Source organism: Haematobacter genomosp. 1 (assembly GCF_002196855.1).
Taxonomy (GTDB): domain Bacteria; phylum Pseudomonadota; class Alphaproteobacteria; order Rhodobacterales; family Rhodobacteraceae; genus Haematobacter.
Window position 1 is genome coordinate 1 of record NZ_NIPW01000016.1, and the last position, 54477, is coordinate 54477.

A 54477-nucleotide genomic window follows, 5' to 3' on the forward strand; every position below is an offset into this window, starting at 1 on the left:
GGTCAAAAATCGAGGTGCCCTTAACGAGGTTTTCAGTACGTCTACCCAATTTCGGGAGTTCTCCATCATGCAGAAGCAGCTGGTTGCCGAAGGGCTTGGAACCTTCTGGCTGGTTTTTGGCGGTTGTGGCAGTGCCATCTTTGCCGCGGCGTTTCCCGGACTCGGGATCGGGTTCGCAGGCGTGGCTCTCGCTTTCGGGCTGACCGTGCTGTCCATGGTCTATGCTGTCGGCTGGATCTCGGGCGGGCATTTCAACCCCGCGGTTTCTGTCGGGCTGGCGGTCGCGGGGCGATTTCCCTCCGCCCATGTCGTGCCCTATGTCTTGGCGCAGCTTGCAGGGGCCATTCTCGCCGCCGCCGCACTCTATCTGATTGCAACGGGCAAGCCGGGCTTCGAGATCGGCGGCTTTGCCGCAAACGGCTATGGCGACCATTCGCCCGGGGGCTACTCGATGATGTCGGCTTTCCTGATCGAAACGATCCTGACCGCCTTCTTTGTCATCATCATCCTTGGCGCGACCCATCCGCGTGCCCCCGCGGGCTTCGCCGGGATCGCGATCGGGCTGGCCCTGACGCTGATCCACCTGATCGCCATTCCGGTGACCAACACATCGGTCAACCCGGCGCGCTCAACCAGCCAGGCGCTCTTTGCCGGGGGGTGGGCGCTTGGTCAGCTGTGGCTCTTCTGGCTGGCGCCTCTGCTCGGCGCGGTGATCGGGGGCATGATCTGGCGGATGCTTGCCCATGACGGCCATGTGGCGACCGGTCAGCCCGCCGCCTGACGGGCGACACGGGAAACGGATCTCCGGGAGTCTCCGGAGGAAACAGCCCTGCCTCCGGGCCAGGGCTGTTTCTGTTTCACGCGGTCCGACGGTCTCCCTGCCGATTCACATCGCCCCGGCCGCCGACCAGGAAACAGAGTTATTCTTTTATTTTTAAAAAATAAAATGTATTGCATTGCCTTTTGTGGCAATCAATCGACATTGTAACAGAGCCTCTTCCCGGAGCCTGAAATGAATCTCTTGCCCTTTCCCACCTCCTCGGAGCGCGTCACCCCCCTGGCCAAAGCGCCTGCAGAAGTTTCCAGCAGCCATCTCCTGCCTGCCTTCGATACGCTGGCCCGTGTCATCCAGGAGAAATCGGCGGGGCGGCAGGTCATTTTCCTGCCCAATCCCGGCAACTTCGGGGATGGGCTGATCCGTCACGGGGCGAAGCGGTTCTTGTATGACTACCGGATTCCCCATACCGAAATTCATCTCGGCAAGGGATCGGCCCGCTATTTCCTGGCGCCCTATCTCGCCCGCAGGAACCGGTATCTCTTCATCTACTCGGGCGGGTCCGCCTGGGGGCACAACTATCGTCACGCTGGCGATATCTGTGCCTTTATTTCCTATTTCACAGACAATCTCATCGTTTTACCCTCCACTTTATACCATCAGGCACCAAAAGTGCGGGGAACCCTGTTTCGCCGAGATGAATATGAGAGCAAGGAAGCCTGTCCGCGGTCGCTTTTCTGTCATGATATGGCGCTCTACCTGATGGCCAAGGGACTGAAGTACGATTTCGGCCCCCCGGAAACCCCTGTAGGCTACGCCTACCGGCGCGATCGGGAATCCTCTCATCGGTTCGAGAAGGCCGCGGGCAACATTGACATCAGCGCGCTTGGCAATCACATGTCCAACGGCGACGACTTCCTGCGCGAGATCGCCCGGTATGAAACAATCGTGACCGACCGGTTACATATCGGCATCGGTGCGGCGATCGTTGGACGCAAAGTGAAACTGTACAGCGGCAACGATTACAAGATACGCGCGATCTATCGGACCAGCCTCACCCATGTTCCGAACATCGAATTTCTGGACTGACCGCACGCCTTTCGCACAAGAGGCATGCAGACCGGAAATTTTTTGCTACGAGCTTGGCCTCCCGGTCACGTCTTATCTTGTAAAACATTATCATGTTGAAGATCATTGGTGGTGACTCCCTTGCCGTAGTACGAGTACGAGGATCTCACCATGAACTACTCCTGCGTGATTGCGACCCGGAACCGGCTGGAAGCGTTGAAGCTCAGCATACCGATGCTGCTCGGCCAGACCCGTCCGCCTCAGGACATCATTGTCGTTGATTCAAGTGATGATGAAGCGGCCGTCCGCAGCCTTGTCGAAGAGTTCGCGGCCGCGGCTCCCTTGCCTGTGCGCTACATCCGCAGCGGACCGGGCGCGGCAGCGCAGCGCAACCTCGGCCTGCGCCATGTCACCGGCGAAGTCGTGCTGTTTCCCGATGACGATTCCCTTCTCTATCCCGATGCGATGGATCACATCATGCGGGTCTATGAGCGGGATACCGAGGGTTTGATCGGGGGGGTCTGCGCGGCGGAAGCCCATGCCCCTCATGAAAGCGCCGGCATCGCCGGGGCCAGCGACCGCCCCGGCTACCGCCGCCGGCGGAGCGATGCGATGTCCCTTGCCCTTCTGCCCCTCCGGCGGCGGATGGAGGACCGGCTGATCCCCGACCCTTTCCTGACCCTTGCCGCGCAGAAACTTGCGCGCCTGCGGCAGCCGGACTGGCTGGAAGAGGTGCAGGCGATCCATGTTCCCTACATGACCGGCTTCCGCATGTCCTTCCGGACAGAGGTGATCCGTGCCCTGCAGTTCGATGAAGGGCTGGGCCGTTACGCGCTGTTCGAGGATATCGACGCCTCCCTGCGGACGCTCGACAATTTTTGCGTCGTGGCTGCGACGCAGGCGTTCATCTATCACCACAAGGCCCCCGAACGGCGGGACGCGGGGCGGGCGATGGGGGTCATGCATATCCTCAACCGCGCCTATGTGCTGGCGAAGGACAGGTCCGACAATCCGCGGGAATGGGCACGGATACAATCGGAAGCCCGGCGCTTTGCCGGCTACAAGACCCTGCTCTACCGGCTGCGGGCGAAATCCACCTTCGCGCGGGATCGCTTGCGCGGTGCGGAACTCGCCTCCGCCGACCAGCAGAAACTCTTCAACGCACCGCGGCACGAACTGGCCGCGACCTATGCCCGCGTGAAGGAGTTTTGCTTGCGGAGCCCCGTGCGGGAAAGCTCCGGGCCACAGGCCACTTCCACCTCCTGAATTGCCTTGAGCGCCCGTCCGGCGGGCGACGGGTCACCGGAAATATCGGATGGCGGCAGGAGCAGAAACCAGCCGCCATGATCCGCCCCGACATTCCCGCGCTTGACCCAAACCGCCAAGACTGGAAGGCTCCAGCCAGGGTCTGCCCCCAGGAGGCGCGTCGTGGCCGTTCCGAACTTCGTCCCCTCGCCGGTGCAGGGCATCTCCGGTCCCGGTCCCTATGCTATCCCGCATCCCTATGAGGCGGGGGATATCGGGGTGCTGGTCCTGCATCACGATACACGGATCGAACTGTCGGAGGCGGAGTTCCGGCTGATCCCGCCCGCTTCCTCTACGACGGGGGAGCTTTTGCTCGCGCCCGAAACGGCGGATCGGCTGGCAGGCGGTCTGCTTCTGCCCTTCCGGCAGAGCCAGCTTGCGCAGGGCTGGAGGCGGAGCGGGGGGCGGCACGGGCTGGAGGCACAGCTCGACCTCATCGTGCGGGCCTTGCAGGACCAGACGCGGAGGCTGGATGCGGCGCTCAGGCTCGACATGCCGGTGGCGCCGCTCCATCCGCAGCCGGGGCGCCCGCTGGTGGGGACGGAGACGGGCGGGCTCGACTGGGGCCGGACCACGGTGGAGACGGCGGAGACCGCTGCCGCGATGCTGGAGCAGGCGGGCCTGATCGCCACGCCCATGCCCTGGCCCGGCAAGGCGGAGTTCCTCTCCGCGCCCCTCAATCCCGCAACCCGCCTCGCCCGGGTCATGGGGGACGGGCTGGAACTGGTTTACCGGCGCGACCCGGCGGGCGCCACGCGCCATGAGGATGGCAGCCGCTGGCGGCTCCTCTCGGGGGCGCATTACCCCGATGTGGCCAGCCTCCGCGCGGCGCGGCATCCGTTCGATCCGGGCGACAGGCTGCGGGCCGGGAGCTTCGGCTATGTCACCTTGGCCGCAGACCGGACGGCCGCCCCCGACCTGGTCACAGCGGGGGGAACGGCGCTGGCGGTGGAGCCGGACCGGGATGGCTACGTGGATCTCGACGCCTTCGGGGCAGCGGGCGACGGGCGGACGGATGACAGCGCGGCCCTGACACGCGCCATCGCCCGCGGCAAGGTGCGCCTCGGGCCGCATACCTATGCGGTCAACGAGATCCAGCCCGTCACCGGCATGCGCATCGAAGGCCCGGGGGGAGAGCTTCAGGCGGGGCGCTATGGCCTCGTCTGCACGGTAAAAGGGGGGGCCATCTTCCGTGACCGGGATGAAAAACCGATCTATGCGGCGGTTCTGGAGGGCTTCTTTGCACAGGCGGCCGCCCCCGGCGTGATCTTCTACGACAGCCCCGCGCAGAAGAAATACACCGGCGGCTTCCGCATCCGTCGTCTGGAGATATCGAACGAATTCCAGCTCCTCTTCCGTTGCGTGCCGATCTACTGGTCGATCGACGACTGCCGCTTCGGCTTCTTCGGGGGAAGGCAGGGAGGCGGGCAGGCGTTCAGGGTTTTCGAGGCATGGTCCGACTCGACCGGCTGCCCCGTAAACCTGAACAAGGTCACGAACACCACTCACTACCACTGCGCCGCGGATAAGGATTTCCCGGCGGCCTATATATTGCGCTGCGGGGCGAGCTGGACATTCGAGAACTGTTCGGCCGAACAGTTCAGCTGCGCGGTCGTGGAGGCGAGGAGCTTCTCCACCGTCCAGTGGCTGGGAGGATGGATCGAACATATCGACTATCCCGTGGTCTTTCGCGCAACGATAGACAAAGGCGCCCCCTATGTCCTGAACGGCACCCCGCTTGCCGTCGAGGGGACAAAGTTCTTCATCGGCAATGAAACCTGCCGTCATCTGGTGGATAACAGGAACGGCCTGGTTACCCTGCGCAACCTGAATATCCTGGGCCAGGCGGCCGGGTTCCGGGCCGTGACGAACCCCTGGCAGGTCGCGCTCTTTCGCGGCAACTACATCGGGCGAAATCCCGCTTTCGATACAGCTCTCGTGGAGCAGGGCCAGCTTCGCACCGGCAGGCTGTCCCCCTGGCGAAACGGCATCCCGCCCGAGCGTCTCACATCCCTTTCCAGAACCCTGCGCCTTTCCCCCCGGGTATCCGGCCTGACCGGCGAGCAGACAAGCCTTCTGCATCTCGCCGGTGGTTCGGCCAGTCAGGCGGTGACGCTGGAAGTGCCGCTCCAGATCCTTGCGCCCCTGGACGCAGGCTATGTGACGATGGCCGCCATCGGCGCGTGGAATGGTTCAGGACAGGGACGGCTGGTGCGCGCCGCCTACTGGGCGAATGCGGATCCCGCCTCTGCCCAGGCGGCGGCGACCGCCGCTCCCGAGCAGGGCATCACCCGGAGCGATACCGGTCTCGGGATCACCCGGCTGACATGCTTCGTTCCGCATGAGGTGTCCTCCTTCCACATCGGCCTCGTGTTCGAAACGTCCCGCGATGAGGAGTTTCTTCTGGAAGGCATGCATCTTCTGGTCGGCGATGCGGTCTGCAACTATCCCTTCTTCGCCTGAAGCGAAGCGGTTGCGCCTGAAGCGAAGCGGTTGCGAAGGCGGCGAGAGCGGCATTATGGAGGGTCCGGGGCAGGTTCTGCCCGGCAGCGCAACCGGAGCCGACCCTGTGACGCCTTCTCCTCCCCTCCTGCTGACATCGGCCATCCATGTCTCTGCGCCCCTGACCAACCTGACCGATGCGAAACAGCGCCTTGATGCCCATCTCGACAGTCTGGCGGAATGGAGCAGGACGCCGGGTGTAGAGGAAATCGTGATCTGCGACGGTTCGGGTTACGATCTGGAGCCGCATCTCGCTCCCCTGCGCCAGGCCCATCCCCATATGCGGTATGAAGCCCTTTCCTTTCGCAACGATCAGGAAATGGTTGCCCGGCGAGGGAAGGGCTATGGCGAGGGCGAGATCGTCCTTCATGCCCTCGGCCACAGCAGGATCCTGCAAAACAGCCCCGCTTTCGCCAAATGCACGGGGAAGCTGTGGCTCAGTAACTTTTCCGCCTGTCTTCGGGGGTGGAATGGGCAGGCTGGCTTCAATCTCTGGGGCCGCACCCGGATCGACAGCATCGATACGCGCTTCTATCTTGTCGCGCGCGATTTCTTCGACCGCCATCTTCGCGATCGCTACCGCGATGTCGACGATCCGGCGGGATATTACCTGGAGCACAGCTATCGCGACGGGTTGGAGGGCCTTCTTCCCCGCAGCTATGTGATGTGGCCCGCCCCGCGCCTGCAAGGCGTGTCGGGTTCCTCAGGGCAGGGCCTGCCGCCCCAGGGGGTCGGCAGGCGGATGAGGAATGACTTGCGCAACCTTGCCTTTCGCGCGGGAATCCTGCCGCTCTAGCCTTGGGAGCACAGGCGGGCATTGCCTATCCCTTCGCCAGATTTTATTCCCATCCCGGTGCGCGAGACGGTGGCCCTCCGAGCCGCCCATCTCCCGACCGGAGAGCTTATGGACCTGCATCATCCCCAACCGCGACCCCTTTTCTCCGACCGGGAGGGTGCAAGCAGCCTCGGTTCCGCAATCCCCCCCGTGCTTGCCGGCAAGGGGACAGTCCATGACACGTCCCATGCGCGGGACTGCGGTACGGAAAGAGGCCCCCTGAGCGGCTCCGCGACCCTGTCCCGCCCTGACGGGATCCCTGCCGATCTGCGCCCCGGGAACCAGCATCTGTCATGACGGAAGCCCGCTTCAACCTGAGGAAGAATGTCCTCCATCAGGCGTTCTCCTTCGCCGTCAGCCTGGCTCTCACCTTCCTGACCTACCGCATCCTGATCGAGCGCAGCGGGATCGAGGCTGTCGGAACCTGGTCTCTCCTGCTTGCCTGGACCTCGCTGATCCGGCTTGGCGATCTGGGCCTTGCCACGGCCACGTTGAGGTTCGTGGCACGGCATGATCTGGATCATGAGCAGGAAGTCATCCGGGATACGATCGAAACGGGGATACTTTCCAACAGCGCCATCTTCGGACTGCTGAATCTTCTTGGCTGGCTCATCCTGACATGGGCCCTGCCTTATCTTGTCTCGGCCGATCATCTGGCGGAGGGGGAAGCGCTGCTTCCCTGGCTGTTTCTTCTGTCTTTTCTGAGCAACCTGTCCTGGATCGTTCTGGGCAGTCTTCAGGGCCTTCATGCCGGCTATGTGGCGGCCCGGCTTTCCGTGGCGGGAAACATCCTGCAGCTTCTGTTGGCGCTCCTGCTCATTCCGGCCTTCAGCCTGCTGGGACTGGCCTGGGCCCAGATCGCGATGCACCTCGCCCTGGCGATTGTCGGGTGGCTTCTGCTGCATCACTGGGTGCCTTCCGCCGGGTGGGTGCCGTATCACTTCAACCGCGAGCGGTTCCGCGAGATGCTCGGCTACAGCCTGCGCGCTCAGGTGGCGAGCACGCTGTCCAACTTCTTCGAGCCTGCCACGAAACTGCTCGTCAGCCTGTTCGGCGACGCCGCGCTTCAGGGGATCTACGAACTGGCCTACAAGACGGTCATGCTGCCCCGCTCCGTCGTGATGGCCAGCATTCAGGCCTCCATGCCCGCGTTCAGCTATCAGACCAAGACCGATCCGGAAGCAAGCCGTGCCCTCTATCGCCGTATCCTGCGCCGCACCGCGCAGGTGACAGTCGCGGTCGGCGTGGCGATCTGCCTCGGTGCACCGGTTGCCTCCTGGCTCTGGCTCGGGCACGTGGATCTGCGCTACTGGGCGTTCACGGTGATCCTGACCCTGGGGATCCTCACAGCCCTCCTCAATGCGCCGGGCGCATCGATAGGCTTCGTGACGGGAAATCTCCGCCACAATATCTGGACGGCCCTTGCCACCCTTGCCCTGACCTTCGCGATGGGGTTCGTGATCGGGCAAATCTTCGGGCCCTACGGCACGGTGGCGGCCATTTCCGCAGGAACGGGCCTGGGCAGTATCATCCTCAGACGGATGAACGAGCGCTTCCTGCACCAGCAGGCACCAACGTGATCCTCCGCCTCTGCTCCCTTTCCGTTTCGATCTCCGGCCTGTAGGTAATCCCTCATGAGACTTGCCATCCTGTGCGCCAGCTTCAATCGTGTTGCCGTCACGCTCCAGGGCCTTGAAAGCCTGCGGAACGCGCTCGCCTCCGCACCGGGGTTGGAGTGGAAGATATACCTGCTCGACGATGCCTCTCCCGACGGAACGGCGGAAGCGGTTCGCACCCGCTTTCCGGATGTGCGGGTCATAGAGGGAACGGGAAACCTCTTCTGGAACCAGGGGATGCGCCGCGCCCAGGCCGCCGCCCGGGAAGAGGGGCCGTGGGATGCCTATCTGCTCTACAATGATGATTCCGTACTGATCCGGGAGGCGGTGGTCGATTTCATTTCCCGTTATGACGCTTACAATCGCGAAGCTCCGACGGCCTGTGTCGGCTCCTTCCTCGACCCCGATAGCCGGGAGCCGACATACAGCGGCTACGCCCGGAAATCGCGGCATTTCCCCCTGACCGTCGCGCCGGTCTTTCCCAAGGGCCAGGACATCGCCTGCGACACGTTCAACGGCAACTTCGTCATGGTGCCCGGGGTCGCGTTCGAGGCGCTCGGGGGGCTCAGCCCAAGCTACAACCACACCTATGGCGATATCGACCTGGGTTACGGGCTTGGCCGGAACGGCGTGCGCCGTATCGTGATCGGCAATCCGGTCGGATATGCGAGCCGCAATCCCCCGGCGGATCTTTCGACCCTTTCGAAACGCTGGAAGAAACATTTCGGGGGGCCGGACAGCTGGCGGCAACATGCAGCCTTCTACCGGCGAAACACCGGGTCCGCGCTCTGGCCGGCCGTCATGACGCTCGGCCTTGCCGCCCGGGTGAAACGCGCGCTTCTGGGATGATCTTCACGGCTTCTGCCCGGCTCCCCCGCGGGGCGGAGCCGTCAGCTCACTTCATCAGTTCCCGCACGCCGGCGGCGAAGGCGGGCACGTCGCCGCGGGGGGCGTAGTCGGCGGCGCCGCGGCACTGGCGTTCCCACAGATCGCGGTCCGTGGCCAGGAGACGCATGAAGAAGGCGAAGCCCTCCGGATTGTCCGGCTCCACCACGAAGCCGTTCACGCCGGTGCGCACCAGGCTGTCCCGCGCGCCGCAGATATCGGAGAGGATGGAGGGCACACCCATCGCCTGCGCCTCGATCACCACGTTTCCGAACTGCTCCTCGGTACTTGTCAGCACGAGGGCCAGGGTGGAGGTGAGCAATCGCGCGATGGCATCGGTCTGCAAGAAGCCGTGGAATACCACGCGCTCCGCAATGCCGAGCGCCTCGGCCCGGGCGCGCAGTTCTGCCTCCAGCGGGCCGGAGCCGCAGAGATGGAGCGGGCGCGGCGCGGGATCGGCAGCGGCATAGAGCGCATAGGCCTCCAGCGCCACGAAGAGGTTCTTCTTCGGCACGAGCCGGGCCACGATGGTGAAATGCCGTTCCCCGAACGGGATACCTTCCGGGGCTGGCTGGCCCTCCGACATCCGGCGGATGCGGTCCAGAGAGACGGTATTATATACCCCCGTGATCCGCTTCTCCGGGATTCCGAGAAACCGGAAATAGTCCCGCGTCCTGAAGCCCGATCCGATCGCCCCCTGATAGGGTTTCAAGAACCACGATTTCACCCATTCGCGGAAGGGCCTGCGCGGCATGTCGTCAAACTTCGAGCAGCCCATGGTATAGACCCGGTCGCCCCGCAGCCGCAGCAGGCAGGCAAAGGCAAAGACCGGCATCCAGCTGTAGTGGCACATGAACCAGATGGCCCGCCCCTCCCGCCGCCGGAAAGCCGCGAGAGAGCGCAGGAGCGCCAGCCCCGTCGGGCGGGACGCGGGATGGAGCGTCACCTTGCGGAACCCCTCGCCCGTCTCCGGCACCCAGTCATAGGTGTCGCTCTGCCCATAGAGTTCGAGGCCCACCACCTCCGCCTCTCCGCGGACCTCCGCTGCCACGGCGTCGCAGCGGTCGGCATGCATGGGGCCGAAGTTCTCCCACAGGAAGACGAGCCGCGGCAGGGAACCGGCCGGCTTTACACCCGGCTCCACACCCCGCGGGGCTTCCCCTGCGGGGTTGCGGGGATCGGGGTTTCGGGTATCCGGGAGTGCGGCCTCGGGCGGAGATACGGGATGGCTCATCGGGGATCAGGCCTCCCGCAGCGCGGCGGTATGATCCTTGAACCAGCCGTAGGTATCGCGCAGGCCATCCTCCAGCCCGGTCTGGGCCTGCCAGCCCATCGCGGCGAGGCGGGAGACATCCATGAGCTTTCGCGCCGTCCCGTCGGGTTTCGTCGTGTCGAAGGAAATACGGCCCTCGAAGCCGGTGACCTTCGCGATCATCGCGGCCAGCTCCGCGATGGTCACGTCCTGACCTGTCCCTACGTTGATATGGGACAGCATCGGCTCGGTATTCGCCTCATAGACCGCGCGGGGCAGGCCCAGGACAAAGAGCGAGGCCTCCGCCATGTCATCCACATGCAGGAATTCGCGCATGGGCGTGCCGGTGCCCCAGATCACCACCTCGTCGCGGCCCTCGCGCGCGGCCTCATGGAAGCGGCGGATGAGGGCGGGCATGACATGGCTGTTCTCGGGGTGGAAGTTGTCGCCCGGGCCATAGAGGTTCGTGGGCATCACCGAGCGGTAGTCGGTGCCGTATTGCCGGTTGTAGCTCTCGCAGAGCTTGATCCCCGCGATCTTGGCAACCGCATAGGGTTCGTTCGTGGGCTCCAGCACCCCGGTCAGCAGCGCATCCTCCGCCATCGGCTGAGCGACGGCGCGGGGATAGATGCAGGAGGAACCCAGGAACAGCAGATGCTGCACGCCCGCCTTGTGGGCCTGATGGATGACATTCGCCTCCATCATCAGGTTTTCATAGATGAACTCGGCCGGGTAGGTGTTGTTGGCATGGATGCCGCCCACCTTGGCCGCGGCGAGGATCACGGCATCGGGCTTTTCCTCCGCCATGAAGGCCCGCACTGCGGCCTGGTCGGTCAGGTCGAGTTCGGCATGGGTGCGGGTGACGACATCCGCCCCCCGGGCCTGCAGGCGGCGCAGGATCGCCCCCCCCACCATGCCGCGATGTCCGGCGACGTAGTATTTCATGTCCCGCCCCTTACGCTTCGACCGAGACCGGCGCGTGGAAGCCATGCTCCCGCAGCAGCCGGTGACGGCGGGCGGATTGCAGATCCTCGGCCACCATCTCGGCGCACATCTCCTGCGCGGTGATCTCCGGCACCCAGCCGAGCTTCTCCTTGGCCTTGGTCGGATCGCCGAGCAGCGTCTCCACCTCGGCCGGGCGGAAATAGCGCGGGTCGATGCGCATGATGACCTGGCCCGCCTTCACGTCGGGCGCCTTGTCCCCCGTGATGGCGGTGACGGTCGCCACCTCCTCCACGCCGGTCCCGGTGAACTCCAGCGTCAGCCCCAGCTCTGCCGCCGACCAGCGGATGAATTCGCGCACCGAATACTGCTTGCCGGTGGCGATGACGAAATCCTCCGCCGCCTCCTGCTGGAGCATCATCCACTGCATGCGGACATAGTCCTTGGCATGGCCCCAGTCGCGCAGGCTGTCGATATTGCCCATGTAGAGGCACTGCTCCAGCCCCTGCGCGATGTTGGCCAGGCCCCGGGTGATCTTGCGCGTCACGAAGGTCTCGCCGCGGCGGGGGCTCTCATGATTGAAGAGGATGCCGTTGCAGGCATAGATCCCATAGGCCTCGCGGTAGTTCACCGCGATCCAGTAGGCATACATCTTGGCCACCGCGTAAGGGCTGCGCGGATGGAAGGGGGTCGTCTCCTTCTGCGGGATCTCCTGCACCAGCCCGTAGAGTTCGGAGGTGGAGGCCTGGTAGAAGCGGGTCTTCTGCTCCAGCCCGAGGAAGCGGATCGCCTCCAGAAGCCGCAGCGTGCCGATCGCATCCACATCGGCGGTGTATTCCGGCGCCTCGAAGCTCACCGCCACATGGGATTGCGCGCCGAGGTTGTAGACCTCGTCGGGCTCCACCTCGCGCAGGATGCGCGTCAGGTTCGACGTGTCGGTGAGGTCGCCGTAATGCAGCTTCAGCCGCGGGTCCGGGTTGTGCGGGTCTTCATAGATGTGGTCGATCCGCTGGGTGTTGAACAGCGAGGCGCGGCGCTTGATCCCATGGACTTCATAGCCCTTGGCGAGCAGGAATTCCGCCAGATAGGAGCCGTCCTGGCCGGTGATACCTGTGATAAGGGCCTTTTTCATCGGGGTCTCCTGGCTGAAAGCGGGCGGGGATGGCTGGAAGGCGCCCGCGGACTGCAGGCGGTTATCGTGAAAATCCGCCGGGCGCGGACAAGAGCGGAAATACCCGCGGGACGCCGACGGGCGAAGAGCGGCACCTCCTGCGGGCGGGCAGGGCGGGCTGCAGAAGCGCGGCCGGGCAGGCCGGCTCTACGGGAATGGCGAATGCCGCAAGGGCAATTGTCCGGGAGACAGGTCATGTCAGTGCCGGACCAGTTCCAGAAGCTTGCGGGGATATTTCGACAGGATGCGCGGATAGCTGGTGGCAATGCCGTTCTCCCGGCAGGCGCGGCGCACTTCCTGCGTGCCGAGGATCTTGCTCCTCAGCCCCGAGGTGCTGGCGCCGCCCGCCTCCATCCTGACCCAGACCTCCGGGACATGCCGCCAGCGGATGTCGCCCTTCCGGAACACGCGGGCCACGAATTCGAAATCCCCGGCGATGCGGTAATCTGTCCGGTAAAGACCATGCGCCTCGAACACACGGCGATGAAGGAACAGCGCGGTATGGGCGGGCATCGCCCCCGCCGCGATCCGCTCGGGCCGGAAGTGGGAACTGTCATAGCGCCGGATCACCCGGTCCGGCTGGCCGGGCGGATGAAAGGTCACATCGGCAAAGACCGCATCGAGATCACCCCCCGCAAAGGCTTCCGCCACGCGGGAGAGGACATGCGGATGGGCGTAACGGTCATTGGAGTGCAGGATGCCGATCACCTCTCCCTCCGCCCGGGCGATACCCTTGTTGATCGCGTCATAGATGCCGCGATCCGGCCCGGAGGCGAGACTGATGAGCGGGCTGGCGAACCCCTCCACCACGGCACAGGTCTCGTCCTTCGACGCACCGTCCACCACGACAAGCTCCCGCTCCGCATGGTCCTGAAGGAGAAAACTCTCAACCGCCCGCGCGACCGTCGCCCCGGAATTGTAGCAGGCCATGACGGCGGAAATCTTCATGCGGTGGCTCGGGTATCCTGGGCCTTCGGTTGGTTCTGCCGCCTAGCACGGGCGGGCCGTCATGGAAAGGGAAGGGAAGGGGCGGGCAGGCGGATTGCTGCGCCTGGCGCGGAAGCAGGCGGCAGGGGCCGCTTCGCCTCGACCGGCTCCCGACCCTCAATCGCCAATGGCCCCATGTCACGGAAGGGGATGGAGTGCGGCGCCCTCACGATACCGGTGACCGGCTTTGCCATGGCGGGTGGCCTGGTGTCGATTGCACCGGGCAGGACGAGGCGGTGCAGGAGGAGGCCGGGCGGGAGGAGAGTGGGCAGGTGGAGAGTGGGCGGGGGCAGGCTGGGCAGGAAGCGACACGGGGGGTAGGGAGAAGCAGCAGGCAGGGGGTACCCGGGCAGGGGCAGGCAGGGACCTGACCACGGGCCTTCCTTGCCTCTCCCTCCCGGATCCCCATACCGACCCGACCGGGAGGGCGAAACCGATGGCCTCTCTCCCCGATCTCCCCTCACGGATCTCTCCCCCCGGTCTCCCCCGACAGAATATCCCGGAGGCCCGCATGGCCACGGCCCGCCTGTGAGCCCGGTATTTCGCGGAGGCCGGTATTTCGTGGGAGCCCAGTATTTCGTGGGAGCCCGGTATTTTGAGTCTGGTATTTTGAGCCCGGCATTTCCTGAAGCAGGGATGCACACGGCCAGTTGCATCGGCCTCCTTCCTCCTGCTTCTGGCGCGCGCCGCTCCGATGCCACAAAATCGTCAGGCGCAGATGCACCGTGACCGCCCGCTCCGGCGCGCAGGTCCTCATCCGGTCGTGACGCCCTGTCGGCTCGACCTCGGCAGCGGGGCTGCATATAGTACCGCCACCGGCGGCACCCCGCACCGGAGGCCAAGCATGGGAAAGCGATGACGAGCCGCGCCATTGACGCCAGTCCGGTCGCACAGCCTTTCCGGGCAGGTCTCAGGGGGGCCGATCTGTTGGCGGGGATGCTCGTCTTCCTGGTGGCCTTCGGCATCTCCCTCTCGCTGCTGGGAGCTTATACAGGGGGAGACCAGCTCAACTACCGCGCCTTCTATGACGAGGTACGGGGTGTGCGGGCCGATGCCGTGCCGATCGTTCAGGCGATGACCACCGGCTCGGCCGAACCGCTCTATGGCTATCTGATGTGGGTCACCTCCAGCGCGGGGCTGGACAAGGATGTCGTGATTTCCGTGATGAACGGAATACTGGCGCTGGTCCTTTTCCTGTTCCTGCGTCGCTATCGGGCTGGTGTGCTGCCGACCGTTCTCATCTTTACGAACTTCTACCTCATCACGCTGTTCACGTCGCTCGAACGCCTGAAGCTCGCCTATATCCTGCTGACGCTCGCCATGCTGGTGTCGGGGTGGAAAAGGGCGCTGATCCTGTTCATATCCATGACGGCGCATTTCCAGTCCTTCCTGCTGATCGCGGCGGGGGCGGGTCTGCGTGTGGGGTCTGCCGATTTCCTGCGCCGCTACGTCACCCCGTTACAGCTGCTTCTCATCCTCATGGGGATTCCGGTCGCCATCATCGGATTTCTGCTCTTTGTGCTGCGCTTCCTGCCCGCCATTCAGGGCAAGATGGCCGCGTATCAGGGGGGCGGGGTTGCCGAACTGGCCAGCATGGGGCTGCTCATCATCGTGGGAGTGGTCGTGCTCCGCCGGAAGCAGGCATTCCTGGTGGGTCTCATTCCGATCGCGATGGCGGCGGCGGTCTTCGGGGCCTCCCGCATCAACGTCATGGCAGTCACATTCCTGCTCTACCTTGCCGTGACGGAGCGGCGGGCCAGTCATCCGCTGATGCTGGCGCTTCTGGTCTATTTCAGCCTGAAGACCATCCCCTTCGTCGAGAACATCTATGCCTGGGGCGATGGCTATTACATCCCCTGATCCCAGCCCGGATATCCCATGACCTTTCGCCTTCTGATCAATGCCTCCAACCTCCGTGTCGGCGGGGTGGTGCAGGTCGGCATCTCCGCCATCGACGAAATCGCGCGCCTCGGCCCGGAGGGAATGGAGATCAGCGTGCTCGCCTGCGAGGGGGTGGACCGCAACCTTGCCCAGATCGGCTGCGACACGGGCGCCTTTGCGCGCTACCGGGTGCGCTCCGTTCCCGGTCTCTCGCCCTTCGACCCCGTGCTGGATGAGGAGATCGCGCGGGCCGATGCGGTCTTTACCATATTCGGCCCGCTCTATGCCCGCCGCCGCCCGAAAGTGAGCGTGATGGGCTTTGCCCAGCCGTGGATCATCTATCCCGACAATGACATCTACAAAGGCCTTTCCCCGCTCGCCAAAGCGAAATCGCGGCTGAAATACGGCCTGCAGGCGGCGATCCTGCGGCGGAATGCCGACCATGCCATCGTGGAGGCCGGGCATGTGAAGGAGCGGCTCGTCGCCCGCGGGCTGTTCCGCGAAGGACAGGTGAGCGTGGTCTCGAACTGCGTGAGCGACATCTTCCGTCAGCCGGAGCTGTGGCGTCCGGTGGCGCTGCCGGAGCGGAAGGGGCTGCGCATCGGCTTTCTCGGCCGGGATTACCCGCACAAGAACCTGTCCATCCTGCCGGAGGTGGCGCGCGCGCTCCGTGAACGGCATGGGATGGCGGTGGAGTTCCTCGTCACCCTGACGGAAGCAGAATGGCAGGCACGCAGCCCGGAGTTCCGAAGCGCGGTCACCAATGTCGGGCCGCTCGACCTCGCCCAGTGCCCCTCCTTCTACGCGGGGCTGGACGCCGCGATCTTCCCGAGCCTGCTCGAATGCTTCTCTGTCATGCCGCTGGAGGCGATGGCGATGGGGCTGCGGGTGTTCGCTTCCGACCGGCCCTTCGTAAGGGACATCTGCGGACCCTTCGCGCGCTATTTCGACCCCCATGCACCGGAGGCAGCGGCCGCCTGTATCGCCGAAGGACTGGCCACCCCCCCGTCGGATGAGGAGCGGGAGATGATCCGCGCGCAGGGTTTTGCAGGTATGAGCCCCACCGAACGCGCGAAAAGCTATCTGGAGATCGTCCGCCGGGTCGTCGCGGAAAAGGGTGGCGCTGTCCCGGCCGGAGCACGCATCCCGCTCAGGGGATGATACGCCGCTCCTTGCGGCCTATTCGGCCGGATGGGCCGCAGGATGATGCGGACGGATGTTCCGCCCGGAAGGACCATTCCCGCCCCGGCCGCGCAGCAGCGCCACGCGGCGGTAGAGCAGCAGGTAGCAGCACGCCACCACGAGCAGCGCCCCCCAGATGGCGAGCGAGCTTTTCGCACAGAACACCGCCAATACGGTGGACAGCAGCGGGAAGGCCCAGAGGATCGTGCTGGCCACGGGGTTGCGCAGCTGGGGCCTGCCCAGCCCCCGTGCGATACGGCGGGCGAGGCTGCGATAGACGAGGCTGTGCAGATGCAACCGGTCGGGCTGGCCGGGATGGCTGCCGGTCCGCACGGTGCGGCGGTGGATCGACACGAAGGTCTCGATCATCGGATAGGCCAGGAGCAGGATGCCGATGATCGGCGAGATCTCCGGGTTGCGGGCAGGGAGCGCGACGGCGAGGACCGCCAGCAGATAGCCCGTCCCATAGGCGCCGGCATCGCCGAAGAAGATCAGCCCGAGCGGATAGTTCAGCAGGAAGAACCCGGCGATGGCCCCGATGGCGACAAGGCAGACACCCATGATCGCCGTATCCCCCGTCTGCCAGGCGATGAGCCCGAAGCCGGCGAGGATGATGATCGCCGTCCCCGAAGCCAGCCCGTTCACCCCGTCGATGATGTTCAGCGCATTGGCGATGCCGCCAATGGCGAAGGCGGTGAAGAGCACGGCAATCGGGCCGATGGCCAGCAGCATGTCCACCCCCGGCAGGTCCACCCCCCGGATGGCGTAGCCCGAGAGCAGGCAGAAGATCAGCCCCGACAGGATGGTGGCCAGCAGGCGGGTGCGTACGCCCACCCGCTTGGTCACGTCCTCGATCAGCCCGGAGGCGAAGGCGGGGATCGCAGCAAGACAGATCATCCACCACAGCTCCCGCCCGCCATCCGGCAGGGCGAAACCACCCGCCAGCGCACCGACCATGAGGGCAAGCCCGCCGACCCGCGGGGTCGGCACGGCATGGAGCTTCTGCACGCCCACCTGACTGTCGAGGGTCAGATGCCCATGCAAATGGCGCGTCAGGACGAGAACGGTGGCGAACAGGCAACTTGCCAGGATCGCGAAGGCGAATGCGTTGACGAAGATCATGCCGGAACCTTGAGGTGGGCGGGTGATATCCCGCCACATTGGAAATACTGCCCGCTGCACCGGGCCGCGACAGCCCGGAAAGAAGGCCTCCGAGGAGGCTGGATCGTGGAGGACTGCCCCCAGGGCTGTCCCAAGTCTGACAGGTGCCCTGAAGGAAGGGGAGGAACGACCGCCCTTTTCATCCGGCGCCGGCTCATCCCTCCGGACCGTCTACCCGGAGGCATTCATGGAGGCCCTGCCGGTGTAAAGTCTCATTCGATTGTCCTGCACGGCTCACGAACTACGCCCATCATTATCGCTCATGATTGGCAAACGGCAACGGTCGCCGACCCATGTTTATCGTTTTGCGGCCCAGGCACATCAGACCATGTTGCTCCTGTGCCGCCATCGGCGATCTTTTGCCTTTCATTTTCCGGGCGAAAGGGAGGTTACTCCTCCTTCGCCTTGTATTCATAGCGATAGGAATAGCTCTGCGCCGATTTGGCCTTGCGGTGGTCATAGGCATTGAAAACCGCGCCCTTGAAGCCGGTGCCTGCCGCCTCCATCGCGGTCTGAGCCGCACGGATCTCGCCCTCCGGCGTCTCGTCGAAGCGGGCGACGAGCAGGCTCGCCCCCGCTGCCTTGGCGATGATGACCGGATCGGTGACCGCCAGAACCGGGGGGCAGTCGAAGATCGACAGATCGAACCGCTGGTCCAGCTCGCGGATGAGCGCCGGGAGCGTCGGGCGGAGCAGCAATTCCGCCGGGTTCGGGGGGAACTTGCCTGCAGGCAGGAAAACCAGCCCCTGCACCCCGGTTGGCACCAGCACATCCTCAAGCCGCGCCTGTCCGGTCAGGATATCGGCAAAGCCCGGTGCATCGCGGGGCACGTCGAACATCCGCCGCAGGCGCCCGCGCCGCATGTCCGCGTCGATCAGGCAGACCGACTGTCCCGCCTGGGCGGAGACGACGGCGAAGTTGGCCGACAGGAAGCTCTTGCCCGCACCCGGCGCGGTGGAGGTGATGGCCAGCGTGCGGGAGGGGGCGTCCAGCATCCCGAAATGCAGCCCCGTGCGGAGCGAACGCAGCCCCTCCACGGCAAGGTCGGTGGGCTTGGTTGCCGCCAGCAGCGGAACGCGCCCGCCACGCCCGCCTTCCGGCCTTTCGGCATCCGGGCTCTTGTTGATGGTGGCAAAGACCGTGAGACCCATGTCCTCCAGGTCGGAAGCGCTCTGGATACCCTTCCGCAGCCAGTTCCGCAGCAGCACATAGCCCGCCCCCAGCATACCGCCCAGCAACAGGGCAAGAGCGAGAACGCGCGCCTTGCGGGGCGCCACGGGACGGATCTGGGTCTCTGCCGGATCGACGATCCGCACATTGCCGACGGTGGAGGCGCGCATGACATCCACTTCCTGCGCGCGGGTCAGCAGCTCGGTATAGATCTCCTGCGCCATTTCCACGTCATGGGTGTAGTTCAGGATCTCCCGCTGCGTGTCGGGCAGGGTGCCGATCTCCCCCCGCAGCTTGTTGAGCTGATCCTCCAGCCGCTCCCGCTGCGCCAGAAGCTGGCGGTAGCGCGGGTGGTTCTTGGTATAGAGATCGGCGACCTCGTCCTCCTGCGAGCGGAGTTCACGAAGTTCGGTCTCCAGCGTGCCGATCTGGGTCAGCAGGTTCTGTGTCTCGAACTGGATATCGACGGAACGCTGCGACTCGCGATAGGTGTTCAGCCGGTCCTGTGCATCCAGCATGTCCTGCCGGGCCTTGGGGATCTGCTGCTGGATGAAGCCAAGGCTGTTTTCTGCCTGCGCGGCAGAGCGCTCCACGTTCTGGCGGACATAGGCCTGCGCGATGGCGGCCAGCGTGCGCTGCGCCTCCACCCGGTCGCGGGAGGTGAAGGACAACTCCAGGATGCCGGAATCGCGGGTCTTTTCGGCAACCGACAGGGACCGGCGAAGCCCTTCGATGACATCCTGCGTCTCGCGGTGGGCGATCTCGAACTGCCGTCCCGGCTGGCCTTCCAATTCCCCCACGCGGAGGGCGAAGCCGATATCGGTATCCTGCAGGACTTCCCCCACGCGGCCCTCGAACAGGCGGCCGTCGGGGGTGGTCACGCGGAAGGTATCCCCGTCGCCCTTGGTGAGGGTGAAGGTTTCTCCCGTCCAGTGCGGCGGCACGGCGAGCAGATCGAGGCGGATCCGCTCCCCCCCCTGGGCATAGGGCCGCAGAAAGCTCATTCCCTTGAAGGGCAGCGCGCGGGACCGCAGCGCATAGCCGATCACCGGGAACTGCCGGGGCCGGGCTGTCCATTCCAGATGCACATCCGCCACCGCCTGGTTCAGCACCAGACGCGACATGATCAGTTCCCGTTCGGTCGTGGCCTGGGTCTGACCACCGCCCATCAGATCGGAAAGCCCCGAGGGCACGGCGAGGTTGCCGGTCTTCGGTTCCAGCTGGATCAGCGCATCCGCCTCATAGGTGGGGGCGGTGAGGAAGATGTAGAGAACCCCCGCGAGCAACCCGGCCGCGGTAAATCCAGCGACCTTGCCCTTGGCGGCCCAGAGCTCCTCGGCCAGCGCGGCGAGATCGACTTCCTTCGCTTCCGCCTCGCGCGGGGGCTTCGGGCTCATGCCCCGGCTCCGGAACCTGAACCTGGGCGGGAACTAGGCCGGGGGCCGAGCCGGGCGATCCAGCCCTGCGCCGCCGCCGCGATTTCCCCATGCACGGCCTCGTGGAATTCCCGCGACCGCTGATAAGGGTCGGCGATCCCCTTGGCGCCGGTCCATTGATCGAACAGCATCACGCGGCCCGACAGCGCGGGGGCCAGGCGGGTGATCTCCGCCTTGTGCCCCGGCTCCATGACCAGGATCAGATCCTGCGTGCCGCCCAGTTCGGCGGTGAACTGCCGCGCCACATGGCCTTCGAGCGAGATGCCATGCTCCGCTGCCACCTCCGCGGCCAGCGGATCCGCGGCATGGCCGACCAGCGCCCCGATCCCCGCCGAAGTCACTCTGACCCCCGGCAGACCCGCCTGCAGCACGCGCTCTCCCAGCGGGGAACGGCAGATATTGCCGACGCAGACGACCATCACATTCGAAATCATGGGCTCTTCCAGGATCAGTTCAGCGCATTGTCGGTCGCCGCGACCACATTCGTCGCCTGCACCGTGGGCAGCAGTTTGGAGATCGTGTCGTTCCAGCGTTGCAGCGGGTTGCGCGTGACATAGACGACATCGCCCGGCTCCAGCACGAAGCGCGTGCCGAGCAGCAGCCCGGTGGGGGAACTCGTCTCGAGCTGGAAGACGGTCATGCGCCCCCGCACGTTGCGGAAGACAAAGACGCCGCGCGCATCGGACCGGGTGGAGCGCACACCCTTCTGCAGGGCCAGCGCCTGGGTGAGAGAGACGGTGTCGAGCGACAGGTCGACCGGCCCCGCCTCCGATATCTCGCCCATCAGATAGGCCTCCTGCGCGCGTTTGCGCAGCACGGAGACCACATCCCCCGACCGGAGCATCGGGTTGTTGGCGGCCATTCCGGCGGAGAGATAGCCCTCCACATCCACGTCGTAGAACTGGCTGCCACGCTGGACGCGGACGCGGCGCATGTCGGCATTCTCGGTGAAACCGCCCGCCTCGCTGATCGCTTCCAGCAGCGTGCGGGGACTGGTCGTCATCTCCAGCCGCTGCGGCATCTTCACCTCGCCCGAGACGACGACGCTCTGGGAGTTGAAGGCGGCGACACGCACCTCGAGCTGCGGCTCCGGGACGTATTCGGCCAGCCGCCGCGTCACCTCCTCGCGGATCTGCTCGAGCGGGCGGCCCTCGGCCCGGACCTGGCCGATGAAGGGGTAGAAGAAACTGCCGTCCGCCTGCACGCGGAAACCGGAATCCTCCGCCGCCCGCTGCGGCCCGGCAGGGAGCGTCAGCTCCGGATGATCGAAGACGATGATGTCAAGAATGTCGCCCGGCCCGACGAGATAGTTCCAGCGCCCGCCCCGCGGCATGCTGGTGGCGACATGGCCCTTGGTGGGCTGAGCGAAGCTTGCGATATTATCTGGGGTCAGACGGATGATATCGACATTCTCCTCCTGCGCCGCACGCTCCTGGCCGCTTTCATCGACGGGGAAATAGACGAAACCATCCGTGCAGGCAGTCAGGATCAGCGGGAGGCAGAAGAAGATGGCATGCTGGCGCATGTCGTTCCTTTTATTGTTCCGAATCCCGCGGGTGTCCCGCCCCTCGGGAGGTGAATATACACGTCATCCCGCCAAGAAAACCCGCGCCGGCACAGCCAATCGCGATTGTGACATCCCCTGCCCGCACTTCGGCGGAGCTCTGCTGGCAGGAGAGGCGGCTTGGCGGCATGGAACCGGGTGCACCGACCGGACGGGAGGGGCCATGCCCCGTGGCGGGGCCGGTCGCTCTTTCGCCGTCTCCGGGCAGGGTCGTGCCGGAGGGGCGCAGGATCACGCGCCCGGCTCAGGCATTCTCCAGCGCCGGGCCACCCGCCACCGTCCTGTCCCAGCCCACGGTGCGATAGGACCGCCAGGCATCCTCGATCATGGTGCCGAGGTCGGAGCGGGCCGGGGTCCAGCCCAGTTCGCGCCCCGCCTTCTCGCTGCCGCAGACCAGCGCCACGGCATCGCCCGCGCGCCGCTCCCCCAGGACCACCGGCACCTCGCGATTGGTGATGCGGCGGGCCTCCTCGATCACCTCGCGGACGGAGAAACCGCTGCCGGAGCCGAGGCAGAAGACCTCCACCCCGCCATCCGCCACCCGTCCCGCTTCCAGCGCCTTCACGCCGAGCACATGGGCATCCACCAGGTCCGAGACATGCACATAGTCGCGGATGCAGGTGCCGTCCCGCGTCGGGTAATCGGTGCCGAAGACGGTGAGCGCCGGGCGCCTGCCGGAGATCGCCTCAAGGATCAGCGGGATCAGATGCGTCTCGGGGTCGTGGAACTCGCCCACCTCCGCCTCCGGATCGGCCCCCGCCACGTTGAAGTAGCGGAAGATCACCGAGCGCAGTCCGTAGGCCGCGCCGAAGTCGCGCAACATGTCCTCGATCGCGCGCTTGGAGGCGCCATAGGCGTTGATCGGTGCCTGCGGGGTCTCCTCCGTCAGTACCACGCCGTCCTGATCGCCATAGGTCGCGCAGGTGGAGGAGAACACCACGTCGAGGCAGCCCGCCGCCACTGCCGCCTCCAGCAGGGTGAGGGAGGCAGCGACATTGCCGCGCCAGTATTTCCCCGGCTCCCGCATCGCCTCTCCCACCTGGGAGAGGGCGGCGAAATGCATCACCGCGACCGGCCTCCACCTGGCAAAGACCTCATCCAGCCGCGCCCTGTCGGCGAGGTCGCCCTGCTCGAACGGGCCAAAGCGCACCGCCTGCTGCCAGCCGGTAACCAGGCTATCGTAGGTGACGGGCACATAGCCGGCGCGCTGTAATGCCTTGCAGGCATGGGAGCCGATATACCCTGCTCCGCCAGTGACCAATACATGTTTCGTCAAAGATATCTCTCCGAAGTCGTCATGGCAGCCTGCCAGCAGAGCCGGAACATGACAAGTCGCTGCAATGCAGCTATCGCCCATCCCTCACCAGCCACAGGCCCATGAGCCAGCCGACGACGAAACCACCCAGATGGGTTTCCCAGGCCAGCATCCCGCTCATCGCCCACCAGAGGACCAGGTTCAGCCCGGCAAGCCACAGAAGGGACCGGATCACCGGCCTGAGGCTCTCCCCCCGTGCCCGCAGATATTGCCAGCTCAGCGCCATGACCGCGCCCGCCAGCCCGAACAGCGCCCCCGACGCCCCCACCATCGGCTGCGGGGACTGGGACAGCAGCGCAAAGCCCAGACCGCCACCGATCATCGAGGCCATGTAGAGCAGCAGGAATCGTCCCTGCCCCATCCGCTCCACCAGCGGCGGCGCGAGAGAGAACAGGGTGAGCATGTTCACCCCGAAATGGATCACCCCCCCGTGCAGGAAGCCGTAGGTCAGGAACATGAGCCAGGGTTGCGCGGCATAGTTGGGCCGCCAGTTGCCCAGAAGCCCCGTCCAGAAGCCGCCATGCTGCCAGGCCCAGAGCCGCCAGCCGGGATCGCCCCAAAGCCCGTAATCAGCTCCGGAGAGAATGAGTTCCGGGATCAGGCAGGCCACGAACAGCACGAGCACCACCGGCATGGCGCGCATTCGGTCTGTCAGAATGCCCTCCCGCCGCGGGAAGCGGGGACGCTGACGGGCGGGAAGGGGTTTGTCGGGCCGCATGATGCCTGAGAGGTGATCCAGCAACGCCCAGGATGCAAGGGAAACCTTGGAAGCAGCCCGGAAAGCAAAACGCCGGCGCAATCGCACCGGCGTTCCGAAAATCGTTTCTTGAGGCTCAGGCCGCTTTGCGGCGCTTCATGGCGCCCAGGCCGGCCAGACCACCGATCAGCAGCAGGCCCGCCGCCGGAAGCGGAACCGCGGCGACATATTCTTCGAAGCCGATGGCGTCGATGTCATAGCCGTCACGGCCATGGCCGGCGATCACCGGGCTGGTGTCCTCCACCTTGAGGAAGAGGAACGGCGTCGCCGAATAGAGCGAGCTGACCTGGTTGGAGTATTCCCCCAGAGTGGTCCAGGATTTTCCGTCGAGGCTGACCGAGAAGATCGCGCTCTCGATATAGGTTTCCCGCGGGAGGTTGGTGACTTCGAACACCTTCCCAGCGCCGCTCACCAGGCTCGAGAAGCCGAGCACGATGCTGCCACCGAAGCCGAGGGAGTAGAAGCTCCCATCCTCGGCACCCGTTGCTGCGATCGGGTTGCTGCGCACCGGCGCAACATAGCCCTTCTGTTTAGCCGAAACCACGCTGCTTGCATAAATGACAGCTGCATTTGCCGAGGCAGCGGAGGCCGCGGCGATGAGGGCAGCCGTAACAACCTTCTTCAACATGTTTCTCTCCATAATTCTGCCAATCGGCTCAGGGGCCGGAGCCGAGTTCATCACGCTTATGTCAATTATTAACATGTTGCGATGCGGCGTGACAGCGGTTTTTTTAATATTTCCTAGTTTATTAATAAAACTCAGCCGCTTGCGCTTAAGAGAGCGCCTTTGTCCCCGATATGGCACAAAAGATCGGAATTTCTTGAACTTGTTCGCTGGAATAGCCCGATGTGCTCGCCGTAAACCCACATTCTCCAAGTAAGTCGCTGATTTCGCTGTCGTAATCGTGATATTTCGCATATAAATCATGGCGTTGACGGCTGCGAGGGGCGCGTTTCATGGATCACCTGGAGGGTGCGGGCTTGGCGCGGGGAGATCGGGTTGATTTCGACCGCCGTGTGCGTCTGGAGTTCCGTGGTGCGCAGATCAGTTCAGACGGTGGCCTGCTGGTGATGCGCGAGCTTGATGACGTGCTCGGCCTGTCCAATCTGGCGTCGGAGGCGCTGCGAGACAGCCGCACCGGGAAGAACACGCTCCATCGGCTTGACGGATTGTTCCGGCAATCGGTGTTCGGACGACTGGCCGGATACGAGGATGTGAACGATGCCGACCGCTTGGCCCTCGATCCCGTGATGCGTCAGGTCGTTGGCGGCAGGGCCGTCGAGGCGCAAGCTGCTTCGGCATCGCAGATGGGACGGTTCGAGACCGAGACGCTGGCTCTGGCCGCGAACCGGGCGGCGCTGGCCGATCTGAACGGCCAATGGATCGACCGGTTTCATGACCGCAACGGGTTGAAATACATCGTGCTGGACATGGACAGCTCGGTCAGCCCCACCCACGGCGATCAGGAAGGTGCTGCCTGGAACGGGCATTTCGACTGCACCTGCTATCACCCCATCTTCTTGTTCAACCAGTTTGGCATGCTGGAGCGCTGCGCCCTGCGTAACGGCAATGTCCACAGCGCCGATGGCTGGCGGGATGTCCTTGATCCCGTCATTGCCCGATATGCTGGCCGCGACCTTGGTGGACGCTTCTTCCGGGCCGACGCTGCCTACGCGATCCCCGCGATCTATATGCGGCTGGAAGAAGCCAGGTTCTTCTACGCCATCCGTCTGCCCGCCAACGCCGTCTTGCGCGAGAAGATCGCGCATCGGCTGACACGGCCCGTGGGACGGCCTTCGCTGACCAAGGTCAAACGGTTCTTCGAGGACTTCGAGTATCAGGCGGCGTCCTGGGACAAGCCGCGCCGCGTCATCGCCAAGATCGAATGGCATCCGGGCGAGCTGTTCCCCAAAGTCGGCTTCATCGTCACCAACCTGCCGATGGAGCCAGACTGGGTGGTGAGGTTCTACAACCAGCGCGGCACCGCAGAGCAGCACATCAAGGAAGGCAAATATGCCTTTCGCTGGACGCGGCTGTCATGCCGGAAGTTCCGGCACAACGAGGTGCGGCTGCAACTGCACGCGCTGGCCTACAACCTGGCAACCTTCCTGCGCTGCATCGAACTGCCCGAGGCCATGGCGGACTGGTCGTTGACCAGCCTGCAACTCAAGCTGATCAAGATCGGCGCCCGCGTCGTCCGCCACGCCCGCGCCATTACCTTCCAGTTGGCCGAGGTCGCCGTCACCGGCCCGATGGTGCGGGCCGTCCTTGCCGCCATCCGCCGTCTTCGAACGCCTCCGTCATGCGCATGACCACGATCCATGCCCAAGCTGAACGAAAGCGGCAGGACAGGTCCGTCTGCCGCGCGGAAAAGCGGCTCTGCCGGGCCAGAATGCTGCGGGTTCGAGGCTTGATCCACCCGACTTCGGCCGTTTGCGCGACGACAGACACCGCTCGGGGCGAAAAACGCTTGCCCAGCGAGCAAAATCAGGCGATCTTGAAGTCAAGCGGCAGGCCACTTGGGGAATGTCGCTTAAATCCTTCCCGCCCGATTGCATTTTCCTTTGGAAAGGAGAATGTGCCCCCCCACCACTGTTCAGGAATTCGTCTCATGTTTCACTTCACTGCCAGAACCGGCGCGGCCTTCATCGCGGGCGCCGTTGCGCTCGCTTCCCCAGCAGGTGCCGCCACCTACACCTCCGAGCAGCTTCTGCGTCACTTCAACCTGATCACCTTCGGCGACGCGCGGACCAATCAGGACGTCGAGGGCCGCCTCTATGTCGGCGGCGATCTGATCAGCGGCGGGATGCAGGTCAACATCGCCCCCACGCCCTCGGTGCTGCCTTTCGATGACGCGGTCATCGTCGGCAATGTCACCGGCGCGCAGGTCAACGCCAACAACAAGGCCGATATCACCGTCGGCGGCAATGTCGCCAACACGACGCTGGAGCTGAATGGCGGCGGCACCGCGCGCATCGGCGGCACCCTCAGCGCCAATGCCAACCAGGGCGTGAAGCTGACCCAGCAGGCGACGCTCGACCCGGATTTCGCCGACCGCTTCCCCCTGGGCGTGGAGGCCGAATTCAAGGCCACCTCCGCCTCCCTCGCCTCGCTCGCCGGCGTCGGCGCGACGGCGATCGGCAACCAGCTCGTCTTCGCCGCGACGCCGAACAGCGACGGGCTGACGGTCTATGACATCGACTTTTCGGTGTTTTCCAGCGTGGGCGAGCTGAAATTCGACCTTTCGGGCGCGAATTCGGTCATCGTCAACGTCTCCGGCCTCGGCGGCACGTTCAGCGACAACTTCGTCGGCGGCGACACGCCCTTCGCGGAGCTTGCCTCGAAGGTGGTGTGGAACTTCCATGAGGCGACCGCCCTGCACTTCGACACCGCGATCTGGGGAACGGTGCTCGCGCCCTTCGCGCATGTCACCAACGCCACCCCGATCGAGGGCACGCTGGTCGCGAACACCGTCGATCTGAAGGGCGAGATGCATGTCCGCCCGTGGCAGGGTGTCCTGCCGAACGGTGAAACCCCGGCCGCCGTTCCGGTTCCCGCGGCGCTTCCGCTGCTCGGCGCGGGGCTGGGGGCGCTGGCCTTCCTGCGCCGCCGCCGCGCCCGGGCCTGAGCGACACCCGACCCGCATGCAAAGGCGCCCGGGCCATCCGCCCGGGCGCCTTTTCGTCATCCGGCCCCTGCCGGCCGCGCCGCCGGTCCGATGCGGCCGCGCGTCGAAGCGCGCGGGGCGTTTGCCGGTCCCGGGGCGTTCGCGACAGATCGAACGCGCCGGGACCGGCAGGCCTGCGCAACGGCCACCGGGCTATGAGTTCAGGACAGCGGCCGTATCGGTGACATTTGCGAAGTCGGCCGCCAGATGGGCCATCGTCACGTCGAAGATGGCCCGCGCGGAAAGCCCCGCACCCGGCAGGCCGAAACCGATCACGGCATCCTCGACGACCGTCATGTCGAAGCCCAGGTCGGCCCCGGCACGAACCGTCGAATTGATGCAGAACCCCGCGACGGCGCCCGTCACCACCAGCTCCGTGATCCCGTTCGCATGCAGGTGGGCGGCCAGTTCGGTGGATGCGAAAATAAAACTCAGCCGCTTGCGCTTAAGAGAGCGCCTTTGTCCCCGATATGGCACAAAAGATCGGAATTTCTTGAACTTGTTCGCTGGAATAGCCCGATGTGCTCGCCGTAAAGGTGTTATTTTTAATAACTTTTATCCTGAGGCGCGAAATGAGGGAGGTAATCATCTTCGTCTTAAGATTGAAAATTCTCTTTTATCCACCTGCTTGCAGGCGAACTGTTGAATACTTTCGTTTTGGAAAGTTGTGTCCGAACAAGGGGGATTCGCCGCGCCCGACATGCTGCAACGCAGAAAACCCGGCCGGAGCCGGGTTGTTCAGTTTGCCTTCAGCAAGTCAGAACGGAATGTAGCGGGGCAGGACGTTCAGGCTTTTCGCCATCAGCCGCTGAATGCGGGCATCGGCGTCGGCCTCGCTCTCGTTCGTGCCGATCGGGGTGACATAGCGCACCAGCGCCCCGTCCGTACGGCCGCGGGTCAGGCTGTCCCAGACGACGCTGGCCTTGGCGAGATAATCGTTGGTCATCCGCTTGCCGCGCTGCTCGAACCAGTAATAGACGAGCTGTTTGGACAACCCTTTCTGGATTACCGCCCGGTTCACGGTGAAGGTACCGTAGGGCGTTCCCGGGAAACTCACCTCGTGCGGCTGGAAGGTGAAGATCTCCCAGCCCCCGACCGGGAGACAGACTTCCGGCGAGTGGATGCCGGCGCCTTCCGTCTGCTTCTCGTAATAGGCCGAGAAGAAATGCACATAGTCCTTCTCGCCCGGTGCGGTATAGGCGGCGTTCATGTAATCGGTCGCGGCCAGCACCCGCTCGATCTCCGGGTCGAGACCGGAGGCCGCGCCCGACCATTCCCCGAACTGCCGGGGGAAGAGCGCGAAGGGCTCCCGGTCCATCTGCTGGGCCTGCGGCCCGCCATGCAGCGCCCAGCCCGCCGACAGGGCAAGCGTCAGCAGTGCCCCCGCCGCCAGCGCCTTCGAGGGGCGGATCGACAGGATGCGCCCCATGAGCGGCGCCATGCCGCGGGTGTCGAGGTCGATCGCCTCCGCCAGCGGCAGCGGGTTCCGCGTCAGCCGTTGCAGGCCCATCGCCATCAGGAACAGGATGCCGATACAGGCGATGAAGATCACCCAGCCTTCGAAGAAGTGCAGGAACCCTTCGGCATGCTCGATACCATAGGAGTTCACCAGCACCCCGATCACCCCGATGCGGAAGGAGTTCATCAGCACGGTGAGCGGCACGGCCGACAGCATCAGCACAGCCTTGTGCCAGAAGGGACCGCGATAGAGGATGGCGAAGAGGTAGGTGAAGCTCAGGATCGGGAACAGGTAGCGCAGGCCCGAACAGGCTTCCGCCACCTGCAGCTTGTAGACCCCGAGGTCGATCACATTGCCTTCGAGATAGACCGGCACACCGGCAAGGCGCACGAACCACACGCCGATCTCCGACGAGATCCCTTGCAGGAAGATCGTCAGGTGCCAGTAGAGGAACTGCGGCAGCGGCAGCATGAAGATCAGGTGCAGGACAGGAAGCTGATGATGCTTGCCCCGCTCCCAGCCGAAGACGGTGAGGACCACACCACCCACCCAGATGATCATCGCATAGGTGACGATGTCGGGAATGCGGGTGAGGTTGCCGAACAGCGCAACCACGAGGCCCAGCAGGATGACGAGAAGTCCCGGCCAGCGGTCCCGCACCTCGGCCGCGGGCGGCGGCATCTGCCGCAACTCCCGCAGGAAGAGGTAGAGCGAGATCAGCGGAATGAGGGGCCCATGGCTGTATTCCGGCGTGGACCAGGCCTTCGCCAGCGAGACGAAGCCGATCCAGAAGATCGGGATCGACCCGGCCAGAAGCAGAATGAACCACATGAAACCGGGGGCGTTCACCGAGGGAAGCGCAGCCGCCAGGGAGGAGCGGGAATTCTCGTTCGCGGCCGTCATGGAAATCCTCTAGTCAAATGTGGCCGGGGATAGCCCAGGGCGCCCGGCATATTCGCCGGAAGTATGTCCCTGTATAACATAAGGCTGCACATGCGGAAACCGAAGCAAAACCATGACCCGGTCGCGAATGGTACAGAAAATTCACATGGTTGTGAGAGCGCGCCCGGCCCCACGGATCTTTTCAGGTCCTGAGCTCAGGGCCTGAAAAGGAACTGGCGCTGTATGGTCAGGAAGACGGCGTTTTCCTTGGCCGTTCCTGCGGGGCGCTCCAGCTGGGTATATTCGTAACCGCCCGAAAGCTCCCAGTCCCGGGTCAGGTCATGGGAATAGGCCGCGCGGATCTGACTGCGCGTCCGGTCGCCCCCGGAATCCTGGAGGTTGTTGAGATCGGCATAGCTTACGCTCAGCGAAACACCCGAAACCGGGGTCAGCTCATGCGATAGCCGGAGCAGGAAATTGCGCGCCTCCACCTCTTCGTCGTCGCTGTTGGTGCTGACCGATTGCGACAGCCGTGCAGAAAGGCTCCCATTCTCCAGGTCATGATTGTAGGTGATCGACCCGATGGCGGTCGTCTTGCCGCTGTCGCCCCGCGAGGCGCCGAGGCTGAGCGCAAGGCTGCCGCTCGGCAGGTCCATTGCGCGGGACACCTGGAGGGTGGAGCGGCTGCCGGAGGTATTCTGGCTCTGGTCGAAACTGATTCCGACCGTGCCGTTGGTCAGCTCCTGCGTGGCGCCGAGAGTGCCGATGACCCCGGTCGTCCGCTCTGTTCCGCGGTAGCCGGAGAGATCGGTCTTCTCGCTCTCGATCTCCTGATAGCCTATGGAGCCATTGAGCGTGAGCCCGGTACCGACCTCATGGACGGCACCCGTGGAGAGCGAGCGGGTCTGCCGGTCGGTCTGCTCCGTATCGTCGGCGGAATAGTCGCGATACAACCCGTCCAGCGTCAGCCGGGTGGTCGGCGTGATAAGGAAGCCGAAACCTGCCGTCGCCGTATAGGTTTCGTTGTCTTCGAAGCTCGTGTCGCTCGTCTCAAGGAAGTTCCGCTTGTAGGCGCTCAGCCCCGCATTGAAGCTGAGCGGCCCGGACATGCCGGTGCGGAAGCCGACACTGGCGCGGATCATCTCCCGATACCCGTCGCTGGTTGAAAGATCCTGCGCTTCGAGATCGATATTTTCCTGCACGAGCTGGAACGGATCGAAGAAGGCGATGTCGGCGCGGTTGTAATAGGCCGACGATGTCAATTCGCTGTCCGCCCCCGTCAGCGTATAGCCGAAGCGGAGGGTCTGGTTGTCGAAATCGGTCTGGTAGCCGCTGTTCGTCGCATCGCTCGGATAATCGGCCAGACGCAGCACCCCGCTCGCCGCGAGGCTGAGCTTCTGGACATCCGTCTCGCTCAGGTAGCTGAGGCCGAGTGTGTTATCGACATAGGTGGTGGTTCCTGACGGATCATCCGACAGGTCGTAGTTGTCGCTCACATGCAGTGAGGACGAAAAGCTGAACGTCAGCAGCGGGTTCGGCAGATCGCCTTGTGCCTGTGCCGGCGCCTCCACAGGCACAAGGGCCGTTCCGGCGAGAAGAAGAAATGCGAGCGGCAGCCGGCGAAGGCCTGCCGCAGCACGGGACCGCCCGGTCTCCCGGCTGAGGGAAGCGAGGCATGCGGAACGGGCAGGGGTCATCTGCTTACTCGAACAGCCGGCGCTGCGGGACGATGATGACATCGCCTTCGGTGATGGTGGTCATGCCGCTGATCCGGTTCTGGCCACCCCCCACATGGTCGAGGTCGAAGAGATAGACGGCCGCAGCCTTGGTCCGGGGATCCTGACGGTGGAGTTCGATCCGATTCCGCGCGGCAAAGCGGCTGAGCTGACCGGCCTCGGCCAGGAACTGCAGCAGCGTGGTGCCGGACTTGATGTCCTTGCGGCCGGGTTCGTTAACTTCTCCCATCACATATACGGGAAATCCTTCGGCGGCAGCGGCGGCGGACTGCGGCGGCGCGACGCTTCCCACGGTGACATAGACGGTAGGCGTCGCAGCGAAGTTCGGCGAGAGGCCCTGCGTCAGGGCGGAGCGCAGCTGCTCCACCGTCCGGCCGCTGGCGCGCAGCGTTCCGGCCTGCGGGAAGCTGATGCTGCCATCGGGAAGGACGAGCACGGAACGGTTGAGGCTCGGATCGTCGAGCACCTCGACCTGCACCACATCGCCCGGACGCAGGTGATAGCCGCTCTGGGCCGAGGCAGGCGCGGAGAAACCGCCGGCGACGCCGCCCGCCACAAGGGCGACCGCCGCGATACGTGAAAGGGGGGAAACAAAGATCCCGAGCAAGGTTCTGAACATCAGGCGCACCCGTTGGGGAATGGTTACGATCAGGGATAGGAGGTTTGCGGGCAGGTGGAAAGCCGAGCTCCGCAAAAGGCGAGGACTGCGACACTTCTGCCGCGGTTCTGAAGAAAAATCCGCCGGAATAAAAGGCTTGCCCGGCAAAGTTCCGCTGGGCAAGCCCGTCATTCCTTTCCGGTGGCCCTCTACGGGGGCCATCTTCGGCAACGGCTGCTCAGTTGCGCGCCTCGGGTGTCGAGACCACAGGCGCATCCGGCGCGGCAAGGCGGGCAAGCTCCGCCTTTACCCGGTCGGCATAATCGGCAGGAAGCGGAATGGCCCCCTCATCGAGCCGGAGGAGAAGCTGCTTCGCCTCATCCTTCCGCCCCAGCGCGGAATAGGTCATGGCAAGGTGATACTGCACCGTCCCATCCTGCGGCAGGCCTTGGGCGGCAGGTTCCAGATTGCTGAGCGCCTCGTCAAAGTTGCCGCGCCGGTAGGCGATCCAGCCATAGGTGTCCTGGAAGGCAGGCACCGTCGTTCCGCGAAGCCGCCGGGCGACCGTATAGGCCCTGTCGAGGCTTGCGTCGTCACTCCGGTAACCGGCCAGCAGGCTGGCGAGGTTGTTGGCAATGATCGGCGAATTCGAATCGCGCTCGTACATCGCCTCGTAGAGAGTGATCGCCCCGTCGATATCGCCGGATTTCTCCAGAATGCCCGCCTTGATCCAGGAAAGCGTGGGCGCCGTCGGAATGGCGGCAAGACCCGCCTCCAGCACCTTGCCCGCGCCTTCCGTGTCGCCGGTGCTGAGCAGCGCATTGTGCAGCGCGGCCCAGCCCATCTCGAAACCGGGATGCGATTGGGTAAGGGCGCGCATCTCGTCAAGCCCTTCCTTCTGTCCGGCAGAGAGCAGCACGGCGGCATGGAGGTAAAGGGCCGTCGGATTGTCGGGCGTCTTGGCAAGCAGGGCATCGGCCTGGCGGAGGGCCTCCTGCGTGTCGCCGCGCAGCAGGCTGGTGCGAATCAGGGCAAGCTCCACGCCGGGACCACTGTCCCCCTCCGCGGCCAGACCGCGCAGGAAGGCGGCGAGTTCCTGATCCTGGTTCAGCGCGGCGAGCCGGTTCGCCGTGATCTCATTGGCGGAGTTGACCGCCTGATCGGTACCGATCTCCTTCAAGGTGCGCACGACATGATCGGCGCGCGGCCAGTCCTTCATCGCGACATAGACGCGCCCCAGCGCGGAGAGCAGGTCGACGTTGCGCGGCTGAAGCCGGAGCGCGTTGACCAGCGCATCCTCCGCCGGAAGATGCTTGCCGTCCTGCTCGAGGAAGGCGGCATACCGCAGCGATTCGGACGGCGCCCGGCTGGAGGCGACCACCGCCTGGGAGAGCATCTCCCCCATCAGGTCTCGGCTGCCGTCCCGCTCATGCGCGCGGGCCATGAGCGTCATGATCTGCGGATCGCGGGGGGCATATTCGAGGGCGGAGCGGAGCGCGACCAGCGCATCGCCGGTCCTGTCGTCGTCGATCAGCCAGTTGCCCTTGAGTTTAAGCGCATCGACATCGCTGGGCGTGGAGGCGAGCACCTCCTCCACCAGAGCCCGGCCGCCAACCTTGTTGCCGACCTGCGCCATCATCCGCGCGAGCGTCACGCGCGCCTGGTTCAGCACATCCGGTTCGGGCTTGCTGTCGATGATCGACTGCATTTCGGCCATGGCGCCATCGCGGTTTCCGGCGTCGAAATCGATCCCGGCGCGCATGGTGCGGTAGATACCGACCTTCGGCGGGTTGCCGGCGACGATGCGGTCGATCTCCTGCCGTGCGGCGGGCATGCCGCGGGTCTGGGCGATGAAGGACACCAGCCGCTGGCGTGCCGCCGGATCGGCGGAGGCCGGATCGACGCGGCTGCGCAGAAACTCCTCGGCCGCCTCGGGACGTTTCTGGTTGATGAACAGGCCGAGCAGCGAATTCTCGATCTCTGTGTCTTCGGGATTGGCAAGGGCCATCTGGCGCAGCTGCGCCTCAAGATCATCGGTCCGGCCGAGCTGGAAGAGCGCGGCGGCCCGCATCCGCTGAAACTCGAAGGAGTTGGGGTCGTGCTGCAACCCTTCGTCGAGCGAGGCCAGCACGGCCTCCCAGTCCGACTTGCGCACCAGACTGTCGAGCGTCACCCGCCGCGCGACGACAAGCTCGGGATGCTGCCCGACCAGCGCCTGAGCACGCTGCAGCGCCGCCTGTCCGGCAGCCTCGTCCCGGCTCATCAGCGCGGCCCGGTAGTCGATCATTGCGCCGATGCCCTGAACCTCCGGCTCATCGGGCGCCAGACGCAGCGCGACGCGGCCGTAACGGTCCGCATCGTCCCAGTTGCTCGCATCGAGCGCCATCTCCGCCAGCGCCCGGTTGCCTTCCGCATTGTCAGGATATTGTTCGACGAGGCGGAGATACTGGCTGTAGGCCTCCCGCACGCTGCCCTGCTCCCGCAGGAGCCGTGCATAGGTCTGCCTTGCCTCCTGGTGATTTCCGTCGAGAGAGAAGACGTTGCGGAATTCCACCATCGCCCGGCTGACATCGCCCTGCTCCAGCAGGGCAAGCCCGGATTCGTAGTGTTTCTGCGCCTTTTCCTCGGAGGATTCGCAGCCCGCGAGCAGCCCGATACCAGCCGCCAGCGCAATACCGAGGCCGATCCGCCCCCGAAGAACCTTCCTGCCCGTCACATCCTCACCTTCGTCCATGGCGCCCGGACCAATCCCGGACGCATTTTTCCAGAGACGAGGTTAGTATCCCGTCCCCCGCACAACAACAGCCACTGTACGCAGGAGAATTGACAAATCCTTTACGAAAGACAGGGAGTTGTAATAATCGAGATCAAATTTCGCGCGGCCCGCGAAAGAGCCTTCGTTGCGGTCCGACACCTGCCACGACCCGGTAATGCCGGGACGCAGCTCATAATAGGCCTGGCCGGGATAGAGCGCGCGCTGTTCCGGCATCATGGGGCGCGGCCCGATGAGGGACATGTCGCCCTTGAGCACGTTCCAGAGCTGCGGCAGTTCGTCGAGCGAGGTCTTGCGCAGGATGCGGCCCGCAAAGGTGATGCGGGGGTCGGACTTGAGTTTCTGCGTCTCGTCCCATTCGGCGCGGGCGGCCGGGTCGGAGGCGAGATATTCCTCGAGCTTCTCCTTGGCGTTTGGAACCATGGTGCGGATCTTCAGCAGGCTGAAGTGACGCCCGCCGCGGCCCACGCGCTCCTGACGGTAGAAGGGGGAATGCCCGTCCATCATCACGAAGCCCGCCATGATGGCAAGCACGGGAAGGACGAAGGGAAGCGCCAGGACGATGAGGAGGATGTCGATCGTCCGTTTCGCGCCATTCCGGTAAATGCCCGAAGGGGTGGCGAGCGGATTGTCCTGATCGAGGGAGGAAGAAAGGCCTGTCTGCGAAGCGGAATTGAAATGTACAGTCATAAGTCCGTTCCCGTTTCCGAGGCTCCCAGGGGGGAGGAAGAGCCTGCAGCGTGGAGCAACACGATTCTGCCGTGCCAATATATGCGGTGCCGGTGCGTTAACAGAATGCTTACCATTCTTTCTCGCGCCCGCAAAGGGAGTTTGGGCATTAATGTTAATCGTCCACCCCCCAACAACATGAAAATACAGTTTTTCTCACACGTGCACATTGATTGTGCAGTTGCAGCATTGCGAATTGTTTCACTTTGCCGCACATTGTTCGCAGATCAGGGTGAAGCGTCGCCGCGGAAGCGGCTAAACCGCCGAAGGGACTTCAACATAATCGTGAACATGCCCCACCGCCTCTTGCCTTGTCGTCCCCGGACCGACGAAACTGGACTCTCGGCCTCCGGTCAGGCAGCGGGCATAATCGACGGGGCGGAGGATTGTGCCCATCCTGCCGCAAATTGGAGAGATCTGCACAGAGGGGTTTCGTCCCCCGGTTGCAGGGTGATTGTTTGAGAGCGGAGTGCTATAGGCATCCCGCAAGGGACCGACCAGGTCCGGACGAGAGTAACTGAAGGCAATTCATGGCCCCACAGCAGCTTTACGCGGAATTCTTCGGCCTTCGGGAGCGTCCCTTCACGCTGCTGCCGGATCCTTCCTTTCTCTACTGGTCGGCCCAGCATCGCCGCGCCTTCTCGGTTCTGGAATTCGGCATCCTGTCCCGCGCCCCGATCACGCTCATCACCGGCGAGATCGGCTCTGGCAAGACGACGCTGCTGCGCGAACTGCTGAACCGGCTGGAGGAGGACGTGACCATCGGTCTCGTCTCCAACGCGCAGGGCGGGCGGGGGGAGCTTCTGCAATGGGTGCTGAACGCGCTCGCCGTGCCGATCACGCCGGGCGAGACCTATGTGCAGATGTTCCAGAAGCTGCAGGAGTTCCTGATCACCGAATATGCCGCCGGGCGGCGGGTGATCCTGATCTTCGACGAGGCGCAGAACCTCTCCATCGAGGGGCTGGAGGAACTCCGGCTGCTCACCAACATCAACTCCGGCAAGGACGAGCTGATCCAGCTCATCCTCGTCGGCCAGCCCGAGCTGAAGGCGATGGTGCTGCATCCCAACATGCGCCAGCTCGCACAGCGGGTGGCGGCCTCCTTCCATCTGAACGCGATGGATGCCGATGCGGTCGCCGGATACATCGCCCATCGGCTGGTGAAGGCCGGGGGCACGGGGACGGAATTCACCCCCGGGGCGGCCACCGCCATTCATGCCGCCACGCGCGGCGTGCCGCGGCTCGTCAACCAACTGTGCGATTTCTGCATGCTTTACGCGTGGAGCAGCGAAACCCCACAGGTCACGGAAGAAACCGTTCAGAACGTTCTTGAAGATCAGGTATTCTTCGGTGCCAACGCGCTTGGCCCGGAAGAAGAGGAGACGACGGCGTGAAGGCCACTCTCAAATATTACACCTCCGTCTTTCTGCGGCGGCTGCACTGGTTCCTGATCCCGGCCGTGGCGATCACCGCCATCGGTATCATCATCGCGATGACCCTGCCGCCGACCTATGTCTCCGCGACCCGCTTCGTGGTCGAAGAGCCGCAGATCCCATCGCGTCTTGCCGCTCCCACGGTAACGACATCGCCGCTCGAACGGTTGCAGATCATCGAACAGCGGCTGATCTCCCGCTCCAATGTCATCGACGTGGCGCGCCGGGTCAACATTCCCGGTATCGCGCAGATGAGCGCCGACGACATCGCGAGCTACATGAACAGCCGGACGACGACGAAGATCATCGCCCCGCGCGAAGGCGCAACGCAGATGACCATCTCCTTCGACGCGCCCACGCCCCAGCTGGCGGCCGCCGTGGTCAACGAATATCTGAGCGTCATCCAGCGGGACGACGTGGAATCCCGCACCGGCATGGCAGGCCAGACCTACGACTTCTTCCAGCAGGAAGTCGAACGGCTCTCGACCGCGCTGAACGAGCAGAGCGCCAAGATCCTCCGCTTCAAGGCGGAGAATGCCGACGCGCTCCCGGAAGATCAGTCCTATCGCCAGCAACAGCTCATCACCATGCAGGCGCGGCACGACCAGCTCGGGCGGGACATCTCGAGCCTGACCGAACAACGGGCCCGCGTCATTCAGGTCTTCCAGTCCACCGGGCAGATCCAGGCGGTCACCTCGCAGAATGCGAGCCCCCAGCAACAGCAGCTTGCCCAGATGCGGAACCAGCTGAACCAGGCGCTGGCCGTCTATGCGCCCGACAATCCCCGCATCCGTATCCTGAAAAGCCAGATCGCCCAGCTTGAAGCCACCATCGCCGGCACGGCCCAGCCGGACCAGAGCGACCCGCTCAAGGCCCAGATGGCCGAGATCGACGGACGGATCGGCACCCTCAAGGCGCAGGAAGAGCAGCTTCAGGGCGAAATCAGCCGCATTCAGGATGCGATCAGCCGCGCTTCGGTGAACAATGTCGCTCTCGCCGCATTGCAGCGTGACTATGACAATATCCAGAGCCAGTATTCCTCGATCCAGAATCGCCTTTTCGACGCCTCCACGGGCGAAAGGATCGAACGCCAGGCGCGCGGGCAGCGCATCACCATCCTGCAACAGCCGGTGGTGCCCAGCAACGCGGCCAAGCCCAACCGGATTCTGATCGCGGGCGGGGGTCTCGGCGCCGGCATTCTCGCCGGTCTGGCTCTCGTGCTGCTGATGGATCTCCTGAACCGCTCGCCGCGCCGGCCGGAGGATATCGTCAAGAAACTCGGGATCATGCCGATCGCCACGATTCCCTACATCCGCTCCTCGCGGGAGGCCGTGGTGCATCGGAGCCTCAAGGCGGCGCTGATCCTGCTCATTCTCATCTGTGTTCCGGCCATCGTCTGGAGCATCCATACCTATTATCAGCCGCTCGACGTTCTCGCCGAGCAGGTCAAGGAACAGATCGGCCTCTGACAGGCCGGGAAACGATCGTGACGGAGACATTCTGATGGAACGCTTGCAGGCAGCGATCGAAAAGGCCCGGGCCCAGCGGGAGGATACACGGCCGGAGTACACTCCGCCGCCGCCCATGCAGCAGCAGGGCACGGCTTCCGCGGTGGGGAGCGCCATGGAGGGCAATGGGGTCGATGCGGCCTGGGCCGCCCTGCGGCCGCTCGACACGTCGCGGCCGGCCTATTCGAAACAGGGCGATCTCATCGCCCTGCATCCCGGCGGGCCCGGGGCGGCCTATGACATCCTGCGCACGCGGCTCGTCCAGCAGGCCGAAACCCATGGCTGGCGGCGAATCGCCGTCATCTCGGCCGGGGCCGCCGCAGGAAAGACGACGACCGTGGCCAATCTCGCCTTCAGCCTTGCCCGGCAGAGCGATTACCGCAGTCTTGTCATCGACTTCGACCTTCGGCGCGTGACCCTGGCCCATGCTCTGGATCAGAAGGTCAGCCACACGATGGAAGATGTGATCGAAGGGCGGGTGCCGTTTTCGGAACACGCGCTGCGCTATGGCGACAATGTGGCCTTCGGGCTGAACGGCCAGACGGTGCGCCATCCGGCCGAACTCCTGCAGAGCCAGCGCACCAAGACCGCGCTTGCGGAGATCGAGGCGCAGTACAAGCCGAACTTCACCATCTTCGACCTTCCGCCCTTGTTCACGGGGGACGATTCCATCGGCTTCCTGCGCAATGTCGACTGTGCGCTGATCGTGGTCGCAGCCGAGGAAACCCCGATGTCCCAGATCGACACCGCCGAACGCCAGGTGTCGGAGCTTACACAGGTCATGGGCGTGGTGCTGAACAAATGCCGGATCACGAGCGATGACTATTCCTACGACTATTCAGGCTACTGAGCCGGCAGCGGGCGGCGGCGGGATGGCTCCCGGCACCGCCGCTCCCGATCTGGCGGTCATCATTCCCCATTACAACGACACCACCCGCCTGCGGCGCTGCCTGTCCGCACTCGCTTCTCAGGATCTGAGGGGGGTGGAGGTGGTGGTCGTGGACAACGGTTCCACCGAGCCGCTGGCCCCCATCGCAGAGGCCTTTCCCTTCGCCCGCTTCGTGACCGAGGCCGAAAAGGGAGCAGGCCCCGCCCGCAACCGCGGAGTGAAGGAAACGACCGCGCCGGTGCTGGCCTTTCTCGATGCCGACTGCCTGCCCGCGGACGACTGGATCGCGCAGGCGCGGGCCACCGGCGGACGGCAGGACGGCGACCTCTTCGGCGGGCGCATCGACATTTTCGACGAAACCCCGCCTCCCCGTACGGGTGCGGAAGCCTTCGAAGCGGTCTTCGCCTTCGACTGGAAGGGCTATATCGAGAAGAAGGGCTTTTCGGTAACGGCCAATCTCGTCACGCGGCGGGAGGTCTTTCTCCACACCGGGCCGCTCAGAAACGGGCTGTCCGAGGATCTCGAATGGTGCCGTCGGGCGACATCCAAGGGCTGGCGTCTTGGCGCCGCGCCGGAGCTGCGCGTGTCGCATCCCTCGCGCTCCGACTGGGCGGCGCTTCGCAAGAAGTGGAACCGGATGACGCGCGAGGCCTATGAATTCGAAGGGGCCGGGTCACACGCCAAATGGGCGGTAAAGGCGCTGGCCATGCCGGCCAGTGCTGTCGCCCACCTTCCCAAGGTGATGACCAGTACCCAGCTCACCGGGCCGGGTGAGCGGATCCGGGCCGCGGGCACGCTGTTCCGCCTGCGGCTGCAACGTATGGTCTGGATGCTGCGCCAGGCAGGAGGCGGAACGATATGACGGCGCGGACGGCGGGCGATCAGGCCATCGGAGCGACGAAGGAGCGGGCCCCCTGGCCCATCGTCGTGATGCTCATCTGCGTCATCATGGTGCCGATCGAGTTCAGTTTCCGCATGGCAGGGATGTTCCTGACCACGTCGAAACTCTGCATGATCGTCATGACCCTCGTCATCCTGCCGAAACTGCCGTCGCTCAAGATGAAGCCCTATGACTGGCTTATCGTCGCCCATGCCTTCTGGACAGCGGCCGCGCTTATCCTTCTTTACGGCACGGCGAGCGGCATCCAGTCTTCCGGCTTCTATCTGCTTGAATTCCTTGTGGTCTATCTGGTCGCGCGCGTCTACCTGCGCACTCCGGGGCAACTGAAGGCAACCATCAACGTCCTGTTCGTCATGGTGGTCATATCAGCCGCCTTCGCGATCCCGGAAGGGCTGACGGGCAAACCGATCGCCCATGAGATCGCGCGCGCCATGACGGGGAACTACTACCCGCTGAACCATGAGACGCGCATGGGGATCTTCCGGGCCAAGTCCTTCTTCGAACACGAAATCCTCTACGGGGTGTTCTGTGCGTCGACGCTGACGATGGTCTGGTTCGCGAGCACGCCGGAACAAAGGACGTGGAGAGCGCCGCTCATCGGCGTCGCCACCTTCTTCTCCGCCTCCTCGGCCCCCCTGATGATCTTTACGCTGCAGATCTGGCTGCTGATGATCGAGCGGTTCACGCGGACCGTCAAGAACCGGCTCCTGGTCGTCAGCAGTTCGATCGGGGTCGTGCTCCTGATGCTGGATACCTTTACCGGGCGCGGCGTGCTCGGCATCATCACCATGATCTCGCTGAACCCCGCAACAGCCTGGAACCGGCGTGCGATCTGGCAATTCGGTATCGATGACGTCATGCGCCACCCGTTCTTCGGGTTCGATCCCATAACCTATTCGCGTCCGAACTGGCTGGGGGCGAGCGTCGACAACTACTGGCTGCTCATCATGATGCGGTCAGGGATCCCGGCCCTGGTATTCCTGTTCCTCGCCCTGCTGCTCATCTGGCTGGCCGCCTGTCGTCTCGGGAACAAGAACGAACTGGTCGTCCGGCTGCGGAACGGCTGGGGAATGGCGATCATGGCGCTCCTGCTCACCGGGGCAACGGTGGCCTTCTTCGGCAAGCTGCAACCGCTTTTCTCCTTCTTCATCGGCTTCGGCGCGGCGCTGGCCAATTGCTACCGGCCGGAGGAAGAAACCCCGACCGAGAAAGCCGCCGAACCCGTGCGGCGCGGGCCGGTCTTCTCCCGGTTCGGGCCGGAAGCCATCGGCGCGATGCGGCAGCGGCCGGAGCAGCCCGTCGTGAGCGCGCGGGCGGAGGCGTCCAATGCACGCGGGGAAAGCCTGCCCCTTCGCCGCCAGCCTGCTGCAGAACAGGGACGGGAGCCGGGACCGGAGAGAAACAAGCCGACCCTGTCGCGCTCGGGCTGAGGTTCTGGCGGGAGCGGCAGGGCGCCCCTTGCAGCCCTCTGCTCCTGCCCCCGCCCGCCCGGCTTCACAGGGCCTGCGCACCGCCTGCAGGCAGCCCGCTCCCGCTCCACGACACGACACGCAGGGCGGGCGAGCGGCGGGCGGGGAGCGACGCCGAGGACCCGGGCGAGGAAGGTTCAGCGTTCCCGGAAGGCGTGCATGATCTGGCTGACCAGCGGCTGGACGAGATAGCTCATCACCGTATGCTCCCCTGTCTCGAGGAAGGCCTCGATCGGCATCCCGGGCACGATGGCCGAGCTTTTCTCGTTCAGCCGCTCCAGTTGCCCCGGCTCCAGTTCCAGCCCCAGGCGATAGAAGTTGCGCTCCGTTCCGCCCTGCGTCCCGGTGGAAACGACGGTGGGGGAAATCTGGGTGACATGCGCCTCCAGCCGGGGTGTGGCGCGATGGTCGAAGGCGGTGAAGAGCACCTCCGCCTTCTGGCCGGGATGCACCCGGTCGATCTCGCGCGGCTCCAGCATCAGTTCGAGCTCCACCCCGTCATCCACCGGGATCACCTGCAGGATCGTGCCGTTCGGCGGCACGACACCGCCCAGCGTGGTCACCTGCATCTCGTGCACGATGCCGGTCGAGGGCGCGCGGATGTCGACCCGTTCCAGCTGGCGCGACAGGGTGACGATCTGGATCGTGGATTCCTCGATCTCGGTCTGGGTGCTGCGCAGATCGGTCACCACGTCCTCGCGGAACTGCCGCTCGGCCTGATCCACCTCGATGATCGCATCCTGCATGGCATTGCCGACGCGGGGACGGTCGGCCTCCGCCTCGGCCAGCGTGCCCTTCATCTCGGCGCGGGCGCGCTGAAGCTGCAGGATCTGCGGCTCGCGCATCAGGCCCTGATCGAAGAGCTTCCGGCTGTTGGCCAGTTCCTGCTCGATATAGCCAAGCTGCTCGGCCTTGGCGGTAATGGAGGCCTCCAGCCCGTCGATCTGGCGGCGGAACTGTTCGAGCTTCTCGCCAAGCTGCGCCCGCCGGCCGGTATTGAGATGCTGGCGGGCCTCGAAGACCCGCATCTGGCCTGCCTCCGGCTCCGCCATGGGCGGCCGCTCGAAGGGCAGGGGGGGATAGGTGAAGACCGGCGCGGCAAGGCCCCGATCCTCCGCCTCCAGCCGCGCCTTGCGGGCGGAGGCCTCGGCGAGCCGGGTCCGGGCGATGTCGAGATTCACCCGGATCAGCGTCGGATCGAGCCGCATGAGCAGCTGCCCCTCCTCCACCCGGTCACCGTTGTGGACGAGGATCTCCTCCACCACCCCGCCGTCGAGGCTCTGCACCGTCTTGGGCTTGCCGCGCACCACGACCTGGCCCTGCGTGGCCACCGCGCTGTCGATCTCCGTCGCATAGGCCCAGAAGCCAAAGACGGCGAGCAGCGCCACCGCCGCCACCACGCCGACGCGGCCTGTCAGGCGCAGACCGGTTTCGGGCCGGACAGGATCGGATGCGGCATGGACCGGCACGGAACCGGGGAGCATCGGTGTCATGGTCATTGCTGGCCTCCCGCGGTGATGCCGGGCATCTGGGTGTTGCCGCCAGTCCCGGTGTCGGGAACCGGGCGCAGCAACAGGCCACGCAGCACCTCGTCCCGGTCACCGAACTTCACGACATTGCCGGCGGACAGCAGCATGATCTTGTTCACCTCGGCCAGCGCGCTGGTACGATGGGTCATCAGGATCACCGTGGCGCCGCCGGCGCGGAGGGCATGGATCGCCTGGGCAAGCGCCGCCTCTCCCGCCGCGTCGAGGTTGGAATTCGGCTCGTCCAGAACGATGAGCCGCGGCCCGCCGAACACCGCCCGTGCGAGGCCGAGCCGCTGCACCTGGCCGCCGGAAAGCGGCTGGCCGGGGATGCCCACCTTCGTGCCATATCCTTCGGGCAGCGCGAGGATCATGTCATGCACACCGGCCAGCCTGGCGGCCGCGATCATGTCGTTGTCCCGGGCCGCCGGGTCAAAGCGGGTGATGTTGTCGCGGATGGTTCCGGGAAGCAGTTCCACCGTCTGCGGCAGGTAGCCGACCGCGCGTCCCAGAACCTCCGAATCCCATTGGTCGCGGGTCGCACCGTCAAAGCGGATATCGCCGCCATCGGGTTTCCAGGCACCGACGATCAGCCGTGCGAGGGTGGATTTGCCGGCCGCGGAATTGCCGATGACGCCCAGCCCGTCGCCCGGCTCCAGCGCGAAGCTGACCTGGTTCAGCATCCGCGGCCGCTCCCCCCCCGCGCCAGGCACGGGGCCGAGGCATGTCAGCCGGTTCGCCACCACCTTGCCGGTGGGCTGCGGAAGGCCGATGGGACGCGGCTCCTGCGGCGCTTTTTCGAAGAAGGCGATGAGCCGCTTGTGGGCAAGGCTCGCCGCCCCGATGATCCGCCACTGGGCGATGATCTGGTCCACCGGCGCCAGCGCCCGCCCCGAGAGGATGGAGGTGGCGATGATCATCCCCGCCGTCATCTCATGGCGCAGGACAAGCAGCGCCCCCACCGTCAGCATGGCCGACTGCAGCAGCATGCGGAAGGATTTGGAGAAGGCGCCCGTCACCTCCGACACATTGCTCGCCCCCTGGCCCGTCGCCAGCGCACGGGCATGGTCCTGCTGCCAGCGCTCCGTCACGCCGCGCTCCATGCCCATCGCCTCGATCAGCTCGGCATTGCGCCTGCCCTGTTCGGAGAAAGCGCGCGCCTCCCCCTCTATCACGGCAGAAGCCTCCTGCGGGGCGCGGGTCAGGCGCCGGCCCAGCACCGCCACCAGCGCCACGATGGCCGCCCCCGCCAGCGTCAGCCAGCCGAGCCAGGGATGGATGAGAAACAGCAGGCCGAGATAGAGCGGGATCCACGGCACATCGAAGATCGACCCCATCGCGGGTGAGGAGAGAAACCCGCGAACCGTACCCAGATCGGCCAGCGGCAGGGGCGATGCGCCCGGTTTCCGTGTGGCCTGCTGCCCGCCCGAACGGAGCCAGGCGCGGAAGGCGGTCGGTCCCACCTCCTGATCGAGCCGGATCGCCGCCCGGCCGAGCAGCCGCGAACGGAGGAATTCGTAAAGCCCCATGAAGGCGTAGAGGATCACCACGATCAGGAAGAGCCCCTGCAGCGTCGCGATCGATCCCGAACCCAGCACCCGGTCATAGACCTGAAGCATGTAGAGCGGCCCCGTCAGCATCAGGATGTTGATCACCGCGCTGAAGAAGCCCGTCATCAGAAAGGTGCCCCGCAATCTGCGGAGCGCTGCGCGATAGGCGTTGCTTCCCGAAGGGGCCTGAGGAGATGTAGTCCCGTCGCTCATTCTGCTGTCCCGCTGATCCCGTCTGCTGTCACCGTGCCTCCGGATGTCATGCTGCGCCGGAACGATTTCCGGAGCGATTTCGGACCGGATGTCCGTCAGGCCGCCAGTCTGCTGCCGAAACCCTACCGTATTATGAATCCCGTCCTGATTGTAGAAACGGCAGTCCTGCCTGCCTTATCATGCTCGACAGGACGCGCCATCGCAGTTCCCGTTCGAGCCTGCCTGTTTTGCGGAAACATGCTCATGGAATAGACAGATCCCGGATCGTAATGCCGCAATGCAGCACGAAACTGTCTCACGGACTTCCCCTGAGGCGATTCACGTATTAAGCAAGACGTAGCAGCACCATGGCTGAGGAATGCGGATCATGAAGATGGACCCTGTGGGCGCCCCCCCGCCCGCCGCATTCGCGGAAGCCGCGAGCCTTGCCCGCGTCCGCAAGGGCGATCTCTGTGCCGGCTGCGGCGCCTGCGCCGCGATCGCGCCCGGCTCCGTCACCATGCGCATGACCCCCCCCGGCTGGCTGCGCCCGGTTCAGCAGGGGCCGGTCAGTGCGGGACAGGATGCGATGATCGCGCGCGCCTGCCCCGGCCTTGGCGAACGGGTGGAGGCGGCGGGCCGCACCGATGATCCGCTCTGGGGCCCCTATGACACGATGCAGATCGGTCATGCCCGGGACGAGGCGCTGCGCTTCTCCGGCTCCTCGGGCGGAGTGCTTTCGGCGGTGCTCGTGCATCTGCTGGAGACGGGCCAGATCGACGCGGTGGTGCAGACCACGGCCGATCCGGAACAGCCGATCGGCAATATCGCCACCATCTCCGTCACCGAGGCCGAGGTGCAGGCGGCGGCCGGGTCGCGCTACGCGCCCTCCGCGCCGCTCGCCGGGCTGAACCGGTTCCTGGAGAACGGCAAGCGCTACGCCTTCGTGGGCAAGCCCTGCGACGCGGTGGCGATGCGCGCCTGGCAGGAGGCCGATCCCCGCGTCCGCGCGAGCTTTCCGGTGATCCTGTCCTTCTTCTGCGCGGGCGTGCCCTCGCAGACGGGCGGGCGGGCGGTGCTGAAGGCGCTTGATGCCGACCCCGCGGAGGTCGTGGGTTTCCGCTACCGCGGCAACGGCTGGCCGGGCTTCGCGACGGCGGTGCTGCGCGACGGAACCGAACGCAAGATGAGCTATCATGACAGCTGGGGGAAGGTGCTTTCCAAGCATGTTCAGCACCGCTGCAAGATCTGCGCCGACGGCACCGGGATCGCCGCCGACATCGTCTGCGCCGATGCCTGGGAAAGCGACGAGCGCGGCTATCCGCTGTTCACCGAAGGCTCTGGCACCAGCCTGATCGTGGCGCGCAATGCCTTCGGGCGCGAAATCGTCGAGGCGGCGGTGAAAAGCGGCCATGTCGAGGCGGGGCCCTTCGATGTGAGCACGCTCGCCGGGATCCAGCCCGGGCAGCGCGAACGCCGGCGCGCGCTCCTTGCCCGGCTGGCGGCGCTGCGCCTGTGCCTGCGCCCGGTTCCCGACTACCGCGGCCTGCTGCTGTGGCAGGCCGCCCGGCAGAACCCCGCCTCGCGCAACCTGAAGAACTTCCTCGGCACGCTGCGCCGCACACTCAAGGGGCGTGGCAAGCGGGCGTCCTGACATTCCCTCCGCCACGCGGAGACTTGCCCTTTGCCCGCCCGCTCCGGCAGGATGTGCGGGACCACCGCCGGGACGGCCTTGAAATCCCTCCCGGAATTCGTGATGCTGCATCGCAGCGCGATCTCTGGCGACAGGTCCGGCTTCCGGTCGCTGTTCCGAAAGAAGGAAAAGGCAGGTTGAACCAGCTGACCCAGACCCCCGCGGCCTCCAACGCGACATCCGCCACGCCGTCCAACGCGGGCGAGGGACCGGATACGGGGACGCTGCCTGCCGAACTCACCGTCATCATGGTCAGCTACAATACCCGTGACCTGACGCTGGCCGCCCTCCGCACGCTCTACGAGACGACGAAACGGACCCGCTTCCACACGGTGGTCTACGACAACGATTCGAAGGACGGGTCGGTCGAGGCGATCGCAGCCGAATTCCCGCAGGTCGAGCTGATCGCCTCGACCGACAACCTGGGCTTCGCACGCGCGAACAACGTGGTGGCGGCCGATGCCGGCACCGAATGGCTGCTGCTGCTGAACCCCGACACGGAATGCCATCCGGGGGCGATCGACAACCTGATGGATTTCTCCCGCGCGCATCCCGAAGCCGGGATCACCGGTGGGCGCACCGTCTTCCCCGACGGGCGGCTCAACATCGCCTCCTGCTGGCGGCGCATGACGCTCTGGTCGCTGTTCTGCGCCTCGGTCGGGCTGACCGCCGCCTTCCCGAAATCCAGCCTGTTCAATCCCGAGGCCATGCCAGACTGGAAACGCGACAGCGTGCGCGAGGTGGACATCGTCGTCGGCTGCCTGCTGATGATTCGGCGCGAACTCTGGAACAAGCTCGGCGGCTTCGACCTGCGTTATTTCATGTATGGCGAGGAGGCCGATCTCTGCGCCCGGGCGCGGGCGATGGGCTACCAGCCGATGGTCACGCCGGATTCGGAGATCATGCATATCGTCGGCGCGGCGTCCAACAGCCTCGCGCGGAAGCGCATTCCGCTTACCAAGGCACGGGTCACGCTGATGCGGGATCACTGGCCCCGCTGGCAGGTTCCGCTTGGTCTGGGGCTTTTCTGGTTCTCGACCGCACAGCGGCTTCTGGCGGCCACGGTCATGAACAAGCTCCGCCCCAGCGAGAAATCCCGGAGCCGCAAGAGCATGTGGGACGAGATGTGGCAAAGCCGCGGAGACTGGCTGCGCGGCTACTGATCACGCGGCGGCCGGAGCCCCCCGGGGCCTCCCGCCCCTCCAGGGGAGCAGCCGGAGGAAGAGCCATGTGCCCGCCGCGGCAAAGCCCGCGGCGACCAGCATCTTGCCCCGGATGGGCCAGGCCGGGGCGAAGAGCGTGACCGGCAGCAGGCGTGTTCAGGCTTTTCCCATGGCCGGACTGCTCACCATCAGGCTTGGCCCATCAGGCCTGGCCGCTCCGGGCAAGCGCATCTTCCATCGCATCCGCCGTGCTGAAGCGGCCATAGGGACCGACGTCGATGTTGGAATGGAGAATGCGGGCCGGGTTGCCGGCCACGACGGAATTGGCGGGGATCGATTTCGTCACCACCGATCCGGCGCCCACCACGCAGTTGTCGCCGATCTCCACCCCCGGCATGATCATGCTCCGCCCGCCGATGAAGCAGTTCCGCCCGATGCGGGTATGCAGGTAAAGCCCCCGCGTCCGGTCATGGGTCAGGATACGGCTTTCGAAGGCGAGATAGGAATATTCCCCGACATGGACGCCGATCGGGAAAGTCCGGTCGAGCTTTGCGGAGAGCGACATCTGCACGGTCGGGTGAAGGTCCATGCCCCACATCCGCGCCAGCCAGGCGCGACGCAGGCCCACGAGAACATTGCGCAGGCCGGAAAGCTTGTTCAGGCCGCGCCGCCGCACCTTGGCAGGTTGGGAGGGCACATCGAGGATACTGGGGGTAATATCGGTCATCAGTGCAATCTCCGATAGCTTTAAGAGAGTGTTTTGCAACTATAGCGATTATTGCTATTCTTAGTACACCTTTCTGAATATGCAACAGGGTTGAGAGCGGTTGGACGGCACAACTCAAAGAATATTAACCCGCCCTCTTTACCCGCAACCCGCAGGTCACTCCCGCATGCCCTCCCGGCCCGGCACTGCACCGTTTGCTATCTGCGCAAAGATTGTGATGCTGCAATGCGGCGGAAAAGGTGATTGCGGATTGAGTGTCCGGCAAGATGCGTGGATACTCCTGCTCTCAAGGCATCGCGAAAGCGCGGCCCGCCCCTCGGGGCCAAGCCGGGAGCATTGGGAGCATGCAGCACATCACTCTCGCCGACGGGGCCCTGAGGGGTCGGAACAACAACTTCAACCTGATCCGCATGATCGCGGCCACGGCTGTCCTCGTCTCGCATGCCTGGCCGCTGAGCCTCGGGCCGCAGGCCGCGGCGCCGCTGGAACATGTTCTGGGGACGATATCGCTCGGCTCCATAGCCGTGGCGATCTTCTTCGGCCTGTCGGGCTATTTCATCACGGCGAGCTTTCAGAACAGCCGGGGCGACCGGATGGTGTTCATTCAGGCCCGGCTTCTGCGGCTGTTCCCGGCTCTCGCGGTGGTGGCGGTCTTGACCGTGATTGTCGCCGGGGTCGCGCTCACCACCGCTCCCGCGTCGCAGTACTGGCCCGCGGCGGTGAAATACGTGCTGCGCACCCTGAGCCTCGCCCTGCCGATGCAGCCGCTGCCCGGCGTGTTCGAGGACAATCCCTTCGGGCCGGCGGTCAACGGCTCCCTCTGGACGCTGTTTTACGAATTCCTGTGCTACATGGGCGTTCTCGCCCTTGGCATCGTGGGGCTTTTGCGGCGCGACTTTCTGCTCCTGCTGGTCACGGGACTTTTCCTGATACACGCCTTTCCGCCGCCCGAATGGTATCACCCGCGGCTCATGCGGCTGGCAGAGCTCGGCTATCCCTTCGCCATCGGCATGGCCTTTCGCCTCTGGCAGAAGCAGATACCGCTGCACTGGCTGATCTGCGTGGCGGCTATCCTGCTTTCCGTGCTGGCCCGGTTCACCCCCTGGTTCAACGTCGTCTTCATTCCGGCGCTCATCTACTGCACCTTCTATATCGGCCACCTGAATCTCGGGCGGCTGCGGGAGTACAACCTGCTCGGGGACTATTCCTACGGCACATATATCTATGCCTTCCCCATCCAGCAGGTGGTGGCGCACTGGGGGGTCCGGGATCCCTTCGTCAACATCGCCATCGCTCTGCCGATCACGCTGGTCTGCGCCGTCCTGTCATGGAAGTTCGTCGAGAAACCTGCGCTCGACCTGCGCCGTTCGGCCCCGCCTCCACAGCCGAAACCGCAGCCGGACGCCTTCGGGGCGGCTGCCAGCACCCCGGCAAGTGTCCGCCGGGAACCACGTGCCCTGAAATAACCGGTCCCTCTTCCCCCATACCCCATAAAAACAAGGCTGCGTTCCCCCCGGCGCGGAAAGGACAACAGTGAAGAAGAACATTACGGTTGGACTGATTTGGCATTCGTCCAACTCCCCGAACCTCGGCGTCGGCGCGCTGACCGTCTCGCAGATGCATATCGTCGACAGCCTGGCCCGCGACCTCGGCCTGTCGGTCCGCTACATCATCATGACCGCGAAGGACAATTTCCCGCATTACATCCAGGGCGACAATGTCGAGCTCTTCGGGATGCGGACCGTGGATCTCGTGCGGCCGGACCGCCTGCTCGCACGCGTGATGAAATGCGACTTCATCCTCGATATCGGGGCGGGCGACAGCTTCGCCGACATCTACGGCCCCGGCCGGATCCGGCGGATGCTGACCTCCAAATTCGTCATCCATGCGGCGCGCAAGCCCCTCGTGCTCAGCCCGCAGACCATGGGCCCGTTCGAACCGGGGCGCACGCGCGACTTCGCCATGGCCTCGGTCCGCCAGTCGCGCGCAGTCTTCACCCGCGACAAGCTCTCGACCGACTTCCTGCGCGAGGCGGGGTTCAAGGGCACGATCGGCGAGGCAACCGACGTCGCCATGCGCCTGCCCTATACCCGGCCCGAACGGGCGCCGGGCGGCAAGGTGAAGGTCGGGTTGAACGTCTCCGGCCTGCTCATGCGTGGCGGCTACACGGGCAAGAACATGTTCGGCCTGACGGTGGACTATCCCGCGCTCATCCGCAGCATCATCACCGATTTCCAGGCCCGGCCGGAGGTGGAATTGCATCTCGTGGCCCATGTCCTGCCGGGAGACCGCTCGGCCGAGGATGACGCCCATACGAACCGGGAAATCGCCGCCGAATTTCCAGAGCTCATCCTGGCCCCGGAATTCCGCAGCCCCTCGGAGGCGAAAAGCTACATCTCCGGGCTCGATTTCTTCATGGGCGCCCGGATGCATGCCACCATCGCCGCCTTCTCCAGCGGCGTGCCCGTGATCCCCATGGCCTACAGCCGGAAGTTCGCGGGCCTGTTCGGCACGCTGGGCTACGACCGGACGGTCGATCTCAAGGCGCTCGACAACGAAACCGTGCTGGCCCGGATCCGCGAGGGATATGAGGGCCGCGAGGCGCTTGCCGGCGAAGTGGCCGCGGCCTTCGGCAATGCCGATGCCCGCCTCAAGGTCTATGAGGCGACGCTGCGCGACCTGCTCACCGAGGCGAGCGCCAAACGTCGATGATCCGCTCCGCCATTGCCGTTCTGGGCAGCAACATGGGCATCGCCGTGCTCAAGTTCCTGCGTAACATCGCCCTTGCGCGGATGCTGACCGTCTCGGATTACGGGACGGCGAATACCTTTGCGGTGATCTTCGCGCTCATCGAGATGATCGGCTATCTCGGTCTCGACCGGCTGCTCGTGCAGGACAAGAACGGCGACACGCCCCGGATGCAGGCGGTCCTCCAGGCCGTCCAGGTGGTCCGCGGCATCCTGCTGGCGCTGCTGCTGTTCCTCACCGCGCAGCCGCTTGCCGACCTGATGGGCGTGCCCGAGGTCGGCTGGGGCTTTCAGGTGATGGCGGTCATGCCGCTGATCCAGGGGTTCTGGCATCTCGACATGGCGCGCGCGGAGCGCTCCTACCGCTTCGGCCCCGTCATCTGGGTGATGCTTGGGTCGGAACTGGGGGCGCTGCTGGCCATCTTCCCGATGTACTATCTGTTCGGGGATTATCGGATGGCCCTCTGGACGCTGGTGTTCCAGCAGGTGCTGCGCTGCGTCATCTCCCATGCGACGGCGACCCGGCCCTACCGGCTGGCCTGGGACTGGGGCATTTTCCGGCGGGCCATGTCCTTCGGCTGGCCGCTGTTCCTTGCCGCGATGATGCTGTTCATCGTGTTCCAGGGCGACAGGGTCATCATCGCCAACCAGCTCGGCATCGAGGCGCTCGGCCAGTTCTCCGTCGTCTTCATGCTGACGCTGACGGCCAGCAACGTCCTGATGCAGAGCGTGCAGCGCCTGCTTCTGCCCCGGCTTTCCGCGGTGCAGGATCAGGAACAGGCCTTCATCAGCCTCGCCCATGTCACGACCGAGCTCGGCATGGCGATGGGTGTGCTGGTCGTGCTCGGCTTCTCGCTCTTCGGCAACGATCTGGTGCTGCTGCTGTTCGGGACGAAATATGCCGAGGCGCTGGATATCCTCGTCTGGCTGGCGCTGGTTCAGGGCATCCGGCTGGCCAAGACCGGCGTTTCCGTCGTCGCATTGGCGCGGGGCGAGACCAAGAACATGTTCCTCGGCAACCTGCCAAGGGTGCTGATGTTTCCCTTCGTGTGGTATGCGCTCGACCATGGCTACGGGCTCGTCTTCGTGGTGGTCACGGCGGTGATCGGCGAACTGATGGGGCTGGCGCTTTCCCTGTGGATCCTGCGCAGCTGGCTGCGGGTGCCGCTTCGCAAGCTGACGGGGCCGTTCCTGTGGTGGGCGCTGGCCCTCGGGGCGCTGGCGCTCGACACCTGGCTGCTGCCGCCGGTGCCCGTGGTGTTCGGCAACTTCAACTGGCTGCAGATCCCGCTCGTCGCCCTGGTGGCGGCCTCCCTTCTGGGGATGGTCAGCCTCCGGCGCTGGCTCCTCGGCCGATGGCAGCTGCAAAGGGGGCGCAGGCAAAGTCCCGCTTGAACCGGGGGGCGGGCGGGATTACGCTTTACCTTATTAGAGATTTAGTGAATTCTACCTGTGGTTGAAAATTATTAACCATTTTCGGCCGCCGCATTTCCTCAGGAGGTCACATGAGCTCTTCCCCCGGCCGGCTCTACTACCTCGACGCTTTGCGTGCCTTCGCGATGCTCTACGGCATTCTCGTCCATGTCACGACGCTCGACCGGCCCGAAGGGCTGCGCTGGATCGCGGTGACATCGGGATATTTCCGGATGAGCCTTTTCTTCCTGGTTTCAGGATTTTTCGCCGCAATGATGCTGCAGCGATATGCTGCGGGGGATTTCCTGCGGCGGCGGTCGGTTGCTCTTCTGGTTCCTCTGGCAACGGGCCTCGTTTTGCTGAATCCGATCACCAACTGGCTCGTGGCCACCTATCACAATGGCCCGGTCCCGCTGTCCGCCATCCTGAACCCGGAAAGCGCGCATCTGAAGGGGCCGGGCGTCTGGCACCTGCATCTGTGGTTTCTGCTCACCCTCTTCTTCTTCGTGGCGACGGCTCCCACGCTCATCGCCCTTGGCCAGCGTCTTTCGAAACCGGGGGGACGGATCGCCGCGCGGCTCGCATCGCTGCCGCCGACGGCGGTCATCCTGCTGCTCGCCCTTGCCATCGCAGCCACCAGCCTGACCCTCCGGGTCGGCTATCAGGTCGCCCTCGATCCGCTGCTCGAAGCAACGCCTCTCGCATGGATCGGCCCCACGACCATGTATTACTGGCCCTTCTACATAACGGGGATGATCCTTTTCGCCTATCCGGCGCTGTCGGACCGCTTCCAGTCGGTAAGCATTCCGGCCCTCGTGCTCGGCATCCTGGTGGCGGTCGCGGGGCTGAAGATCGGCCTGCCCGGCGCTGCGGGCGATGTGGTTCGGATCGTGGCGAAGGCCTTCTGCACCGTGACCGCGGTGGCGCTCTTCATGGCCGTCTTCCGGCGGTTCCTGAATCGTCCCACCTGGCTCTCCAAGGCGGCAGGATATGTCTATTCGGTCTATATCATGCACTTCCTGGTCATCTATGCGGTGGCCTTCGCGCTGCGCCCCCTCGGCCTCGGTCCCTATTCGACCTTCTTCGTCGTCGCGGCCATTACCTATGTGATCGTCTTCGCGCTGCACCGCCATGTCATCAAGCCGTCGCCGCTCCTTGAATTCCTGCTGAACGGCAAGCCGATGCGGCCCCGGACCACCGCCAGCCCCGCCCGGCAGAACTGATCTCGTCCAAGATCGCTCCCGCCACAAAGGAGCCTCATTTCGGTCCCAGACTGTCTTCTTCAACGAAGGAGACAGTCCATGGCCACGATCCATGTATCCGATACCGAGGGGCTTCTTGCCGCCCTGAAGTCGGCAGCGGGAGGCGACACCATCGTCCTTGCGGATGGCGATTACGGCGCGCTCAACCTGAAAGGCAGATACGGACCGAATGTCCTGCCCTATGACAGCCCCGTCACCATCACCTCCGCCACGCCGGGGGGCGCGCGTTTCGAGACGGTGACGATCCGGGACGCCCAGAACCTGACCTTCGATCAGGTGACGATGACGGGCGAGTTCCGCGCCTCCTTCTCCAGCAACATCGCGGTGACGAACAGCGGTCGTGTCGCGAAGGCTG

At 64.9% G+C, this 54477-nt stretch carries 43 protein-coding genes; 23 read left to right on the top strand and 20 right to left on the bottom strand.

Annotated features, from left to right (window positions below; all coding sequences use genetic code 11):
* Nucleotides 1–67: 67 nt before the first annotated feature.
* The 7 genes from aqpZ to CDV49_RS10655 all read left to right on the top strand — a co-directional run bounded on the left by aqpZ (nucleotide 68) and on the right by CDV49_RS10655 (nucleotide 8950).
* Nucleotides 68–781 (top strand): aquaporin Z, encoded by a 714-nt coding sequence (gene aqpZ, locus CDV49_RS10625; RefSeq protein WP_088215524.1) that lies wholly within the window; start codon nucleotides 68–70, stop codon nucleotides 779–781.
* Between the two features lie 231 nt (nucleotides 782–1012).
* The gene (locus tag CDV49_RS10630; RefSeq protein WP_035713517.1) at nucleotides 1013–1864 is read left to right on the top strand and encodes a polysaccharide pyruvyl transferase family protein; all 852 of its coding nucleotides are present in this window, start codon (nucleotides 1013–1015) and stop codon (nucleotides 1862–1864) included.
* 150 nt (nucleotides 1865–2014) lie between these two features.
* Nucleotides 2015–3109: a glycosyltransferase family 2 protein gene (locus tag CDV49_RS10635; protein WP_035713520.1), complete on the top strand. Its 1095-nt coding sequence runs from the start codon at nucleotides 2015–2017 to the stop codon at nucleotides 3107–3109.
* 162 nt (nucleotides 3110–3271) lie between these two features.
* Nucleotides 3272–5611 carry a hypothetical protein gene (locus CDV49_RS10640; protein ID WP_088215525.1) on the top strand — a complete coding sequence of 780 codons (2340 nt, stop codon included), beginning with the start codon at nucleotides 3272–3274 and terminating at the stop codon, nucleotides 5609–5611.
* A 106-nt stretch (nucleotides 5612–5717) separates the two neighbouring features.
* Nucleotides 5718–6446: a hypothetical protein gene (locus tag CDV49_RS10645; protein ID WP_143413154.1), complete on the top strand. Its 729-nt coding sequence runs from the start codon at nucleotides 5718–5720 to the stop codon at nucleotides 6444–6446.
* A 332-nt stretch (nucleotides 6447–6778) separates the two neighbouring features.
* Nucleotides 6779–8065 (top strand): lipopolysaccharide biosynthesis protein, encoded by a 1287-nt coding sequence (locus CDV49_RS10650; RefSeq protein WP_088215527.1) that lies wholly within the window; start codon nucleotides 6779–6781, stop codon nucleotides 8063–8065.
* Nucleotides 8066–8119: 54 nt separating this feature from the next.
* On the top strand, nucleotides 8120–8950 hold the full coding sequence (locus CDV49_RS10655) for a glycosyltransferase family 2 protein (protein WP_035713530.1): 831 nt from the start codon (nucleotides 8120–8122) through the stop codon (nucleotides 8948–8950).
* A gap of 46 nt (nucleotides 8951–8996) precedes the next feature.
* On the opposite strand, the gene CDV49_RS10660 is transcribed toward CDV49_RS10655, so the two are convergent.
* The 4 genes from CDV49_RS10660 to CDV49_RS10675 all read right to left on the bottom strand — a co-directional run bounded on the left by CDV49_RS10660 (nucleotide 8997) and on the right by CDV49_RS10675 (nucleotide 13299).
* The gene (locus tag CDV49_RS10660; protein ID WP_088215528.1) at nucleotides 8997–10220 is read right to left on the bottom strand and encodes a glycosyltransferase; all 1224 of its coding nucleotides are present in this window, start codon (nucleotides 10218–10220) and stop codon (nucleotides 8997–8999) included.
* A gap of 6 nt (nucleotides 10221–10226) precedes the next feature.
* On the bottom strand, nucleotides 10227–11183 hold the full coding sequence (gene fcl / locus CDV49_RS10665; RefSeq protein ID WP_179209177.1) for a GDP-L-fucose synthase: 957 nt from the start codon (nucleotides 11181–11183) through the stop codon (nucleotides 10227–10229).
* A 10-nt stretch (nucleotides 11184–11193) separates the two neighbouring features.
* A complete protein-coding gene (gmd, locus tag CDV49_RS10670; RefSeq protein WP_088215530.1) occupies nucleotides 11194–12312 on the bottom strand; it encodes a GDP-mannose 4,6-dehydratase in 1119 nt (372 codons plus the stop codon).
* Nucleotides 12313–12549: 237 nt separating this feature from the next.
* Nucleotides 12550–13299, bottom strand: a complete 750-nt coding sequence (locus CDV49_RS10675) for a glycosyltransferase family 2 protein (protein WP_035713538.1) — start codon at nucleotides 13297–13299, stop codon at nucleotides 12550–12552.
* Between the two features lie 894 nt (nucleotides 13300–14193).
* On the opposite strand from CDV49_RS10675, the gene CDV49_RS10680 reads away from it, so the two are divergent.
* Nucleotides 14194–15198, top strand: coding sequence for an EpsG family protein (locus CDV49_RS10680; protein WP_088215531.1), 1005 nt, complete (start codon nucleotides 14194–14196; stop codon nucleotides 15196–15198).
* An 18-nt stretch (nucleotides 15199–15216) separates the two neighbouring features.
* Nucleotides 15217–16380 carry a glycosyltransferase family 4 protein gene (locus CDV49_RS10685; RefSeq protein WP_088215532.1) on the top strand — a complete coding sequence of 388 codons (1164 nt, stop codon included), beginning with the start codon at nucleotides 15217–15219 and terminating at the stop codon, nucleotides 16378–16380.
* Nucleotides 16381–16398: 18 nt separating this feature from the next.
* Here the strand turns inward: CDV49_RS10685 and CDV49_RS10690 are convergent, their stop codons facing one another.
* The 7 genes from CDV49_RS10690 to CDV49_RS10720 all read right to left on the bottom strand — a co-directional run bounded on the left by CDV49_RS10690 (nucleotide 16399) and on the right by CDV49_RS10720 (nucleotide 24432).
* The gene (locus tag CDV49_RS10690; RefSeq protein ID WP_084684215.1) at nucleotides 16399–17523 is read right to left on the bottom strand and encodes an MraY family glycosyltransferase; all 1125 of its coding nucleotides are present in this window, start codon (nucleotides 17521–17523) and stop codon (nucleotides 16399–16401) included.
* A gap of 428 nt (nucleotides 17524–17951) precedes the next feature.
* Nucleotides 17952–20129 carry a polysaccharide biosynthesis tyrosine autokinase gene (locus CDV49_RS10695; protein ID WP_088215533.1) on the bottom strand — a complete coding sequence of 726 codons (2178 nt, stop codon included), beginning with the start codon at nucleotides 20127–20129 and terminating at the stop codon, nucleotides 17952–17954.
* Nucleotides 20126–20602, bottom strand: coding sequence for an arsenate reductase/protein-tyrosine-phosphatase family protein (locus CDV49_RS10700; protein WP_051911323.1), 477 nt, complete (start codon nucleotides 20600–20602; stop codon nucleotides 20126–20128). Before CDV49_RS10700 ends, CDV49_RS10695 begins: the two co-directional genes overlap by 4 nt.
* A 14-nt stretch (nucleotides 20603–20616) precedes the next feature.
* The gene (locus tag CDV49_RS10705) at nucleotides 20617–21693 is read right to left on the bottom strand and encodes a polysaccharide biosynthesis/export family protein (RefSeq protein WP_035713543.1); all 1077 of its coding nucleotides are present in this window, start codon (nucleotides 21691–21693) and stop codon (nucleotides 20617–20619) included.
* 283 nt (nucleotides 21694–21976) lie between these two features.
* Complete coding sequence (gene galE / locus CDV49_RS10710; RefSeq protein ID WP_051911324.1) at nucleotides 21977–23008, bottom strand: UDP-glucose 4-epimerase GalE; 1032 nt, start codon at nucleotides 23006–23008, stop codon at nucleotides 21977–21979.
* Between the two features lie 70 nt (nucleotides 23009–23078).
* Nucleotides 23079–23765, bottom strand: a complete 687-nt coding sequence (locus CDV49_RS10715; RefSeq protein WP_242685134.1) for a rhomboid family intramembrane serine protease — start codon at nucleotides 23763–23765, stop codon at nucleotides 23079–23081.
* Between the two features lie 115 nt (nucleotides 23766–23880).
* Nucleotides 23881–24432 carry a VPLPA-CTERM sorting domain-containing protein gene (locus CDV49_RS10720; RefSeq protein WP_256947312.1) on the bottom strand — a complete coding sequence of 184 codons (552 nt, stop codon included), beginning with the start codon at nucleotides 24430–24432 and terminating at the stop codon, nucleotides 23881–23883.
* 329 nt (nucleotides 24433–24761) lie between these two features.
* Here CDV49_RS10720 and CDV49_RS10725 point away from each other — a divergent pair, with 329 nt between their 5' ends.
* Both CDV49_RS10725 and CDV49_RS10730 read left to right on the top strand, forming a co-directional pair.
* A complete protein-coding gene (locus CDV49_RS10725; RefSeq protein ID WP_012112698.1) occupies nucleotides 24762–26117 on the top strand; it encodes an IS1380-like element ISPme1 family transposase in 1356 nt (451 codons plus the stop codon).
* 299 nt (nucleotides 26118–26416) lie between these two features.
* Nucleotides 26417–27433: a choice-of-anchor A family protein gene (locus CDV49_RS10730; protein ID WP_088234134.1), complete on the top strand. Its 1017-nt coding sequence runs from the start codon at nucleotides 26417–26419 to the stop codon at nucleotides 27431–27433.
* Nucleotides 27434–27625: 192 nt separating this feature from the next.
* On the opposite strand, the gene CDV49_RS10735 is transcribed toward CDV49_RS10730, so the two are convergent.
* The 6 genes from CDV49_RS10735 to CDV49_RS10760 form a co-directional block, all read right to left on the bottom strand.
* Entirely contained in the window at nucleotides 27626–27949 is a 324-nt protein-coding gene (locus CDV49_RS10735; protein WP_256947313.1) for an isochorismatase family protein, read from the bottom strand.
* A gap of 280 nt (nucleotides 27950–28229) precedes the next feature.
* Nucleotides 28230–29834 (bottom strand): VPLPA-CTERM-specific exosortase XrtD, encoded by a 1605-nt coding sequence (gene xrtD / locus CDV49_RS10740; RefSeq protein WP_088215538.1) that lies wholly within the window; start codon nucleotides 29832–29834, stop codon nucleotides 28230–28232.
* Nucleotides 29835–30028: 194 nt separating this feature from the next.
* Nucleotides 30029–31510 carry a hypothetical protein gene (locus CDV49_RS10745; RefSeq protein ID WP_088215539.1) on the bottom strand — a complete coding sequence of 494 codons (1482 nt, stop codon included), beginning with the start codon at nucleotides 31508–31510 and terminating at the stop codon, nucleotides 30029–30031.
* A gap of 4 nt (nucleotides 31511–31514) precedes the next feature.
* Entirely contained in the window at nucleotides 31515–32168 is a 654-nt protein-coding gene (locus CDV49_RS10750; protein ID WP_084684221.1) for a polysaccharide biosynthesis/export family protein, read from the bottom strand.
* 217 nt (nucleotides 32169–32385) lie between these two features.
* A complete protein-coding gene (locus CDV49_RS10755; RefSeq protein WP_088215540.1) occupies nucleotides 32386–34881 on the bottom strand; it encodes a tetratricopeptide repeat protein in 2496 nt (831 codons plus the stop codon).
* A gap of 42 nt (nucleotides 34882–34923) precedes the next feature.
* Nucleotides 34924–35610: a sugar transferase gene (locus CDV49_RS10760; RefSeq protein ID WP_035713553.1), complete on the bottom strand. Its 687-nt coding sequence runs from the start codon at nucleotides 35608–35610 to the stop codon at nucleotides 34924–34926.
* Between the two features lie 569 nt (nucleotides 35611–36179).
* Between CDV49_RS10760 and CDV49_RS10765 the strand changes: the two genes are divergently transcribed.
* Genes CDV49_RS10765 through CDV49_RS10785 form a run of 5 tightly spaced genes read left to right on the top strand, consistent with a single transcriptional unit; the run spans nucleotide 36180 to nucleotide 41810 of the window.
* On the top strand, nucleotides 36180–37043 hold the full coding sequence (locus CDV49_RS10765) for an ExeA family protein (RefSeq protein ID WP_035713555.1): 864 nt from the start codon (nucleotides 36180–36182) through the stop codon (nucleotides 37041–37043).
* A complete protein-coding gene (locus CDV49_RS10770) occupies nucleotides 37040–38551 on the top strand; it encodes a GumC family protein (protein ID WP_035713557.1) in 1512 nt (503 codons plus the stop codon). Before CDV49_RS10765 ends, CDV49_RS10770 begins: the two co-directional genes overlap by 4 nt.
* A gap of 34 nt (nucleotides 38552–38585) precedes the next feature.
* Nucleotides 38586–39440 carry a CpsD/CapB family tyrosine-protein kinase gene (locus CDV49_RS10775; RefSeq protein WP_088215541.1) on the top strand — a complete coding sequence of 285 codons (855 nt, stop codon included), beginning with the start codon at nucleotides 38586–38588 and terminating at the stop codon, nucleotides 39438–39440.
* Nucleotides 39409–40341 carry a glycosyltransferase family 2 protein gene (locus CDV49_RS10780; protein ID WP_248700108.1) on the top strand — a complete coding sequence of 311 codons (933 nt, stop codon included), beginning with the start codon at nucleotides 39409–39411 and terminating at the stop codon, nucleotides 40339–40341. The genes CDV49_RS10775 and CDV49_RS10780 overlap by 32 nt, the downstream gene beginning before the upstream one ends.
* Nucleotides 40338–41810, top strand: coding sequence for a hypothetical protein (locus CDV49_RS10785; RefSeq protein ID WP_035713561.1), 1473 nt, complete (start codon nucleotides 40338–40340; stop codon nucleotides 41808–41810). The genes CDV49_RS10780 and CDV49_RS10785 overlap by 4 nt, the downstream gene beginning before the upstream one ends.
* Nucleotides 41811–41986: 176 nt before the next feature.
* Here CDV49_RS10785 and CDV49_RS10790 read toward each other — a convergent pair whose 3' ends face one another.
* Complete coding sequence (locus tag CDV49_RS10790) at nucleotides 41987–43348, bottom strand: HlyD family type I secretion periplasmic adaptor subunit (RefSeq protein WP_088215542.1); 1362 nt, start codon at nucleotides 43346–43348, stop codon at nucleotides 41987–41989.
* Complete coding sequence (locus tag CDV49_RS10795) at nucleotides 43345–45138, bottom strand: type I secretion system permease/ATPase (protein WP_088215543.1); 1794 nt, start codon at nucleotides 45136–45138, stop codon at nucleotides 43345–43347. The genes CDV49_RS10790 and CDV49_RS10795 overlap by 4 nt, the downstream gene beginning before the upstream one ends.
* A gap of 367 nt (nucleotides 45139–45505) precedes the next feature.
* Here CDV49_RS10795 and CDV49_RS10800 point away from each other — a divergent pair, with 367 nt between their 5' ends.
* Together CDV49_RS10800 and CDV49_RS10805 are read left to right on the top strand one after the other, a co-directional pair.
* A complete protein-coding gene (locus CDV49_RS10800; RefSeq protein WP_256947314.1) occupies nucleotides 45506–46771 on the top strand; it encodes a Coenzyme F420 hydrogenase/dehydrogenase, beta subunit C-terminal domain in 1266 nt (421 codons plus the stop codon).
* Between the two features lie 176 nt (nucleotides 46772–46947).
* A complete protein-coding gene (locus CDV49_RS10805; protein ID WP_242685138.1) occupies nucleotides 46948–47973 on the top strand; it encodes a glycosyltransferase family 2 protein in 1026 nt (341 codons plus the stop codon).
* A 202-nt stretch (nucleotides 47974–48175) separates the two neighbouring features.
* Here CDV49_RS10805 and CDV49_RS10810 read toward each other — a convergent pair whose 3' ends face one another.
* Nucleotides 48176–48700, bottom strand: a complete 525-nt coding sequence (locus CDV49_RS10810) for an acyltransferase (RefSeq protein WP_088215545.1) — start codon at nucleotides 48698–48700, stop codon at nucleotides 48176–48178.
* A gap of 344 nt (nucleotides 48701–49044) precedes the next feature.
* On the opposite strand from CDV49_RS10810, the gene CDV49_RS10815 reads away from it, so the two are divergent.
* From CDV49_RS10815 to CDV49_RS10835, 5 genes are all read left to right on the top strand, one after another.
* On the top strand, nucleotides 49045–50166 hold the full coding sequence (locus CDV49_RS10815) for an acyltransferase family protein (RefSeq protein WP_179209179.1): 1122 nt from the start codon (nucleotides 49045–49047) through the stop codon (nucleotides 50164–50166).
* A 67-nt stretch (nucleotides 50167–50233) separates the two neighbouring features.
* The gene (locus tag CDV49_RS10820) at nucleotides 50234–51412 is read left to right on the top strand and encodes a polysaccharide pyruvyl transferase family protein (RefSeq protein ID WP_051911331.1); all 1179 of its coding nucleotides are present in this window, start codon (nucleotides 50234–50236) and stop codon (nucleotides 51410–51412) included.
* On the top strand, nucleotides 51409–52842 hold the full coding sequence (locus CDV49_RS10825; RefSeq protein WP_088215547.1) for an oligosaccharide flippase family protein: 1434 nt from the start codon (nucleotides 51409–51411) through the stop codon (nucleotides 52840–52842). The genes CDV49_RS10820 and CDV49_RS10825 overlap by 4 nt, the downstream gene beginning before the upstream one ends.
* 110 nt (nucleotides 52843–52952) lie before the next feature.
* Nucleotides 52953–54083 carry an acyltransferase family protein gene (locus CDV49_RS10830; protein ID WP_088215548.1) on the top strand — a complete coding sequence of 377 codons (1131 nt, stop codon included), beginning with the start codon at nucleotides 52953–52955 and terminating at the stop codon, nucleotides 54081–54083.
* A gap of 78 nt (nucleotides 54084–54161) precedes the next feature.
* Nucleotides 54162–54477 (top strand): hypothetical protein (locus CDV49_RS10835; protein WP_373447799.1); only part of this gene is annotated, 316 nt, incomplete at its 3' end.

Bases quoted from the DNA above. Each gene is read 5' to 3' on its own strand.
- CDV49_RS10635 (WP_035713520.1), top strand. From the start codon at position 2,015: ATGAACTACTCCTGCGTGATTGCGACCCGGAACCGGCTGGAAGCGTTG.
- CDV49_RS10685 (WP_088215532.1), top strand. From the start codon at position 15,217: ATGACCTTTCGCCTTCTGATCAATGCCTCCAACCTCCGTGTCGGCGGG.
- CDV49_RS10630 (WP_035713517.1), top strand. From the start codon at position 1,013: ATGAATCTCTTGCCCTTTCCCACCTCCTCGGAGCGCGTCACCCCCCTG.
- CDV49_RS10830 (WP_088215548.1), top strand. From the start codon at position 52,953: ATGAGCTCTTCCCCCGGCCGGCTCTACTACCTCGACGCTTTGCGTGCC.
- CDV49_RS10715 (WP_242685134.1), bottom strand. From the start codon at position 23,765: ATGCGGCCCGACAAACCCCTTCCCGCCCGTCAGCGTCCCCGCTTCCCG.
- xrtD (WP_088215538.1), bottom strand. From the start codon at position 29,834: ATGACGGCCGCGAACGAGAATTCCCGCTCCTCCCTGGCGGCTGCGCTT.
- CDV49_RS10815 (WP_179209179.1), top strand. From the start codon at position 49,045: ATGCAGCACATCACTCTCGCCGACGGGGCCCTGAGGGGTCGGAACAAC.
- CDV49_RS10695 (WP_088215533.1), bottom strand. From the start codon at position 20,129: ATGAGCCCGAAGCCCCCGCGCGAGGCGGAAGCGAAGGAAGTCGATCTC.
- CDV49_RS10650 (WP_088215527.1), top strand. From the start codon at position 6,779: ATGACGGAAGCCCGCTTCAACCTGAGGAAGAATGTCCTCCATCAGGCG.
- CDV49_RS10790 (WP_088215542.1), bottom strand. From the start codon at position 43,348: ATGACCATGACACCGATGCTCCCCGGTTCCGTGCCGGTCCATGCCGCA.
- gmd (WP_088215530.1), bottom strand. From the start codon at position 12,312: ATGAAAAAGGCCCTTATCACAGGTATCACCGGCCAGGACGGCTCCTAT.
- CDV49_RS10655 (WP_035713530.1), top strand. From the start codon at position 8,120: ATGAGACTTGCCATCCTGTGCGCCAGCTTCAATCGTGTTGCCGTCACG.
- CDV49_RS10700 (WP_051911323.1), bottom strand. From the start codon at position 20,602: ATGATTTCGAATGTGATGGTCGTCTGCGTCGGCAATATCTGCCGTTCC.
- CDV49_RS10660 (WP_088215528.1), bottom strand. From the start codon at position 10,220: ATGAGCCATCCCGTATCTCCGCCCGAGGCCGCACTCCCGGATACCCGA.
- aqpZ (WP_088215524.1), top strand. From the start codon at position 68: ATGCAGAAGCAGCTGGTTGCCGAAGGGCTTGGAACCTTCTGGCTGGTT.
- fcl (WP_179209177.1), bottom strand. From the start codon at position 11,183: ATGAAATACTACGTCGCCGGACATCGCGGCATGGTGGGGGGGGCGATC.
- CDV49_RS10745 (WP_088215539.1), bottom strand. From the start codon at position 31,510: ATGACCCCTGCCCGTTCCGCATGCCTCGCTTCCCTCAGCCGGGAGACC.
- CDV49_RS10785 (WP_035713561.1), top strand. From the start codon at position 40,338: ATGACGGCGCGGACGGCGGGCGATCAGGCCATCGGAGCGACGAAGGAG.
- CDV49_RS10690 (WP_084684215.1), bottom strand. From the start codon at position 17,523: ATGATCTTCGTCAACGCATTCGCCTTCGCGATCCTGGCAAGTTGCCTG.
- CDV49_RS10780 (WP_248700108.1), top strand. From the start codon at position 39,409: ATGACTATTCCTACGACTATTCAGGCTACTGAGCCGGCAGCGGGCGGC.
- CDV49_RS10825 (WP_088215547.1), top strand. From the start codon at position 51,409: ATGATCCGCTCCGCCATTGCCGTTCTGGGCAGCAACATGGGCATCGCC.
- CDV49_RS10730 (WP_088234134.1), top strand. From the start codon at position 26,417: ATGTTTCACTTCACTGCCAGAACCGGCGCGGCCTTCATCGCGGGCGCC.
- CDV49_RS10720 (WP_256947312.1), bottom strand. From the start codon at position 24,432: ATGTTGAAGAAGGTTGTTACGGCTGCCCTCATCGCCGCGGCCTCCGCT.
- CDV49_RS10705 (WP_035713543.1), bottom strand. From the start codon at position 21,693: ATGCGCCAGCATGCCATCTTCTTCTGCCTCCCGCTGATCCTGACTGCC.
- CDV49_RS10750 (WP_084684221.1), bottom strand. From the start codon at position 32,168: ATGTTCAGAACCTTGCTCGGGATCTTTGTTTCCCCCCTTTCACGTATC.
- CDV49_RS10765 (WP_035713555.1), top strand. From the start codon at position 36,180: ATGGCCCCACAGCAGCTTTACGCGGAATTCTTCGGCCTTCGGGAGCGT.
- CDV49_RS10725 (WP_012112698.1), top strand. From the start codon at position 24,762: ATGGATCACCTGGAGGGTGCGGGCTTGGCGCGGGGAGATCGGGTTGAT.
- CDV49_RS10755 (WP_088215540.1), bottom strand. From the start codon at position 34,881: ATGGACGAAGGTGAGGATGTGACGGGCAGGAAGGTTCTTCGGGGGCGG.
- CDV49_RS10775 (WP_088215541.1), top strand. From the start codon at position 38,586: ATGGAACGCTTGCAGGCAGCGATCGAAAAGGCCCGGGCCCAGCGGGAG.
- CDV49_RS10680 (WP_088215531.1), top strand. From the start codon at position 14,194: ATGACGAGCCGCGCCATTGACGCCAGTCCGGTCGCACAGCCTTTCCGG.
- CDV49_RS10675 (WP_035713538.1), bottom strand. From the start codon at position 13,299: ATGAAGATTTCCGCCGTCATGGCCTGCTACAATTCCGGGGCGACGGTC.
- CDV49_RS10800 (WP_256947314.1), top strand. From the start codon at position 45,506: ATGAAGATGGACCCTGTGGGCGCCCCCCCGCCCGCCGCATTCGCGGAA.
- CDV49_RS10810 (WP_088215545.1), bottom strand. From the start codon at position 48,700: ATGACCGATATTACCCCCAGTATCCTCGATGTGCCCTCCCAACCTGCC.
- CDV49_RS10760 (WP_035713553.1), bottom strand. From the start codon at position 35,610: ATGACTGTACATTTCAATTCCGCTTCGCAGACAGGCCTTTCTTCCTCC.
- CDV49_RS10795 (WP_088215543.1), bottom strand. From the start codon at position 45,138: ATGAGCGACGGGACTACATCTCCTCAGGCCCCTTCGGGAAGCAACGCC.